General features: G+C 70.7%; 39 protein-coding genes, 1 tRNA gene, 3 rRNA genes and 4 pseudogenes. 39 read left to right on the top strand and 8 right to left on the bottom strand.

Annotated features, from left to right (window positions below):
• The first annotated feature begins 122 nt into the window (after positions 1–122).
• From V1633_RS29580 to V1633_RS29555, 6 genes and pseudogenes are all read left to right on the top strand, one after another.
• A 16S ribosomal RNA gene (locus V1633_RS29580) occupies positions 123–1,638 on the top strand.
• 341 nt (positions 1,639–1,979) lie between these two features.
• A 23S ribosomal RNA gene (locus tag V1633_RS29575) occupies positions 1,980–5,086 on the top strand.
• Positions 5,087–5,160: 74 nt separating this feature from the next.
• Positions 5,161–5,277 (top strand): 5S ribosomal RNA (gene rrf / locus V1633_RS29570).
• Together the 16S, 23S and 5S rRNA genes form the textbook arrangement of a ribosomal RNA operon.
• A gap of 389 nt (positions 5,278–5,666) precedes the next feature.
• Positions 5,667–7,070, top strand: a complete 1,404-nt coding sequence (locus V1633_RS29565) for a hypothetical protein (RefSeq protein WP_331217653.1) — start codon at positions 5,667–5,669, stop codon at positions 7,068–7,070.
• Positions 7,004–7,646 (top strand): annotated as a pseudogene (locus tag V1633_RS37080) (Replicase polyprotein 1ab); the annotation flags it as partial. The gene V1633_RS29565 and the pseudogene V1633_RS37080, both read left to right, overlap by 67 nt.
• A gap of 523 nt (positions 7,647–8,169) precedes the next feature.
• A complete protein-coding gene (locus V1633_RS29555) occupies positions 8,170–9,225 on the top strand; it encodes an HAD-IIA family hydrolase (protein ID WP_331217570.1) in 1,056 nt (351 codons plus the stop codon).
• Between the two features lie 30 nt (positions 9,226–9,255).
• Here V1633_RS29555 and V1633_RS29550 read toward each other — a convergent pair whose 3' ends face one another.
• A complete protein-coding gene (locus V1633_RS29550; RefSeq protein ID WP_331217569.1) occupies positions 9,256–9,594 on the bottom strand; it encodes an alkyl sulfatase C-terminal domain-containing protein in 339 nt (112 codons plus the stop codon).
• A 118-nt stretch (positions 9,595–9,712) separates the two neighbouring features.
• Here V1633_RS29550 and V1633_RS29545 point away from each other — a divergent pair, with 118 nt between their 5' ends.
• The 22 genes and pseudogenes from V1633_RS29545 (at position 9,713) to V1633_RS29440 (ending at position 35,348) form a co-directional block, all read left to right on the top strand.
• Positions 9,713–10,303: a phasin family protein gene (locus V1633_RS29545; RefSeq protein ID WP_331217568.1), complete on the top strand. Its 591-nt coding sequence runs from the start codon at positions 9,713–9,715 to the stop codon at positions 10,301–10,303.
• Positions 10,304–10,371: 68 nt separating this feature from the next.
• Positions 10,372–10,551, top strand: coding sequence for a hypothetical protein (locus tag V1633_RS29540; RefSeq protein ID WP_331217645.1), 180 nt, complete (start codon positions 10,372–10,374; stop codon positions 10,549–10,551).
• 27 nt (positions 10,552–10,578) lie between these two features.
• On the top strand, positions 10,579–11,424 hold the full coding sequence (locus tag V1633_RS29535; protein WP_331217567.1) for a TlyA family RNA methyltransferase: 846 nt from the start codon (positions 10,579–10,581) through the stop codon (positions 11,422–11,424).
• A complete protein-coding gene (locus V1633_RS29530) occupies positions 11,421–12,305 on the top strand; it encodes an NAD kinase (RefSeq protein ID WP_331217566.1) in 885 nt (294 codons plus the stop codon). The genes V1633_RS29535 and V1633_RS29530 overlap by 4 nt, the downstream gene beginning before the upstream one ends.
• 180 nt (positions 12,306–12,485) lie before the next feature.
• On the top strand, positions 12,486–14,243 hold the full coding sequence (gene recN / locus V1633_RS29525; protein ID WP_331217644.1) for a DNA repair protein RecN: 1,758 nt from the start codon (positions 12,486–12,488) through the stop codon (positions 14,241–14,243).
• A 161-nt stretch (positions 14,244–14,404) separates the two neighbouring features.
• Complete coding sequence (gene steA, locus V1633_RS29520) at positions 14,405–15,583, top strand: putative cytokinetic ring protein SteA (protein ID WP_331217565.1); 1,179 nt, start codon at positions 14,405–14,407, stop codon at positions 15,581–15,583.
• 48 nt (positions 15,584–15,631) lie between these two features.
• Complete coding sequence (locus tag V1633_RS29515) at positions 15,632–16,567, top strand: copper transporter (RefSeq protein WP_331217564.1); 936 nt, start codon at positions 15,632–15,634, stop codon at positions 16,565–16,567.
• Positions 16,564–17,439 (top strand): hypothetical protein, encoded by an 876-nt coding sequence (locus V1633_RS29510; RefSeq protein WP_407952128.1) that lies wholly within the window; start codon positions 16,564–16,566, stop codon positions 17,437–17,439. The genes V1633_RS29515 and V1633_RS29510 overlap by 4 nt, the downstream gene beginning before the upstream one ends.
• A gap of 1 nt (position 17,440) precedes the next feature.
• A complete protein-coding gene (gene murJ, locus V1633_RS29505) occupies positions 17,441–19,123 on the top strand; it encodes a murein biosynthesis integral membrane protein MurJ (protein WP_331217563.1) in 1,683 nt (560 codons plus the stop codon).
• The gene (locus V1633_RS29500) at positions 19,120–20,304 is read left to right on the top strand and encodes a glycosyltransferase family 4 protein (protein WP_331217562.1); all 1,185 of its coding nucleotides are present in this window, start codon (positions 19,120–19,122) and stop codon (positions 20,302–20,304) included. Before murJ ends, V1633_RS29500 begins: the two co-directional genes overlap by 4 nt.
• Positions 20,304–22,586 (top strand): annotated as a pseudogene (locus V1633_RS29495) (hypothetical protein); the annotation flags it as partial. The gene V1633_RS29500 and the pseudogene V1633_RS29495, both read left to right, overlap by 1 nt.
• A gap of 360 nt (positions 22,587–22,946) precedes the next feature.
• Positions 22,947–24,650, top strand: a pseudogene (locus V1633_RS29490) (CTP synthase); the annotation flags it as partial.
• 158 nt (positions 24,651–24,808) lie between these two features.
• Positions 24,809–25,453 carry an NUDIX hydrolase gene (locus V1633_RS29485; protein ID WP_331217642.1) on the top strand — a complete coding sequence of 215 codons (645 nt, stop codon included), beginning with the start codon at positions 24,809–24,811 and terminating at the stop codon, positions 25,451–25,453.
• Between the two features lie 188 nt (positions 25,454–25,641).
• Positions 25,642–26,757: an alanine dehydrogenase gene (ald, locus tag V1633_RS29480; RefSeq protein ID WP_331217561.1), complete on the top strand. Its 1,116-nt coding sequence runs from the start codon at positions 25,642–25,644 to the stop codon at positions 26,755–26,757.
• Positions 26,754–27,794 (top strand): site-specific tyrosine recombinase XerD, encoded by a 1,041-nt coding sequence (locus V1633_RS29475; RefSeq protein ID WP_331217560.1) that lies wholly within the window; start codon positions 26,754–26,756, stop codon positions 27,792–27,794. Before ald ends, V1633_RS29475 begins: the two co-directional genes overlap by 4 nt.
• 238 nt (positions 27,795–28,032) lie before the next feature.
• The gene (locus tag V1633_RS29470; protein WP_331217559.1) at positions 28,033–28,962 is read left to right on the top strand and encodes a ParA family protein; all 930 of its coding nucleotides are present in this window, start codon (positions 28,033–28,035) and stop codon (positions 28,960–28,962) included.
• A 411-nt stretch (positions 28,963–29,373) separates the two neighbouring features.
• Entirely contained in the window at positions 29,374–30,651 is a 1,278-nt protein-coding gene (locus V1633_RS29465) for a segregation/condensation protein A (protein ID WP_331217558.1), read from the top strand.
• Positions 30,652–30,938: 287 nt separating this feature from the next.
• Complete coding sequence (scpB, locus tag V1633_RS29460) at positions 30,939–31,841, top strand: SMC-Scp complex subunit ScpB (protein ID WP_407952130.1); 903 nt, start codon at positions 30,939–30,941, stop codon at positions 31,839–31,841.
• Positions 31,828–32,580 carry a pseudouridine synthase gene (locus V1633_RS29455; protein ID WP_331217557.1) on the top strand — a complete coding sequence of 251 codons (753 nt, stop codon included), beginning with the start codon at positions 31,828–31,830 and terminating at the stop codon, positions 32,578–32,580. The genes scpB and V1633_RS29455 overlap by 14 nt, the downstream gene beginning before the upstream one ends.
• Before the next feature lie 202 nt (positions 32,581–32,782).
• Positions 32,783–33,466: a (d)CMP kinase gene (gene cmk, locus V1633_RS29450; protein WP_331217556.1), complete on the top strand. Its 684-nt coding sequence runs from the start codon at positions 32,783–32,785 to the stop codon at positions 33,464–33,466.
• A gap of 175 nt (positions 33,467–33,641) precedes the next feature.
• Positions 33,642–35,045, top strand: coding sequence for a ribosome biogenesis GTPase Der (gene der / locus V1633_RS29445; protein ID WP_331217555.1), 1,404 nt, complete (start codon positions 33,642–33,644; stop codon positions 35,043–35,045).
• 229 nt (positions 35,046–35,274) lie between these two features.
• A tRNA-Pro gene (locus tag V1633_RS29440) sits at positions 35,275–35,348 on the top strand.
• A gap of 77 nt (positions 35,349–35,425) precedes the next feature.
• On the opposite strand, the pseudogene V1633_RS29435 reads toward V1633_RS29440, so the two are convergent.
• From V1633_RS29435 to V1633_RS29425, 3 genes and pseudogenes are all read right to left on the bottom strand, one after another.
• A pseudogene (locus tag V1633_RS29435) lies at positions 35,426–36,027 on the bottom strand (tyrosine-type recombinase/integrase); the annotation flags it as partial.
• A 114-nt stretch (positions 36,028–36,141) separates the two neighbouring features.
• The gene (locus tag V1633_RS29430) at positions 36,142–36,459 is read right to left on the bottom strand and encodes a hypothetical protein (protein ID WP_331217554.1); all 318 of its coding nucleotides are present in this window, start codon (positions 36,457–36,459) and stop codon (positions 36,142–36,144) included.
• Positions 36,460–37,309: 850 nt separating this feature from the next.
• Positions 37,310–39,187 (bottom strand): serine hydrolase, encoded by a 1,878-nt coding sequence (locus V1633_RS29425; RefSeq protein ID WP_331217553.1) that lies wholly within the window; start codon positions 39,185–39,187, stop codon positions 37,310–37,312.
• 89 nt (positions 39,188–39,276) lie between these two features.
• Here V1633_RS29425 and V1633_RS29420 point away from each other — a divergent pair, with 89 nt between their 5' ends.
• Positions 39,277–42,255, top strand: coding sequence for a BTAD domain-containing putative transcriptional regulator (locus V1633_RS29420; RefSeq protein ID WP_331217552.1), 2,979 nt, complete (start codon positions 39,277–39,279; stop codon positions 42,253–42,255).
• Between the two features lie 531 nt (positions 42,256–42,786).
• Positions 42,787–43,167 carry a hypothetical protein gene (locus V1633_RS29415; RefSeq protein WP_331217551.1) on the top strand — a complete coding sequence of 127 codons (381 nt, stop codon included), beginning with the start codon at positions 42,787–42,789 and terminating at the stop codon, positions 43,165–43,167.
• Here the strand turns inward: V1633_RS29415 and V1633_RS29410 are convergent.
• A complete protein-coding gene (locus tag V1633_RS29410) occupies positions 43,140–43,589 on the bottom strand; it encodes a hypothetical protein (RefSeq protein WP_331217550.1) in 450 nt (149 codons plus the stop codon). The genes V1633_RS29415 and V1633_RS29410 overlap by 28 nt on opposite strands.
• A gap of 389 nt (positions 43,590–43,978) precedes the next feature.
• The gene (locus tag V1633_RS29405) at positions 43,979–44,707 is read right to left on the bottom strand and encodes a hypothetical protein (RefSeq protein WP_331217549.1); all 729 of its coding nucleotides are present in this window, start codon (positions 44,705–44,707) and stop codon (positions 43,979–43,981) included.
• A gap of 571 nt (positions 44,708–45,278) precedes the next feature.
• Here V1633_RS29405 and V1633_RS29400 point away from each other — a divergent pair.
• The 6 genes from V1633_RS29400 to V1633_RS29375 all read left to right on the top strand — a co-directional run bounded on the left by V1633_RS29400 (position 45,279) and on the right by V1633_RS29375 (position 52,592).
• On the top strand, positions 45,279–46,475 hold the full coding sequence (locus V1633_RS29400; protein ID WP_331217640.1) for a WxL protein peptidoglycan domain-containing protein: 1,197 nt from the start codon (positions 45,279–45,281) through the stop codon (positions 46,473–46,475).
• 68 nt (positions 46,476–46,543) lie between these two features.
• Complete coding sequence (locus V1633_RS29395) at positions 46,544–48,109, top strand: TIGR03773 family transporter-associated surface protein (RefSeq protein ID WP_331217548.1); 1,566 nt, start codon at positions 46,544–46,546, stop codon at positions 48,107–48,109.
• Between the two features lie 115 nt (positions 48,110–48,224).
• The gene (locus V1633_RS29390) at positions 48,225–49,847 is read left to right on the top strand and encodes an anchored repeat ABC transporter, substrate-binding protein (RefSeq protein ID WP_331217547.1); all 1,623 of its coding nucleotides are present in this window, start codon (positions 48,225–48,227) and stop codon (positions 49,845–49,847) included.
• 107 nt (positions 49,848–49,954) lie between these two features.
• Positions 49,955–50,926, top strand: a complete 972-nt coding sequence (locus V1633_RS29385) for a choice-of-anchor M domain-containing protein (RefSeq protein WP_407952127.1) — start codon at positions 49,955–49,957, stop codon at positions 50,924–50,926.
• A gap of 26 nt (positions 50,927–50,952) precedes the next feature.
• Positions 50,953–51,666, top strand: a complete 714-nt coding sequence (locus tag V1633_RS29380) for an anchored repeat-type ABC transporter ATP-binding subunit (protein WP_407952129.1) — start codon at positions 50,953–50,955, stop codon at positions 51,664–51,666.
• Positions 51,666–52,592, top strand: coding sequence for an anchored repeat-type ABC transporter permease subunit (locus tag V1633_RS29375; protein WP_331217545.1), 927 nt, complete (start codon positions 51,666–51,668; stop codon positions 52,590–52,592). Before V1633_RS29380 ends, V1633_RS29375 begins: the two co-directional genes overlap by 1 nt.
• A gap of 501 nt (positions 52,593–53,093) precedes the next feature.
• Here V1633_RS29375 and V1633_RS29365 read toward each other — a convergent pair.
• Together V1633_RS29365 and V1633_RS29360 are read right to left on the bottom strand one after the other, a co-directional pair.
• Entirely contained in the window at positions 53,094–53,822 is a 729-nt protein-coding gene (locus V1633_RS29365) for a class I SAM-dependent methyltransferase (protein ID WP_331217544.1), read from the bottom strand.
• Between the two features lie 161 nt (positions 53,823–53,983).
• On the bottom strand, positions 53,984–55,444 hold the full coding sequence (locus V1633_RS29360) for a choice-of-anchor M domain-containing protein (RefSeq protein ID WP_407952126.1): 1,461 nt from the start codon (positions 55,442–55,444) through the stop codon (positions 53,984–53,986).
• A gap of 206 nt (positions 55,445–55,650) precedes the next feature.
• Between V1633_RS29360 and V1633_RS29355 the strand changes: the two genes are divergently transcribed.
• The 3 genes from V1633_RS29355 to V1633_RS29345 all read left to right on the top strand — a co-directional run bounded on the left by V1633_RS29355 (position 55,651) and on the right by V1633_RS29345 (position 57,598).
• The gene (locus tag V1633_RS29355) at positions 55,651–56,304 is read left to right on the top strand and encodes a choice-of-anchor M domain-containing protein (protein WP_331217543.1); all 654 of its coding nucleotides are present in this window, start codon (positions 55,651–55,653) and stop codon (positions 56,302–56,304) included.
• A 39-nt stretch (positions 56,305–56,343) separates the two neighbouring features.
• Positions 56,344–56,991 carry a choice-of-anchor M domain-containing protein gene (locus V1633_RS29350; RefSeq protein ID WP_331217542.1) on the top strand — a complete coding sequence of 216 codons (648 nt, stop codon included), beginning with the start codon at positions 56,344–56,346 and terminating at the stop codon, positions 56,989–56,991.
• 214 nt (positions 56,992–57,205) lie between these two features.
• The gene (locus tag V1633_RS29345) at positions 57,206–57,598 is read left to right on the top strand and encodes an SCO5389 family protein (RefSeq protein WP_331217541.1); all 393 of its coding nucleotides are present in this window, start codon (positions 57,206–57,208) and stop codon (positions 57,596–57,598) included.
• The last annotated feature ends 73 nt before the right edge of the window (positions 57,599–57,671 follow it).

The raw sequence follows: 57,671 nt of genomic DNA, 5'->3' as shown, positions 1-57,671 counted from the left end.
GAACGCAAACGGTGTGTGTTTGTTCTTTGAGAACTCAACAGGGTGCTTGATAAGCCAGTGCCAAATGTTTGTTTGTTTGGCAGCAAGTGTTTAATTTGTTGCTGGGTTGATTTTCCAAGTTTTTGTTGGAGAGTTTGATCCTGGCTCAGGACGAACGCTGGCGGCGTGCTTAACACATGCAAGTCGAGCGGAAAGGCCCTTCGGGGTACTCGAGCGGCGAACGGGTGAGTAACACGTGAGTAACCTGCCTCAGGCTTTGGGATAACCCTCGGAAACGGGGGCTAATACCGGATATGACATGTCACCGCATGGTGGTGTGTGGAAAGTTTTTCGGCCTGGGATGGGCTCGCGGCCTATCAGCTTGTTGGTGGGGTGATGGCCTACCAAGGCGACGACGGGTAGCCGGCCTGAGAGGGCGACCGGCCACACTGGGACTGAGACACGGCCCAGACTCCTACGGGAGGCAGCAGTGGGGAATATTGCACAATGGGCGGAAGCCTGATGCAGCGACGCCGTGTGAGGGATGACGGCCTTCGGGTTGTAAACCTCTTTCAGCAGGGACGAAGCGCAAGTGACGGTACCTGCAGAAGAAGCGCCGGCCAACTACGTGCCAGCAGCCGCGGTAAGACGTAGGGCGCGAGCGTTGTCCGGATTTATTGGGCGTAAAGAGCTCGTAGGCGGCTTGTCGCGTCGACTGTGAAAACCCACAGCTCAACTGTGGGCTTGCAGCCGATACGGGCAGGCTAGAGTTCGGTAGGGGAGACTGGAATTCCTGGTGTAGCGGTGAAATGCGCAGATATCAGGAGGAACACCGGTGGCGAAGGCGGGTCTCTGGGCCGATACTGACGCTGAGGAGCGAAAGCGTGGGGAGCGAACAGGATTAGATACCCTGGTAGTCCACGCTGTAAACGTTGGGCGCTAGGTGTGGGGGGCCTCTCCGGTTCTCTGTGCCGCAGCTAACGCATTAAGCGCCCCGCCTGGGGAGTACGGCCGCAAGGCTAAAACTCAAAGGAATTGACGGGGGCCCGCACAAGCGGCGGAGCATGCGGATTAATTCGATGCAACGCGAAGAACCTTACCTGGGTTTGACATGGCCGCAAAACCTGCAGAGATGTGGGGTCCTTCGGGGGCGGTCACAGGTGGTGCATGGCTGTCGTCAGCTCGTGTCGTGAGATGTTGGGTTAAGTCCCGCAACGAGCGCAACCCTTGTTCGATGTTGCCAGCGCGTTATGGCGGGGACTCATCGAAGACTGCCGGGGTCAACTCGGAGGAAGGTGGGGATGACGTCAAGTCATCATGCCCCTTATGTCCAGGGCTTCACGCATGCTACAATGGCCGGTACAATGGGCTGCGATACCGTGAGGTGGAGCGAATCCCAAAAAGCCGGTCTCAGTTCGGATCGGGGTCTGCAACTCGACCCCGTGAAGTCGGAGTCGCTAGTAATCGCAGATCAGCAACGCTGCGGTGAATACGTTCCCGGGCCTTGTACACACCGCCCGTCACGTCACGAAAGTCGGCAACACCCGAAGCCGGTGGCCTAACCCGTAAGGGGGGGAGCCGTCGAAGGTGGGGCTGGCGATTGGGACGAAGTCGTAACAAGGTAGCCGTACCGGAAGGTGCGGCTGGATCACCTCCTTTCTAAGGAGCACCTCCCTGCGAAAGTGGGGTAGGAGCCCGCGACCTGCGAATGTCGGGTCGGGGTGCTCGTTGGCGGAGACACTGGCGAGTCAGGGCTGGCAGCGGCTTGAGGTTCTTGTACGCATTCCTTTCGGGGGGTGGTGGAAGGTTCTGATGGTGCGGCTGGTTCTGGTGTAGAGCATCCTGTTGGGTCCTGAGGGAACAAGCCACGTGGTGGTTGTTTTCTCTGCCAGGCATGGCCTGGCCCCGCAAACTGGCTGGTTTTTCTGGTTGGGTGTGGGGTTGTGGGTTGTGGGTTGGTCGTTTGTTGAGAATTACACAGTGGACGCGAGCATCTTTGTGGTCAAGTTGTCAAGGGCGAACGGTGGATGCCTTGGCACCAGGAGCCGATGAAGGACGTGGGAGGCCGCGATAGGCCTGGGGGAGCTGTCAACCAAGCTGTGATCCCAGGGTGTCCGAATGGGGGAACCCGGCACCAGTCATGTGGTGTCACCCGCACCTGAATTCATAGGGTGTGTGGAGGGAACGCGGGGAAGTGAAACATCTCAGTACCCGTAGGAAGAGAAAACAATAGTGATTCCGTGAGTAGTGGCGAGCGAAAGCGGATCTAGGCTAAACCGGTTGCGTGTGATACCTGTCAGGGGTTGCGTGGTCGGGGTTGTGGGAGCTCATGGGGTGTGCTGACACGCGCCCGGGGAGTTATAAAACCAGTTGCTAGCCGAATGGTGTGGAAAAGCCAACCGTAGGCGGTGATAGTCCGGTAGGTGAAAGTGGCTGGTCTTCCTTGTGGGTGTTCCCGAGTAGCGGCGGACCCCTGTAATCTGCCGTGAATCTGCCAGGACCACCTGGTAAGCCTAAATACTTCCTGGTGACCGATAGCGGACAAGTACCGTGAGGGAATGGTGAAAAGTACCCCGGGAGGGGAGTGAAATAGTACCTGAAACCGTTCGCCTACAATCCGTCGGAGCCTTTAGGGGTGACGGCGTGCCTTTTGAAGAATGAGCCTGCGAGTTAGTGGCATGTGGCGAGGTTAACCCGTGTGGGGTAGCCGTAGCGAAAGCGAGTCTGAATAGGGCGTTTGAGTCGCATGTTCTAGACCCGAAGCGGAGTGATCTAGCCATGGGCAGGCTGAAGCGTGGGTAAGACCGCGTGGAGGGCCGAACCCACCAACGTTGAAAAGTTGGGGGATGACCTGTGGTTAGGGGTGAAAGGCCAATCAAACTCCGTGATAGCTGGTTCTCCCCGAAATGCATTTAGGTGCAGCGTCGCGTGTTTCTTGCCGGAGGTAGAGCACTGGATGGTCTAGGGGCCCTACAAGGTTACCGAAATCAGCCAAACTCCGAATGCCGGTAAGTGAGAGCGCGGCAGTGAGACTGCGGGGGATAAGCTTCGTAGTCGAGAGGGAAACAGCCCAGATCACCAGCTAAGGCCCCTAAGCGTGTGCTAAGTGGAAAAGGATGTGGGGTCGCATAGACAACCAGGAGGTTGGCTTAGAAGCAGCCACCCTTTAAAGAGTGCGTAATAGCTCACTGGTCAAGTGGTTCCGCGCCGACAATGTAGCGGGGCTCAAGTACACCGCCGAAGCTGTGGCATTCACATTTCAACTCGGCGGCATCTTTTGGGTGTCGTCCAGGTGTGTGGATGGGTAGGGGAGCGTCGTGCCGGGGGTGAAGCAGCGGGGTGACCCAGTTGTGGACGCGGCACGAGTGAGAATGCAGGCATGAGTAGCGAAAGAAGGGTGAGAAACCCTTCCGCCGGATGACCAAGGGTTCCAGGGCCAGGTTAATCCGCCCTGGGTGAGTCGGGGCCTAAGGCGAGGCCGAGAGGCGTAGTCGATGGATAACGGGTTGATATTCCCGTACCCGTGAAGGAGCGCCCGTGATGAACCTCGTTGTGCTAACCATCTGATCTGTCTGAGGCCTTCGGGTTGATGATGGTGAGGTTGGGATCCTGGCGGGTAGTAGTCAAGCGATGGGGTGACGCAGGAAGGTAGCTGAGCCCGGCCGGTGGTTGTGCCGGGGTAAGCGTGTAGGCCGGTGTGTAGGCAAATCCGCACACCTTGTGGCTGAGACGTGATGCCGAGCCGATTCAGGTGAAGTCAGTGATCCTATGCTGCCGAGAAAAGCCTCTAGCGAGTTCCGAGCGGCCCGTACCCTAAACCGACACAGGTGGTCAGGTAGAGAATACCAAGGCGATCGGGTGAACTGTGGTTAAGGAACTCGGCAAATTGCCCCCGTAACTTAGGGAGAAGGGGGGCCGGAGACGTGAAGCCCCTTGCGGGTGGAGCGTTGTATGGCCGCAGAGAGCAGGGGGAAGCGACTGTTTACTAAAAACACAGGTCCATGCGAAGAAGTAATTCGATGTATATGGACTGACGCCTGCCCGGTGCTGGAACGTTAAGGGGACCGGTTAGCTCTTCGGGGCGAAGCTGAGAACTTAAGCGCCAGTAAACGGCGGTGGTAACTATAACCATCCTAAGGTAGCGAAATTCCTTGTCGGGTAAGTTCCGACCTGCACGAATGGCGTAACGACTTCCCCACTGTCTCAACCACAGGCCCGGCGAAATTGCACTACGAGTAAAGATGCTCGTTACGCGCGGCAGGACGGAAAGACCCCGGGACCTTTACTATAGCTTGACATTGGTACTTGAATTAGCTTGTGTAGGATAGGTGGGAGCCGGTGAAGCGGGTACGCCAGTATTCGTGGAGGCAATCTTGAAATACCACTCTGGTTGGTTTGGGTATCTAACTTCGGGCCCTTATCGGGTTCAGGGACAGTGTCTGGTGGGTAGTTTAACTGGGGCGGTTGCCTCCTAAAGGGTAACGGAGGCGCCCAAAGGTTCCCTCAGCCTGGTTGGCAATCAGGTGTTGAGTGTAAGTGTATAAGGGAGCTTGACTGTGAGACTGACGGGTCGAGCAGGGACGAAAGTCGGGACTAGTGATCCGGCACTTGCGAGTGGAAGCGGTGTCGCTCAACGGATAAAAGGTACCCCGGGGATAACAGGCTGATCTTCCCCAAGAGTCCATATCGACGGGATGGTTTGGCACCTCGATGTCGGCTCGTCGCATCCTGGGGCTGTAGCAGGTCCCAAGGGTTGGGCTGTTCGCCCATTAAAGCGGTACGCGAGCTGGGTTTAGAACGTCGTGAGACAGTTCGGTCCCTATCCGCCGTGCGCGTAGGATACTTGAGAAGGGCTGTCCCTAGTACGAGAGGACCGGGACGGACGAACCTCTGGTGTGCCAGTTGTCCCGCCAGGGGCACGGCTGGTTGGCTACGTTCGGAAGGGATAACCGCTGAAAGCATCTAAGCGGGAAGCCTGCTTCAAGATGAGGTATCCCACCCTTTGTGGGGTAAGGCCCCCAGTGAGACGACTGGGTTGATAGGCCGGAGATGTAAGCCAGGTAACTGGTTCAGTTGACCGGTACTAATAGGCCGAGGACTTGACTACAAAGCTGCTACGCGTCCACTGTGTGATTCACAGCAAACGAACAATGTGTGGGTTGTTTGATTTGTTGATAGGGTTACGGCGGTTATGGCGGAAGGGAAACGCCCGGTTACATTCCGAACCCGGTAGCTAAGCCTTCCAGCGCCGATGGTACTGCACTCGTGAGGGTGTGGGAGAGTAGGACACCGCCGGACATCTTCTAATGAAGGGCCACCCATGTCTGGGTGGCCCTTCATTGTATGTTTTGGCGATAGCGCCTTGAGGAAGGATGTACCCGTGAGTTCACAAGCGCACGGCGGAGATCGGCCACGCCGTCAGGACGATCGTCCGGACCGACGGGGCGGTCGCGACGCCTCCGTGCGTGGAGACGGGCGATCGTCCCATCGCGGAGACCGTGATTCGTACGGCGCCTCCCGTGATCGAGGGGGCTCCCCCAGCGGTGGCGGTTACCGCGGCGGTGGGGGATCGGATCCGGACCGTCGGGACCGGTCCGCTCCCCGGGACGGCGGCTTCCGTGGCGGCGCGGGCCGTAGCGGTGGCGACCGTCGGGACGGGCAGTTCCGGGGCGGTCCGCGTCCCAGCGGTGATTTCCGTGCTGACCGGGGCGACCGCGACCAGCGGACTGACCGTGGTGCCGGAGGCCGTGGCGGTGCCGGAGGCCGCGGTTGGGGCGAAGGCGGGGGATTCCGCGGCGGTGAGCGTGGCGGAAGCACCGGTGGCTACCGCTCCGGGTCTCGCGACGGCGGCTCCAGCAGCAGCCCACGTGGCGGCGGCTTCCGCGGCCGGGGTGACGACGACCGAGGCGCCGGCTATCGACGCGACAGCGGAACCGGCGGCGGTGACCGTCGTGAGGGCGGCTACCGGGGCGGCGACCGTCGTGAAGGTGGTTACCGGGGCGACAGCGGGTTCCGTGGCGGCGAGCGTCGGGACGACGCTGGTCGCGGCGGTGACCGTCGTGAGGGCGGTTACCGGGGCGGCGACCGTCGTGAAGGTGGTTACCGGGGCGACAGCGGGTTCCGTGGCGGCGACCGCCGGGACGACTCCGGCCGTGGCGGTGACCGCCGCGAGGGTGGTTACCGTGGCGGCGACCGCCGGGACGATGCCGGTCGTGGTGGTGACCGCCGTGAAGGTGGTTACCGGGGCGACAGCGGGTTCCGTGGTGGCGACCGTCGGGACGATGCTGCTCGTGGCGGTGGTGACCGTCGTGAGGGCGGTTACCGGGGCGGCGACCGCCGTGAAGGTGGTTACCGGGGCGACAGCGGGTTCCGTGGCGGCGAGCGTCGGGACGACGCCGGTCGCGGCGGTGACCGTCGTGAGGGCTTCGGCCGTGACGGTGGCGAGCGTCGTGAGGGCGGTTACCGGGGCGACAGCGGGTTCCGTGGCGGCGAGCGTCGGGACGACGCTGGTCGCGGTGGGGACCGTCGTGAGGGCGGCTACCGAGGTCCCGGCCAGGGCGGCGGGTATCGGAGCGGTGGCTCGGGCGAAGGCGGGCGCGGCTTCCGCGAGCGCGACGGTCGCCCGAGCTTCGAGGACCGCCAGCGGGGTTCGGGCCCTGATCGTGGTCGCCCTGGCGGCGACCGGTCGGGTGCCCGTGAAACCGGTGGTCGCCGTGACGACTTCCGGGGCGAGCGGCCCCGGTACGGCGCCCGGGGCGGCGACGATCGGGGTGGCGCGCGGCCGACAGGCCGGACTGAGGGCGTACGTTCAGGGGCCGACCGGTTCGAGTCGGGCGCCCGGGGCGGCGGCCGTCGGGATGGTGCCGATCGGCGGCCTCGGGAAGAGACCCGCTACGGCGGCGACCAGCGAACCGGGCGGCCAGACGGTCCGGCCAGGGCGGGTGACTCCGCCCGGGAGCCCTCTGGTCCAGCCCTTCCCGACGAGATCGTCGCGACGGATCTGGACAGTTCGGTCCGCGCGGAGCTGCTGTCCCTGGCGAAGCCGGTGGCGGAGCGGGTGGCGCGGCATCTCGTCGCCACCGGACAGCTGATCGACGAGGATGCGGAGCTGGCACTGGAGCACGCACTCGCCGCGCGGCGGCTCGCCGCCAGAATCGCCGTGGTGCGTGAGGCTGTGGGACTGGCCGCGTACCGGGCGGGCGAATGGCAGACCGCTCTCGCCGAACTCCGGACCTACCACCGTATGACGGGCAAGCAGACACATCTGGCCGTACTGGCCGACTGTGAGCGGGCGCTCGGCCGGCCGGAGCGGGCGATCGACCTCTTCCGGGGCGCCGACCGTGAGTCGCTCGACAAGGCGGACGCGATCGAACTGTTGATCGTGGCCGCCGGTGCGCGAGGGGACATGGGCCAGGGCGACGCGGCCGTGGCCATGCTCCAGGTACGCGAACTGACCTCGGCCTCGGCCGAGCCGTGGGCTGCGCGACTCCGGTACGCCTATGCCGACTCCCTGCTGGCGGTGAACCGCCGGGAGGAGGCGCGGGAGTGGTTCGCCCGTGCGGCGGACGCCGACGAGTACGGCGAGACCGACGCGGCGGAACGGCTGCTGGAGCTCGATGGTGTGGTCATCGAGGGAGATGACCTCGACGAAGACGAAGACGACGTCGACCTCGAGAAGACCGAGTCCGAGGCTGATCTCGACGACGAGGCCGACTCCTACGACGCTGGCACGGCCGCCGACACCGACGAGGACCTCGATGACGAGGATCTCGAGGACGACGACGAGGATCTCGACGACGGTGACGAGGACGAGGTCGACCCGGAGGACAACGCGGACGACTTCGACGACGAGGACCTCGACGACGAGGACGACGAGGACGACGAGGACGACGACGAGGCGGTGCTCGGTGGAGACGTGGATGTGCCGGCCGGCGACGGCGTGAGCACGGAGTCGGCCGGTGGCCTCGGGTCGGACAGCCCGGAGCGGAGCAACGCGGGCGAGCCGGCGGCCACGGCCTCCCTCCCCGTCGACGTCTCCACCGACGGGCAGTCGGTGCGGACCGAGGCCGTCAGCGGTGACGACGGGTTGTCACCGGAGTCGACGCCGGTGGGTCCCGAGGGCGACGCGTCCGCAGGCCGTCGGGATGCCGATGGCGACGCGGCGGAGGATTCGCCGGGATCGGCTCGCTCGTGACCGGATCCTCGGCGGACGGTCGGCTGGTCGACGCGTACGACCTGGTGATTCTTGATCTGGACGGTGTGATCTATCTGGTCGACCGGCCGATCGAGACGGGTGTCGCCGCGGTCAGCCGGCTGTACGCCGAGGGCAGGCCGCTGACGTACGCGACGAACAACGCCTCCCGGCGAGCCGTCGAGGTCGCCACGTTGCTCACCAGCATGGGACTCTCCGCCCGGCCCGAAGAGGTACTCACCTCGGCCGGAGCCGCGGCGGAGGTCCTGGCGGAGCGCTTCCCGGCGGACTCGGCCGTACTCGTGGTCGGTGCGGAGGCGTTGCGGGCCGAGGTACGGGCCGCCGGGCTGCGACCGGTCGCCCGGTTGGAGGACGCTCCGGTCGCGGTGGTGCAGGGCTACGGTCCGCAGGTCGGGTGGGCGGATCTCGCCGAGGCCGCGTTGGCGGTACGGGCCGGTGCGGAGTGGATCGCCACCAACACCGACCGCACCCTGCCCACGCTGCGCGGCCCGGTACCGGGAAACGGATCATTGGTGGCGGTGCTGCGTACGGCGCTGGGCCGGGAACCGGACCTGGTGATCGGCAAGCCGGGCCCGGCCCTGTTCACCACCGCGGCCCGGCGGACGGGTGCCGTCCGGCCGCTGGCGGTGGGCGATCGGCTCGACACCGACATCGAGGGTGCCGTCCGGGCCGGCATGGACAGCCTGCTCGTGCTGACCGGTGTGAGTACCCCCACCGAACTGTTGCACGCCCCGGTCCACGCCCGGCCGACCTACGTCGCCGAGACCCTTGACGGGCTCTTCGACCCGGCCGGGGTGGCTCAGCTGCCAGGGCCGACGGCGATGCGCCCGACCGGATCGACCGGCTGGCGGGTGACCAGGGAGAAGGCCATCGGGGTGCTCGCCGGTTCAGGATCACGCGTGGAGGCGTTGCGGGCGTTGTGTGTCGAGTTCTGGTCGGCGGAGGGGCCGCTCGAGGTCGTCCGCCCGGCCGACGACGAGGCCCGGGCGACGCTCGAGGCGCTCGGACTGCTGGCGGCCTCAGCGTCGGAGTGAGTTGCCGGTCACCCGGGCGGCCGGGTGCGGTCAGAGGAGCTTACGGAGCTTCAGCAGGTCGAACGGGTTGGCTTTGATCGCCATCTGCCGCCCGGCGAGCGCCTTGGGGATATCCAGTTCGCCCCGGACCAGACGGATCAGGTCGTCGCTGGTCGTGCTCAACGCGATCTTCGCCTTCGGGTCGTCACCGTCCGCCAGGTCGACCAGCCGTCCACCGGTCAGCCGGCCGTGGAACGCGGTGCCGAGGTCGGTGATCCGGCAGGCGAGCGTACGGTCCAGATCGACCTGGTTACGTACGGTGGCGGCGTTGGCGTCCATCCGAGCCGCCAGATCGTGCAGCGCCTGCCGACATTCCTCAACACTGGCCATTGCCCGCCCCCTCGGCTCGCGCCACGCCCGTTTCCCGGGCACCGTACCGCACTGGCCGGCGGTCGGCGCCCGGTAGCGTGACAACCTGTACAGTCGGCACCCGCGAAAGGACCGGGGTATGCAGGACGCGTGGCGGGCCTATCTCGAGTTGGCCCTCGGCCTGAGTGAGGCGTCGAGGAAGCGGGCCCAGACGGTCGCCAGGAAGCTGGTCGGCTCCAGCGGCGCCACCGCCGCCCAACTGCAGACCATGGCGGAGGAGTTGATTTCCACCGGCATGGCCAACCGGGAGGCACTGACGAAGATCGTCCGGGTGGAGGTCGACCGGGCACTGGGTGTGCTCGGGCTTGCCACGAACGACGAGGTCAACGCCCTGACCCGACGCGTACAGCAGCTGGAACGGGAACTGTCGGCCGCGCGGGCGGCCGGCGGGGCGGACACCACCCCAGCGACCGGCCCGGACGCGGCGTCGGCCGGGAAGGCGCTGGTGCCGAGGCCGGTGGCCAAGAAGGCGGTCGCCAAGAAGGCGGTCGCCACGCGGGCGGAGGCACAGGAGCCCGTCGCCCGGCAGGCCCTCGCCAAGCAGGCGGTGGCGAAGAAGGCCGCCGCGAACAAGGCGGCGAAGAACGCTGCGGCGAAGAAGACGACGGCCAAGAAGACGGTGGCCAAGAAGGCCACGCGTTCGTCGGCCTCCGCTGGTGATGCGGCGTGAACCCGACGCCCGTACCCGGTCCGTTCCGGCCCGGCGGCCCACCGGGATCCGGCGCGTCGACCGGTGCCGTGACGCCCACCGACCGGGACGACGACGCCGGTGGGAGCGGCTCCGGCCACCCGGCCGTGGACGCCGTACTCCAGGCCATGGCCAACGCGGCCAACCTGCCACCGGCCGACCAGATCGCCCAGTACGAGGCCGCGCACCGCACGCTGCGGGAAACCCTCGCCACCATCGACCAGGCGTGAGCCCAGCCACCCTCCGGAGAAACATCGATGGCACGTCGTACCCGACTTGACGCCGAACTCGTCCGCCGCGGCCTGGCCCGGTCGCGGGAGCAGGCCGCCGCGCTGGTGGAGGCCGGCCGGGTCCAGGTCCGTGGTGTGGCGGCCCGCAAGGTCGCGGCCATGGTCGACCCGGCGGACCCGGTCCGGGTGCTCGGTGAGGATCCCGGCACCGAGTACGTCTCCCGTGGCGGCCACAAGCTCGCCGGCGCCCTCGCCGCGTTCACCCCGGACGGCCTGCGGGTGACCGGTCGGCGCTGCCTCGACGCCGGGGCCTCGACCGGCGGCTTCACCGACGTGCTGCTCCGCGGGGGTGCGGCCGAGGTGGTCGCGGTCGACGTCGGATACGGCCAGCTCGCCTGGGCGCTCCGGGAGGATCCCCGGGTCCGGGTCTTCGAACGCACCAACGTCCGCACCCTCACCCCCGACACCGTCGGCGGGACCGTCGCCCTCACCGTCGCCGATCTCTCGTTCATCTCCCTGCGCCTGGTGCTTCCCGCGTTGCGGGCCTGCACGGACCCGGAGGGGGACCTGGTGCTCATGGTCAAGCCGCAGTTCGAGGTCGGCAAGGAGCGGGTCGGCAGCGGCGGGGTGGTCCGGGATCCGGAACTGCGGACCGAGGCCGTCCTCACGGTCGCCGGCACCGCCGCCGACCTTGACCTCGGGCTGGCCGGTGTGGTGGCCAGCCCACTGCCGGGCCCGAGCGGCAATGTGGAATTCTTCGTCTGGCTGCGACAGGGCGCGCCGGCCCCGGACGAGACGCGGGTCCGCGCGGCGGTGGCGGCCGGACCGGCCGGGTCGACCGGCTCGGGCGTGGCACGGGAGGGAGCCCGATGACCCGGACCGCACTTCTGGTGACGCACACCGGCCGTCCCGCGAGCACCGAACACGCCCGTACCGTCGCGGCGGACCTGATCGCGGCCGGTTTCGAGGTACGGGTGGTGGCCGAGGAGGCGGACGACCTCGACCTGCCCGGGGTGCGACCGGTCGGCCTGCTCGGCGCCGCCGAGGGTGCGGAGATCGTCATCGCGCTCGGCGGTGACGGCACCTTCCTCCGCGCTGCGGACCTGGCCCGTCCGGCGAAGGCGCCGCTGCTCGGCATCAATCTCGGCCGGGTCGGTTTCCTCGCCGAGGCGGAGATCGACGACCTGGACCAGGCGGTCCGGGACGTGGTCCAGCGCGACTACACAGTGGACGAGCGGCTCACCCTGGACGTACGGGCCGAGTTCGAGGGCGGCCCGGTGATCGAGTCCTGGGCGCTCAACGAGGTTACCGTGGAGAAGGGCGAACGCGCCCAGATGCTGGAACTCCTGGTCGACGTCGACGGGCGACCGCTGTCCCGGTACGGCTGCGACGGTGTCGTCTGCGCCACCCCCACCGGCTCCACCGCGTACGCCTTCTCCGCCGGGGGACCGGTCGTCTGGCCGGAGGTGGAGGCGCTGCTGCTGGTACCGATCAGTGCGCACGCGCTGTTCAGTCGTCCGATCGTCACCGCCCCGACCTCGACCTTCACCATCACCGTGAACCCGTTCACCACCCTCGCGGTGCTCGCCTGCGACGGCCGTCGGGTGTACGACCTGCCCCCGGGGGCCCGGGTCACCGTCCACCGGGGTGCGCTGCCGGTCCGGGTCGTCCGGCTGCGGGCCCGGCACTTCACCGATCGGCTGGTCGCCAAGTTCGGCCTACCGGTGGAGGGCTGGCGGGACCGCCGGAGTTAGCCCCGTACCGCCCGGCGTGGGTACTCGCTCCGCTGGTGGGGTGCCGATGACGGTGCCTGGACCGGCGGTTCGACGACCGGTGAATTCGGCATCGGGCGGGCCGGTCCGGAACGGTCGTCGACAAACGGGGGCGGGCGCCGGGTGGTCAAGTGTCGGGGGCCGCTACTACTGTCGGTGGCTGTGCTGGAAGAGCTGCGCATCACCGGGTTGGGCGTCATCGAGGACACCACGCTGCCGCTCACCCGCGGTATGAACGTCATCACGGGCGAGACCGGCGCGGGCAAGACCATGGTCGTCACGGGTCTCGGGCTGCTCTTCGGCGGGCGTGCCGACGCCGGTCGGGTGCGGGCCGATCCCGGTCGGGCGGTGGTCGAGGGCCGGCTGCGGCTGGCCGGTGGCGTCGCCAGCGCCGTACACACCCGGATCGCCGACGCGGGGGGTGAGCCGGACGACGACGGTTCGGTGCTGCTGAGCCGTACGGTCACCGTGGAGGGGCGCTCCCGGGCCCATGTCGCCGGCCGGAGCATGCCGGTCGCGATGCTCGGCGAGATCGGTGAGCAGGTGCTGGCCGTACACGGCCAGTCGGACCAGCTGCGGCTGCTCCGTCCGGCCGAGCAGCGGGCCGCCCTGGACCGGTTCGGCGGGCCGGAACACGAGAAGCTGCTGGAGAGCCTGCGGGAGTCGTACGCGCAGTGGCGCCGGGTCTCGGACGACCTGGCCGACCGGCGGCGCAACGCCCGCGAGCGCAACCAGGAGGCGGACCTGCTGCGGCTCGGCCTGGACGAGATCACCCGGGTGGACCCTCAACCGGGGGAGGACGAGGAGCTCAAGGCGGAGGCGCAACGGCTGGAGCACGCGGAGGGTCTGCGGACCGCGGCCCAGACCGCCCAGCACTGCGTGGCGGGCGCGGCCGAGCCGACCGACGAGATGGCCGACGTGACGACGCTGCTCGGGCACGCCCGCCGGACCCTCGAGGCCCAGGCCGGGGTGGACCGGACCCTCGGTGACCTGGCGGGGCGACTCGAAGAGGTGGCCACGCTGGTCGGTGACATCGCGGCGGAACTCTCCGGCTACCTGGCGGCACTCGACGCCGACCCGGCCCGGCTGCAGACCATCTATGAGCGTCGGGCGGCACTGCGCGGGCTGACCCGCAAGTACGCCGACGACGTCGACGGGGTGATCGCCTGGGCGGAGCGGGCCCGGACCCGGCTGTCCGAGCTGGACAGCTCCGACGAACTCCTCGACGAACTGGAGCGGGAGCGGGACCGGTTGGCCGGTGAGGTCGCCGAGTTGGCCGCCCGGCTCTCCGTGGCCCGGCGGGAGGCCGCCGGGCGGTTCGCCGAGCAGGTGACCGTCGAACTCGCCGGGTTGGCGATGCCGCACGCCCGGATCGAGGTGGCGGTGCTGCCCCGCGCCGCCGGTCGGGGTGAGCCGACGCTGACGGTCGACGGTGTGCAGGTCGGGGTCGGCCCGGACGGCGCGGACGAGGTCGAGCTGCGGCTGCTCGCCCACCCGGGCGCACCGTCGCTGCCGCTGCAGCGGGGCGCCTCCGGCGGCGAACTGTCCAGGGTGATGCTCGCCATCGAGGTCGTCTTCGCCGGCTCCGGCGGGCCGCCCACGCTCGTCTTCGACGAGGTCGACGCCGGGGTCGGCGGTCAGGCGGCGGTGGAGATCGGCCGGCGGCTGGCCCGGCTGGCCCGTACCCACCAGGTTCTGGTGGTGACGCACCTGCCGCAGGTCGCCGCGTTCGCCGACCGGCACCTGGTGGTGGCCAAGGACACCGGAGGTGCGGTGACGACCAGCGGGGTGCGGGTCGTCGAGGACACCGAGCGGGCCCGGGAGCTCGCCCGGATGCTCGCTGGTTTGCCCGATTCCGATCTGGGTATCGCGCATGCGGAGGAACTGCTGGCGGTGGCGGCCCGGGAACGCCGGCCCTGAGGCGGGATGACGGTCGATCGCCCTGGTCCGAGGGAAGCGAGAACAGATGGTGTGACGCGGGCCACACCCGGCCGAGCGTCGATGTGGTTCCCTTGGGGGTGGCGGCCCTGCTCAGGCATGTCGCGACAGAAAGCTCTGCCTCACATGCCAGGATGGTCAGGATGCGTTTACCCACGTTGCGCCGGGCCCGGAGCGCTGAACCGGGCAAGATTGTCGGTACCGCGCGCCTCGACCGCCGGACGAAGCGCCTGGTCGGTCGGCTGCGTCCCGGTGACATCGCGGTGATCGACCATGTCGACCTGGACCGGGTGGCGGCCGATTCGCTGGTCGCGGTCGGCGTCGGGGCGGTGCTCAACGCGAAGCCCTCGGTCTCCGGTCGCTACCCCAATCTCGGGCCGGAAGTCCTGATCAAGGCGGGGATCCCCCTCCTCGACGACCTCGGTGAGAGCATTTTCCAGCAGATCCGCGAGGGCGACACGGTCCGGATCGACGGCAACACCGTGCTGGTCGGCGACGAACCGGTCGGGCACGGCAGCCGGCAGGACGCCGAGTCGGTGGCCAAGGCGATGGCCGACGCCCGGGAGGGCCTGTCGGTGCAGTTGGAGGCCTTCGCGGCTAACACCATGGACTACCTCAAGCAGGAGCGCGACCTGCTGCTCGACGGGGTCGGGGTGCCCGACATCGAGACCCCGATCCGGGGGCGGCACTGCCTGATCGTGGTCCGGGGGTACGACTACAAGGCCGACCTCGACGTGCTGCGCCCGTACATCCGGGAGTTCAAACCGGTGCTGATCGGGGTCGACGGCGGGGCGGACGCCCTGGTCGAGGCGGGTTACACGCCTGACCTGATCATCGGTGACATGGACTCGGTCACCGACGACGTGCTGCGCTGCGGCGCCGAGGTGATCGTGCACGCGTACCCGGACGGTCGGGCCCCCGGCCTGGCCCGGGTGAACGGGCTCGGGGTCACCGCCCAGACCTTTCCGGCCGCGGCCACCAGCGAGGACCTGGCGATGCTGCTCGCCGACGGCAAGGGCGCCTCGTTGATCGTGGCGGTCGGCACGCACGCCACGCTCGTCGAGTTCCTGGACAAGGGTCGGGGCGGCATGGCCTCCACCTTCCTCACCCGGCTCAAGGTCGGTGGCAAGCTGGTCGACGCCAAGGGCGTGAGCCGGCTGTACCGGCAGAGCATCTCCGGGTCCTCGCTGCTGCTGCTGGTGCTCTCGGCACTGGCCGCGATGGCGTCGGCCGTCGCGGTCTCCACCGTCGGCAAGGCCTACCTCGGCGTGGCATCGGAGTGGTGGAACAATATGGTGTTCCAACTTGGACAGCTCTTCTAGGCCCTGGCCGACGGACGTCGGGCCCCGATCGATCAAGAGGCGCTGGTCGTGATCAACTTTCGGTACCACGTGGTGTCGCTCACCGCGGTCTTCCTGGCCCTGGCCATCGGCCTGGTGGTCGGCACCGCCGCGCTCAACGGCCCCGCCGCCGACGCGCTGAACAACCGGGTCAACGGGTTGAGCAAGAGCAACGACCAGCTCCGTGACCAGGTCAACAGCATGGAGGCCGAGCTCCAGCGCGAGGAGGACTTCGTCACCGAGGCGGCACCGCACCTGCTGCGGGGCACGCTCACCGGCCGCCGGGTGGTGCTGGTCGCGCTGCCGAGTGGGCAGGACCACGTCGAGAACGTCACCGAGATGATCCGGCAGACCGGGGCCACCATCACCGGGCGGATCGACGTACAGGAGAAGCTCATCGAACCGGCCAACAACGTCGACCTGCTCGGCATGGCGGCCCGGGCGGCTCGCCCGACGATTCCCGACACCGGCCTGCCCGGCAGTGACGGCGTGGAGAAGTCCGGCGCCCTGCTGGCCAGCGCCCTGCTGGACCGTCCCGAGGGCGGCTCCCCGGTGACCGACGCGGACCGGCGGGCGGTGCTGGACGACTACAGCGAGGCGGGCTACCTGACCGTGCAGCAGAAGATCACCGCCTCGGCTGAGGCGGTCGTGGTGGTCAGCGGGCAGCCGTACGTCGACCGGGACGCCGCCAAGAAGGACGCCTCGGTGGTCCGGTTCACCGACCAGTTCGACAAGGCGTCCCTGGCCGTCGTCGCCGGCAACGGCAGCGGCGGCGGCAACCTGGTGGCGGAGGTGCGGCGCGATCCGGCGCTGTCCAAGACCATCTCCACCGTCGACAACGCCAACACCGTGCAGGGGCAACTGGTCACCGCCCTGGCCCTGGTCCAGCAGTTCGGGACCAAGCAGGCCGGGGCGTACGGGGTCGGCGAGGGCGCCCAGTCGCTGCTGCCGGTACTGCCCGAGTGACCGCCCGGAAACGCGGCACCCGCCGGCTGGCCTTCGGTACCGCCGCCGGGTTGGCCGCCGCGGCCCTGCGCGCCGTCTCCGCCGGTCCCTGGGCCCCCTCGCTGGAACGCACCAACTTCCGGGGCCGCACCGTCACCCTGGCCGCCGGGCCGGCGCTCGCCGCCGCCGCGGCCGTGGGCGGGGCGGCCGGCGCGCCGAGCCGCCCCGCCGCCGCCGCGGCCCTGGTCGCCGGTCTCTCCTCCGGAGCCGTCGGCCTCTACGACGACGTGGTCGGGGCCCGCCCCGACCAGAAAGCGGCCAAGGGTTTCGCCGGACACCTCGCCGCGCTGCGGCAGGGCCGGGTCACCAGCGGGCTGGTCAAGATCGCCGGGGTGGGGGCGGCCGGACTCGCCGCCGCCGCGCTGCTCGCCGCCGACCCCAGCGTCCGGTCACATCCGCGCCGCCGCCGGGCCGGCCGTACCGCCGGCCTGGTCGACGTGCTGCTCGGCGCCGGTGTGGTCGCCGGCACGGCCAACCTGGTCAACCTGCTCGACCTGCGGCCGGGCCGGGCACTCAAGGCCGGCGTGCTGCTCGGCACCCCGCTGCTGCCCGGCCCGAACGGCGGGCTCGCCGCCGGACCGGTCGGCGCCGCCGCCGCGCTGCTCCCCGCCGACCTCGACGAGCGGGTCATGCTCGGCGACAGCGGGGCGAACGCGCTCGGCGCGCTGCTCGGAGTGGCACTGGCCGCGCGTACCGGACCGGTGGGGCGGGCCGCCCTGCTGACCGGAATCGCCGCGCTCACCGCCGCCAGCGAGAAGGTCAGCTTCACCCAGGTGATCCAGAACACCCGGGGGTTGCGCGAACTCGACGCGCTGGGTCGGCGACACTCCTGACGTGAAGACGCCGGCACCTCTCGCCGGCGCCGGCCGGGTCGCCGGCGCCGTGGCGCTGATCGCCGTACTGACCGTGGCCAGTCGACTGGCCGGGTTCGGGCGTACCGCCGTCTTCACCTGGGTGATGGGCGACAACAGCGACCTCGGTGGCATGTACGTGGTCGCGAACACCGTCCCGAACATCATCTTCGAGATCGTCGCCGGTGGGGCGCTGGCCAGTCTTGTCGTACCGCTGCTGGCCGGCGCGGTCGCGGCCGGTGACCGGGCCGCGGTGGCCCGGACCACCGGCGCCCTGCTCAGCTGGACGCTCACCCTGCTGATCCCGCTCGCGGTCGCGGTCGCGGTCTTCGCCGAACCGGTCATCGGGCTGATCGCCGACCGGCCCAGCCCGGCCGAGGTCGAGGCCGGAGCGCGGATGCTGCGAGTGTTCGCCCCCCAGTTGCCGCTGTACGGGATCGGCATCGTGCTCACCGGGGTACTCCAGTCGTACCGCCGGTTCGCCTGGCCGGTGATCGCCCCGCTGCTCTCCAGCGTCACGGTGATCGGGGTCTACCTGGCGTTCGCCGCCGTCGACGGGGTGCACCCGAGCATCGCCGAGGTCGGACGCGGCGGAGAGCTGATCCTCTCCGCCGGCACCACCCTCGGCGTGGTGGTGCTCTCACTGTCACTGCTCGTGCCCCTGCGCCGGCTGCGGCTGCCGATCCGACCCGGCTACCGGTTCCCGGCCGACGCCCGGGCCAAGGTCGGCGGCCTCGCCCTGGCCGGGGCCGCCACCGTGACCGCCCAGCAGATCGCCCTGGTGGTCAGCCTGCACCAGGTGACCGGTGGGCCGACCGGCGCGGAGGTGGTCTTCAACCTGGCCCAGACGGTGTACCTGCTGCCCTGGGCCGTGCTCGCCGTCCCGCTGGCAGTCGCGGCGTACCCGACCCTCGCCGCCGCCCACGCCACCGGGGACGTCGCCGGCTACCGGGACACCCTCGCCCCGACCGCGCGTCGGGTGCTGCTGTTCAGCTGCCTCGGCGCGGCGGCGCTGGTCGGCACCGCCGAACCGGTCGCCCGGTTCTTCTGGCCGGACAGCGGCACCGCCTCCGCCGCCGCCATCGCCGGTTTCGCCCCCGGGCTGCTCGGCTACGGCCTGCTGGCGGTCCTCACCCGGGCCCTGTACGCCCGCAACGCGGCCGCCCCGGCCACCGTCGCCACGGTCGTCGGCTGGCTCCTGGTGCCCGTCGCCGCGATCGGGCTGTCCACCGTCTTTCCGGTCGACTACCGGGTGTTCGCGGTGGGCGTGGCGAACTCGCTCGGCATGCTGGTGTTGGGCGTGCTGCTGGTCGTGGTGGTGATCCGGGAAGCCGGCCGCCGGGCGTTGATTGGTTTCCCCCGCGCGGTGCTGGTGGGAGTGCTCGCCGGGGTCGTCGCGGCGGCGGTCGGCGCGGCACTGGCGCACTGGCTGGGCGGCGGCGCCGACGGCACCCCGGCGCGCGGCGCCGCCCTGCTACAGGGCATGCTGTCCGGTGTCGCCGTCGGCGCGGTGTTCGTCGCGATCGTGTACCCGCTGGACCGGCACGACGTACGCCCGCTGCTGGTCGCGGCGCGGAACCGGCTGCGTGGCCTGACGGCCCGGGTGGGTCGACGCAACGTCGACGGCCCGGAGGTGGACGAGGAGAGGGAGCGGGAAACGCGGTGAGTACCGGGACAGCCGGCGACTGGGCCGGCTCGGTCGTCCTCCTCCTCGCCTCCAGCACCGGGGGTGTCGGTCAGCACGTCGCCTCGCTGGCCCGAGGTCTGGTCGCCAACGGCGTCGGGGTCACCGTCTGCGGGCCGGCCGCCACCGAGCAGCAGTTCACCTTCACCGCCAGTGGTGCCCGTTTCGTCCCGGTCGAGATCCCGGCGAACCCGACTCCGGCCGATGCCCGGGCGGTCGCCGCGCTGCGCCGGGTGCTGACCGGACCGGTCGACGTGGTGCACGCGCACGGACTGCGGGCCGGCCTGGTCGCGGTACTCGCCCGGCCGGTCGTACCGGTGGTGGTCACCTGGCACAACGCGGTGCTCGCCACCGGCGTACGGGGACAACTGTCCCGGTTCGTCGAACGGGTCGTCGCCCGCCGGGCCCGGATCACCCTCGGCGCCTCCGCCGACCTGGTCGACCGGGCCCGTGCCCTCGGTGCCCCGGACGCCCGACTCGCCCCGGTCGCCGCGCCCACCCTGCCGCCCCCGCGCCGGACCCGGGGAGCGGTCCGGGCCGAGTTCGGCGTCGCGCCGGACCAGCCGCTGATCCTGTCGGTCGGTCGCCTGCACCCGCAGAAGCGCTACGACGTGCTGGTGGATGCCGCGGCCCGGTGGCGGGGGCTGGAACCGGCCCCGGTGGTGGTGATCGCCGGCAGCGGCCCCAGCTATCTGCAACTGGCCGCCCGGATCTCGGCGGCCCGGGCCCCGGTCACCCTGCTGGGCCACCGCACCGACGTCGCCGACCTGCTCGGCGGGGCCGATCTGGCGGTGGTCACCAGCGACTGGGAGGCCCGCCAACTCTTCGCCCAGGAAACGCTGCGGGCCGGCGTACCACTGGTCGCCACCGCCGTCGGCGGGCTGCCGGAGCTGGTCGGCGACGCGGTCGTGCTGGTCCCGCCGGGCGACGTCGACGCGATCGACGAGGCGGTACGGGCCCTGCTCGCCGACGCCGACCGGCGGGCCGAGTTGTCCCGGGCCGGTGCCGCCCGGGCCGCCGAATGGCCGACCGAGGCCGAGACGGTCGCCACCGTCACCGCGATCTACGCCGAACTCGCCCCGGCCGAGGTGCCCGGTCGCCAACCCGACGACTCCGCCACCGGTCCCGCCGGGGCCACCGGTTCGGCGGCGGGGCAGGTCTGATGCCGCGCTCGCGACCCGCGTGGCGCAGTTGGCTGGTGGCGCTGCCCCGGCGGCTGCGGCCGGACCGCCCGGGCCGGACCGACCAGGCGCCGGACCTGACGGGGCTCACCGTGACAGCGGACCCGGCACGGCCCGCTGCGGCACCGGACCCGGTACGGCGGCTCACGGCGGCACCGTTACTGCGTCGGCTGGTGCCGGTCCTGCTGACCGTGGCGGTGGTGGGCCTCGGCGTCGCCGCGCTGGTCGTCCGGCCGGCCTCCGGCGCACCGGAGAAGACCGCCGACTACGTGGTGCTGGCCGGGGTGCCGGGGCTGCGGTGGGACGACGTGGACCCGGAAACCACCCCGACGCTGTGGCAGATGGCCGAGCGCGGCTCGATCGGTTCCCTGTCGGTCCGGTCGGCGCGGCAGCCGACCTGTCCGGTCGACGGCTGGCAGACCCTCGGTGCCGGCAACTTCGCGGCCTGGGACGGCAGCGTGGTGCCCGCCGGGTGTCCGCCGCTGGACGTCACCGTCGAGCGGCCGGACCGGATCAGCGCCAACCTGCCCGACCAGCGGGCCACGGTCAACTACAACCAGGACAAGCTGCGCTGGGGCACCGTGCCGGGGGCGTTGGCCGAGTCGGTCCGCTGCACCGTCGCGGTCGGCCCCGGTGCCGCCGTCGCCGCCGCCCGGCCCTTCGGGCGGGTGGACCGGTACGCCGAGAAGCTGCCGACCGACCTGCCCGACCTGCTCGACGACTGCGTACTCAGCATCGTCGACCTCGGTACCGTCGCCGGAGACGACCCCGTCGGCCGGGCCGCCGCCGCCCGCCGGGCCGACGCCGCCCTGGCCCGGGTGCTGGCGGCCCGCCCCGCGCGGTCCCTGGTGCTGGTCGCCGGGATCGCCGACACTGACCAGACGTCGCGGCTGCACGTGGCGGTCGCCGACGGCCCCGGCTGGGAACGCGGCTGGCTCACCTCACGCAGCACCGGACGGGACGGTTACCTGCAACTGGTCGACCTGGCGCCGACCACGCTGGCCGCGCTCGGCCGGCCGGCGCCGCAGCGGCTCTTCGTCGGACAGCCGGCGACCGTGGTCGGCGGCCGCCCGGCCGCCCTGCCCGACGCGATCGCCGCACCGGCGGACGCCGACCGGGAGGCCCGGGCCCAGCAACGGGTGGCCCGATGGTTCTTCGTGCTGCTGGCCGGCCTGCAGGTGCTGCTCGCGATCGCGGTCGTACCGCTGTTGCGGCGGGCCCGCCGGCACGCCGGACCCGCCGGGCCGACCCCGGCGCCCCGGCGGGTCGTCGCGACGGTGGAGGTGCTGCTGATCGCGGCCGCGCTCGCGATACCCGCCGCGCTGGTCGCCGACGTGGTCCCGTGGTGGCGCGGCGAACACGCCGGTGTCTACTTCGCCCTGGTCACCGCCGTGCTGCTCGGTGCGGCCACCGCCGGGGTCCGACTGGCCCGGGCGTACGGGCGCACCCTCTGGCCGTTGGGCAGCGTGGCCGCGTTGGCGGCGCTGGTGGTCGCCGCCGACGTGATCACCGGAGCCCGGCTCCAGCTCAACGGGGTGATCGGTTACTCGGCGCTGGAGGGCGGACGCTACTCCGGGCTCGGCGTGGTCGGCCTCGGCGTGTTCGTGGCCGGCAGTCTGCTGACCGCCGGATGGCTCGCCCAACGGGTACGCCGCAGCTGGCGTCCGGCGGTGGTGGTGCTGGTCGGGGTGCTCGGGGTGATCGTGGTCGGCAGCCCGTACCTGGGCGGTGATCCGGTGGGGGCGGTCGCGTTGACCGCCGGGGTGAGCATCGCCGCCGCGATCAGCACCGGCGGCTGGCTGACTCCCGGCCGGCTGGCCTGGGCCACCATGGCGGGTCTCGCGGTCACGATCGGGTTCGCCCTGCTCGACCTGCGTCAGCCGCTCGACCAGCGGGGCAGCCTCGGCCGGTTCCTCGCCGCCTTCGGCGACGGCACCAGCGGACTCACCGTGCACCGGTCCGGGGCGGCGAACATGACGGCGCTGCTCGGTAGCCCGCTGACCGTGCTGGCCCTGGTCGGCGCGGTGCTGGTGTGGTTCGCCCTGCTGCGTCCCTGGGGCGGCCTCAAGCGCCTCTTCGGGATCTATCCGGCGGTCCGGGCCGGGATGGCCGGTATCGCGGTGGCGGCCCTGCTCGGCGGGGTGCTCGGTGGCTCGGCCCTGAACGTCGCCGGGGCGGCGGCCGCCCTGGCGGTGCCGATGGCCGCCCTGGCCGCCCTGCGGGTGCTCGACCACGCCGCCGACCGGACCATACCGGCCGCGATCCCGTGGCCGGAGGAACCGGCCGACGCGCCGACCGGCTGAGCCGCGTCCTGCCTGCTCGCCGGTCCCTGCCGGTCTCCCGGAGCCTGCTGCCGGTCTCCCGGAGCCTGCTGCCGGTTTCCCGGACCCTGCCGGTCTCCCGGAGCCTGCCGCTCGGCCCTGGGGGAGCGGTCGGGGGAGCCGGTGGCGGGAGGTGACCGGCGGGTTGATCAGGTGCGACCACCGGGTCGACGGCACGGAAACGGGTGCGGCCGGCGCCCCGGCCAGGGATGGTGTTACCGTGGAATCCCGTGGATCGCGTGGATCACTTCGCTGATCGGACCCGGTCTGCACGATCGCAACAGACGACCACGGGAGCAGGCCTTGGCCCCTTCAGTACGGACGACCAGGCACATTTTCGTCACCGGGGGCGTCGCCTCCTCACTCGGCAAGGGCCTGACCGCCTCCAGCCTTGGAAATCTCCTCACCGCGCGGGGTCTACGCGTCGTGATGCAGAAACTCGACCCCTACCTCAACGTCGACCCGGGAACGATGAACCCGTTCCAGCACGGTGAGGTCTTCGTCACCGACGACGGCGCCGAGACCGATCTCGACGTCGGGCACTACGAACGGTTCCTCGACCGGGCCCTGTCCGGGAAGGCGAACGTCACCACCGGCCAGATCTACTCCGAGGTGATCGCCAAGGAGCGGCGCGGGGAGTACCTGGGGGACACCGTTCAGGTGATCCCGCACATCACCAACGAGATCAAGGCCAGGATCCTGGCCATGGCCGATCCCGACGAGGACGGCCGGACCCCGGACGTGGTGATCACCGAGGTCGGTGGCACGGTCGGGGACATCGAGTCGCTGCCCTTCCTGGAGGCGATCCGGCAGGTCCGTCACGACCTCGGTCGGGACAACTGCTTCTACCTGCACGTCTCGCTGGTGCCGTACCTGGCGCCGTCGGGGGAGCTGAAGACCAAGCCGACCCAGCACTCGGTGGCCCAGCTGCGCAACATCGGTATCCAGCCGGACGCCATCGTCTGCCGGTCGGACCGGGAGATCCCGGACAAGCTCAAGCACAAACTCTCGCTCTACTGCGACGTCGACCGCGAGGCGGTGATCGCCGCCCCGGACGCGCCGAGCATCTACGACATCCCGAAGGTGCTGCACCAGGAGGGCCTGGACGCGTACGTCGTACGTCGGCTCGGGCTCTCCTTCCGGGACGTCGCCTGGGACCGGTGGGACGACCTGCTCGACCGGGTGCACCACCCGCGGCACACCGTCCGGGTCGCCCTGGTCGGCAAGTACGTCGACCTGCCCGACGCGTACCTGTCGGTGAGCGAGGCGATCCGGGCCGCCGGGTTCGGTCACCGGGCCCGGGTGGAACTGCACTGGGTGCCGAGCGACGACTGTGTGACCGCCGCCGGTGCGGCAGCCGCGCTGGCGGGCGTCGACGGGATCGTCATCCCGGGCGGCTTCGGCGTACGCGGCATCGAGGGCAAGATCGGCGCGGTCCGGTACGCCCGGGAGAACCAGATCCCGATCCTGGGACTCTGCCTCGGGTTGCAGTGCATGACCATCGAGGTGGCCCGCCACCTCGCCGGACTGGACGGCGCCAACTCGCTCGAGTTCGACGAGAAGGCCACCCACCCGGTGATCGCCACCATGGCCGACCAGCAGGACATCGTCGCCGGCAAGGGTGACCTGGGCGGGACGATGCGGCTCGGCGCGTACCCGGCGCGGTTGGCCGAGGGCTCGCTGGTCGCCGAGGCGTACGGCGCCACCGAGGTCAGTGAGCGGCACCGGCACCGGTACGAGGTGAACAACGCCTACCGGGACGCGCTGACCAAGGCCGGCCTGCAGATCTCCGGCACCTCGCCGGACGGTCGGCTGGTCGAGTTCGTGGAGCTGGACCGGTCGCTGCACCCGTTCTTCGTGGCCACCCAGGCACATCCGGAGCTGAAGAGCCGGCCGACCCGGCCGCATCCGCTCTTCGCCGCGTTCGTCGGCGCGGTTGTCGCCTACTCGTCGGCCGACCAGCTGCCGGTGGAGCTCGGTACCTTGACCGGTGCCGCCGCCAGTGCCCCGGTCGGCGCCGAGTCGGCGCTGGGTGTCGACGACACGGAGTCACCGGCCGCCGACGCGGAGTCGGCGAACCCGGCGGAGCGGGGTGGGCGGGGCGGCCGCAACGGCCAGGTCCGGGCGGCCCGCGCGAGTACCCCGTCGTGACCGGCCCCACCCCGGTGAGCTCGGACACGGCCGGCTCCGGGGCGGCCAGCTCCGGGGCGGCCGGGGCCGGGCACCGTTACGAGGTCCGGTCCCGTCAGCTCCGGTTCCAGGGCCGGATCTTCTCGGTCGTCACCGACCAGGTCGAGATGCCGGGCGGCCGGGTCGGGGCCCGGGACTACGTACGGCACGTCGGCGCGGTCGGTGTGGTCGCGCTGGACGACCAGGGGCGGGTGGTGCTGGTACGGCAGTACCGCCACCCGCTCCGCCGGGTGATCTGGGAACTGCCGGCCGGCCTGGCCGACGTGGCCGGCGAGGAACTGCCGGCGGGTGCGTTGCGGGAGCTGGCCGAGGAGGCGGACCTGCGCGCGGCCCGACTCGACCTGCTGGTCGACGTGCACACCTCACCCGGCTACTCCGACGAGATGATCCGGATCTTCCTGGCCCGGGAGCTGTCGGAGGTCCCGCCCGGTGACCGGCACGAGCGCCACGACGAGGAGGCCGAGCTGGAGGTCGTCCGGGTCGACCTGGACGAGGCGGTGTCGATGGTGCTGTCCGGCCAGATCACCAACGTGGCCTGCGTCGCCGGGGTGCTCGCCGCGGCCCGGGCCCGGGACCAGGGCTGGGCACCGCTGCGCCCGGTCGACGCGCCACTGCCCTGACCTCGGCGCCGGGCGGCTGGCTGACATACCGTCAAGCGTGACGGTTACCCGCTGTCACAATGCTGGCTGCCCGGCCCCGGGCGCGGTCCTAGACTTCCGCAGGCGGGACGGTGGACCGCGGCGGCAACGGAGCCGGCGCGCGCCGTACCACCGGAGCCGGCGACCCCGGCAGAGAGGGTGTCTGCATCGTGAAGGTCGGAATTCCGCGCGAGGTCAAGAACCGCGAGTACCGGGTGGCGATCACCCCGGCGGGCGTGCACGAGTTCGTCCGTGCCGGCCACCAGGTGTACGTGGAAACCGGTGCCGGGGCGGGGTCGTCGATCAGCGACGACGAGTTCACCGCCGCGGGCGCCACCATCCTCGGCGACGCCGACGACGTGTGGGGCACCGCCGAACTGGTTCTGAAGGTCAAGGAGCCGGTGGCCGAGGAGTACCACCGGATGCGGGAGGGGCAGCTGCTCTTCACGTACCTGCACCTCGCCGCCTCGAAGTCGTGCACGGACGCGCTGCTGGACCGGAAGGTGACCGGTATCGCGTACGAGACGGTCGAGCTGCCGGACCGCTCGCTGCCGCTGCTCGCCCCGATGTCCGAGGTCGCCGGCCGGCTGGCCCCCCAGGTCGGGGCGTACCACCTGATGCGCAGTGGCGGTGGGCGCGGCGTCCTGATGGGTGGCGTCTCCGGCGTGTACGCGGCCAAGACGGTGGTGATCGGCGCCGGGGTCTCCGGCCGGAACGCGGCGGCGATCGCGCTCGGCCTGCAGGCCGAGGTGTTGCTGCTCGACCGGGCGGTGAACCAGCTGCGCCAGGCCGACGCGATCTACCGGGGGCATCTGCAGACGGTGGCGTCGAACACCTACGAGATCGAGAAGGCGGTGCTCGACGCCGACCTGGTGATCGGCGCGGTGCTGGTGCCCGGGGCGAAGGCGCCGACGCTGATCAGCAACGAACTCGTCTCGCGGATGAAGCCGGGCAGCGTGCTCGTCGACATCTCGATCGACCAGGGCGGCTGCTTCGAGGACTCCCGGCCGACCACCCACGACGACCCGGTCTACCCGGTGCACAACTCGCTGTTCTACTGCGTGGCGAACATGCCCGGCGCGGTGCCGCACACCAGCACGTACGCGCTGACCAACGTCACCCTCCCGTACGCCCTGGAGCTGGCCAACCACGGCTGGCGCGAGGCGCTGCGCCGGGACCCGGCGCTCGCCCTGGGCCTCAACACGCACGCCGGCCAGGTCACCTACGGCCCGGTCGCCGAGGCGCACGGGATGCCGACCCTGCCGTTGGCGGACGTTCTCGGATGAGCGTCGGACCGGGGTCGGGGTCGGGCACGGATGCCCCGGCCCCGGCTCAGGTCGGGCCGCCGCCCACCCCGACCCCGGTCGAACCGTCGCCGGCGCTGCGACGGGCGCTGCGCGGCTATCTCGACCACCTGACGGTCGAGCGGGGGCTGTCGACGAACACGCTGACGTCGTACCGGCGGGACCTGGAACGCTATCTGGCGTCCCTGGCCGCCGACGGGGTCCGGGACCTGGCCACGGTCGGACCGGCGCAGATCACCGGGCACGTGGCCCGGCTGCGGACCGGGGATCCGGACCACCCGCCGCTGTCGGCCGCCTCCGCCGCACGGGCGGCCTCCGCCGTGCGCGGCCTGCACCGGTTCGCGGTCCGGGAGGGTCTGGTCGGCCAGGACGCGAGCCGGGACGTCCGCCCGCCCGTGCCGCCCCGCCGGCTGCCCCGGGCGCTGGACGTCGCCGACGTGCTCCGGCTGCTGGAGACCACCGGTCCGGTCGGAGCGACCGGACCGGAGGCGACACTGCCGCTGCGCGACCGGGCGCTGCTGGAGTTCCTCTACGGCACCGGCGCCCGGATCTCCGAGGCGGTCGGCGCGGCGATCGACGACGTCGACCTGACCGACGGGGTGGTCCTGCTCCGCGGCAAGGGCGGCCGGAGCCGGCTGGTGCCGGTCGGCGGGTACGCCGCCGAGGCGCTGCGGGCCTACCTCGTCCGGGCCCGACCGATCCTCGCCGCCGCCGGTCGCGGCACCCCGGTGATCTTTCTCAACGCCCGGGGTGGCCCGCTGTCCCGGCAGAGTGCCTGGACGATCCTGCGGCGGGCCGCCCGACGCGTCGGACTTCCGGTGGACGGACCGGACGCGGTCTCGCCACACACGCTGCGCCACTCGTACGCCACCCACCTGCTCGACGGCGGGGCTGACGTGCGGGTCGTGCAAGAACTGCTCGGACACGCCTCGGTGACCACCACCCAGGTCTACACGCTGGTGACGGTGGACCGACTCCGAGAGGTGTACGTCACCGCGCATCCCCGGGCCCTCGACTGAACCCTTCCGGGTAATCTCGGCGCGCGGTGCCTGCGACGCGTGGACGCTCCGGCCGTGGTACACGGTTGTTCCCGCCGAGTCGACACGCCGAGACGGTGCCCACTACGGTGCTGCGACGTGGCGTACAGTCGGCATCGGCGCGGCCTCGTGAGGCGGCAATCGAGGTTCGCGGCGGCGCCGCACAGGACACCGTTCGGCTCCGACGCCGGGCAGTCGTCGGGAGGGGGCGTACGAGGACATGGCTGACAACGGTGACCGTGCCGAGGCGTGGACCTCGACCCTGCGCGAACAGCAGTCCGCCCTGGACCTCGGCGCCGAACTCGGCCCGGCCGATCCGGCCGCGTACACGATGCGCAAGCCGATCCCGGAGCCGATGCCGACCGATCAGCACGGCCCGGCGCGGATCATCGCGATGGCCAACCAGAAGGGCGGGGTCGGCAAGACCACCACCACCATCAACCTGGGCGCCGCGCTGGCCGAGTACGGCCGCAAGGTCCTGCTCGTCGACTTCGACCCGCAGGGGGCGCTCTCGGTCGGCCTCGGTGTCAACCCGCACAACCTGGATCTGTCGGTCTACAACCTGCTGATGCAGGACGACGTCACCGCCGAGGACGTGCTGATCAAGACCGACGTGGCCGGGCTGCACCTGCTGCCCGCCAACATCGACCTCTCCGCGGCCGAGATCCAGCTGGTCAACGAGGTCGCCCGGGAGATGGCCCTGGCCCGGGTGCTGCGGTCGATCCGCAAGGAGTACGACTACGTCCTGATCGACTGCCAGCCGTCGCTGGGCCTGCTGGCGATCAACGCACTCACCGTGGCGGACGGCGTACTCATCCCGTTGGAGTGCGAGTTCTTCAGCCTGCGCGGGGTGGCGCTGCTGCTGGACACCATCGACAAGGTGCGGGAGCGGCTCAACTTCGACCTGGAGCTGGAAGGCATCCTGGCCACCATGTACGACAGCCGCACCACCCACTGCCGGCAGGTGCTGCAACGGGTGGTCGAGGCGTTCGGTGACAAGGTCTACCAGACGGTGATCACCAAGACGGTCAAGTTCCCGGAGTCCACGGTCGCCGGCGCGCCGATCACCACCCTGGACCCGGCCTCCTCCGGCGCCCGCAACTACCGCCAGCTGGCCCGAGAGGTGATCGCCGCGCAGGCCGAGCGGTAACCCTGTGCCGAAGCCCCGGCCGGCCGGTGCCGGCCGCTCTCTCGTTCCGTTTCCCGGGCCCGTTCCGGTGCCCGCCGTGTCGAGGATCATCGGGTGAGTGACGGTAGCGTCGCAGGGCTGCCGACGGATGGCGCCGAGCCGGTGGACTACGGTCGTCGGGTGAGTTCCCCCGCCGCTTCCGCCTCGCCGGACCCGACACCGCCGGACCCGGCGTCGTCAGGTTCGACAGCGTCGGATGTGGCACCGGCGGATTCGACGTCCCCGTCCCCGGCCGGGGCTCTGGTTTCTCCAGCGGCCTCTTCATCGTCAACTGCGGCGTCGGCTCCAGCTGCCACGGCGTCAGCTCCAGCTGCCACGGCGTCAGCTCCAGCTGCCACAGCGTCAGCTCCGACGACCACCGTGTCGACGGCCGTGGTACCCGTCCAGGCCCGGACATCGCGGGAATCCGGCCCGGCTGATGACGGGCCGCCCGCTGACGATCCGGCCGAGGGTTCCGGTGGGCCGGACGCCGCCGGGTCGGTCGACGGGAACGCCCCGGCCGGCGACGAGGCCGACTCGGCCGCCGGTTTCACCGTACGGCTGGCGAACTTCACCGGGCCGTTCGACCTGCTGCTGCAGCTCATCGGCAAGCACAAACTCGACGTGACCGAGGTCGCCCTGCACCAGGTGACCGACGAGTTCATCGCCTACATCCGGGCGATGGGTGACGACTGGGACCTCGACGAGGCGAGCGAGTTCCTGGTGATCGCCGCCACCCTGCTCGACCTGAAGGCGGCCCGACTGCTGCCCACCGCTCAGGTGGAGGACGAGGAGGATCTCGCCCTGCTGGAGGCGCGGGACCTGCTCTTCGCCCGGCTGTTGCAGTACAAGGCGTACAAGGAGGCCGCCGCACACATCTCGGAGTTGGAGGCGGTCGGTTCCCGCCGCTATCCGAGGGCGGTCGCCCTGGAACCGAGGTACGCCGAGGCGCTGCCCGAACTTGTCCTGGGCATCGGGCCTGAACGACTGCTCAAACTGGCGATCAAGGCGATGACCCCGAAGACCGCTCCGGTGGTCTCGATCGACCACGTGCACATGGTGCGGGTCAGCGTCCGGGAGCACGCCGCACTGCTCCGGGACCGGCTGCGCCGCGCCGGCACCGCGACGTTCCGGATCCTCTGCGCCGACTGCGAGTCGACGCTCGAGGTGGTGGCCCGGTTCCTGGCACTGCTCGAGCTGTACCGGGAGGGTCTGGTCGGGTTCAGCCAGGTGGAGGCGCTCGGCGAACTGACCGTACGGTGGACCGGTCCCGCCGACGGCGGCGCCGACCTGAACATCGACGAGTACGCCGGAGCGCCGGTCAAGGAGCAACCCACAGCCGGGGAACCGGACGCCGCCGGCGAAACCGGCGGAACCGTTCCCGACCCAGCCGGGGCCGGCGCGTCGGCCACCGACGTCCAGGGGACCGACGCGGGCGGAGACGGCGGATCGGATACCGCCATCGTCGAGCCCGGCCGGGTGCAGGCCGAAGGGATCGGGTCCGGCGGGTCGGAGGCCGAGGTGGTCGGGGCCGGCGGGTCGGAGGCCGAGGTGGTCGGGGCCGGCGGGTCGGAGGTGGTCGGGCCCGGCGGGCCGGAGGCCGATCGGCCAGCGGCGCCGACCGAGGACGGACCGACAGGCGTCGAGGAGATGCGGGAGGAAGCACGGTGACCAGCGACAGTCGGCCGGAGTCCCTGGCCGAACAGGCTGCGGCCTGGGTGCCGCCCTGGGAGCGGTCGCCCGCACCGGCACAGTCCACCGGGCAGGACACAACCGAGACGCCGGCGAGCGACACCCCAGGTGTCGAAGGACCGGCGAGCGACATCGCCGGTGCTGGGGCGCCGCCGATGGACGAGCCCGGTGCCGAGACGTCGGTGACCGAGGAACCGGTCGCGGAGACCACGTCACCGGGGGAGGCGCCCGCCCACGGAGACGAGTCCGCGCCGCAGATGTCCCCGATGACGGAGGAGTCGGCTGCCCACCCGCCACTCACAGTCGACGATCCGGTCGAGCTCGGCGAGGTGCCCAACCCGCCGTCGGCCGACGCCGGCTCGGAGGCTGCGGACGTACCCGGGAGCGACGTGGCCTTCGGGTCGGAGGCTGCGGACGTACCCGGGGTGGAGAGCGTGTCCGGGCCGGAGGGCGCGGACGTAGCCGGGGATGCCGTATCCCGGGCCGACGTGGCCGGGATCGACGTGGCCGGCGGGCCGGAGAGCGCGGACGTGGCCGGAGATGACGTACCCGTGGCCGACGGGCCGGAGGGCGCCGACTCGCCGGCCGGTGCGACCAGACGGGCGGCGCCACTGGCGCTGGTCGACGAGGACGAGTTGCGCGGCGCGCTGGAGGCGATCCTGCTGGTCGTCGACGAGCCGGTCGCCGAGATCGTCCTCGCCCAGGTGTTGGAGCAGCCGACCGCACGGGTCGCCGGCATGCTGGACCGGCTGGCCCGGGACTACGCCGCGGCCGGGCACGGCTTCGAACTGCGCCGGGCGGCGGGTGGCTGGCGTCTCTACACCCGGCCGGAATACGCCGCCTACGTCGAGCGTTTTGTCTTGGACGGCCAGTCTGTCCGGCTCACCCAGGCGGCGTTGGAGACCCTTGCCGTGGTCGCCTACAAGCAGCCGGTGACCCGGTCACGGATCTCCGCCATCCGCGGTGTCAACTGTGACGGGGTGATCCGTACCCTGGTGTCGCGCGGCCTGGTCGAGGAGTGTGGCACCGAGCCGGACAGTGGTGCGTTCCTCTACCGGACGACAACGCTGTTCCTGGAGAAGCTCGGGCTGGACAGGGTCGACCAGTTGCCGCCGCTCGCCCCGTTCCTGCCTGACGATGTGGAAGAGATCGCCGATGCCCCACGATGACAAGCTCGCCCCCGCCGACGGCGTCGAGCGCCTGCAGAAGGTGCTCGCGGCCGCCGGCGTCGGCTCCCGACGTGCCTGCGAGGACCTGATCTTCCGGCGCCGCGTCACCGTGGACGGCCGGGTCGCGCAGCTCGGGGACAAGGTCGATCCGTCGACCGCGGTCATCTACGTCGACGGCGAGCGGGTGGTGACCGACACCCGACTGGTCTACCTCGCGATGAACAAGCCGCGCGGCGTGGTCTCGACGATGGCCGACGAGAAGGGCCGTACCGCGCTGGCGGACTTTCTCGGCCGGGTCGAGGAACGGGTCTACCACGTCGGCCGGCTCGACGCCGACAGCGAGGGACTGCTGCTGCTCACCAACGACGGGACGCTCGCCCACCGGCTGATGCACCCGTCGTACGGGGTGCCGAAGACGTATCTCTGCGAGGTGGCGGGGCCGTTGCGTCGCAACGCGGGCCGGCGACTGCTGGCCGGAGTCGACCTCGAGGACGGTCCGGCCCGGGTCGACGAGTTCCGGCTGGTGGACACCCTGGGACGAACCGCCCAGGTGGAGCTGACCCTGCACGAAGGTCGCAAGCACATCGTCCGGCGGCTGATGGAGGAGGTCGGACATCCGGTCACCCGTCTGGTGCGTACCGCGATCGGCCCGATCCGGCTCGGTGACCTGCGCGCCGGGCGGCACCGGATGCTGACGAACGCGGAGATCGCCGCGCTGTTCAAGGCGGTCGGCGACTGATCCTGCCCCGAGGGCGCCCGACGCCACGGCCGTCGGGCGTGGGCCGGTTCGGGGCGCGGGGCATGATGGACAGCGAAACATGGGTCGTGGCGGTGCGCCGACGCTGCGGTGTGCCCGTGACGGGCCCGGGCATACGTCCGGTTGTCGGGACAGCGGTCCGATGATCGGGGCATACGACCACTGACTGGCTGAAGGAGGAACGGTGGCGGAAGAGGTACCGACCGGGCGATGTGTGGTTGCCGTGGACGGCCCGTCCGGTTCGGGGAAGTCCACCGTCTCCCGCAGGCTGGCAGATGCGCTCGGCGCCCGCTATCTCGACACCGGCGCGATGTACCGGGCGGTGACCTGGGCGGTGTTGCGTTCCGGCGTCGACCTTGACAACGCCGAGTCGGTGACGAAGGTGGCGGGCGAGGTCGACCTGAAGATCGGCGTCGACCCGGCGGCGCCGAGCGTGACCGCGGACGGGATCGCCGTCGATCGGGACATCCGGGGCCCCGAGGTGACAGCCGCCGTTTCCGCGGTGTCGGCCGTGCCCGCCGTACGGGAGATCCTGGTCGCCCTGCAGCGGCAGATCATCGAAGCGGCCGGTCGGATCGTGGTCGAGGGCCGGGACATCGGCTCGGTGGTGGCCCCGGACGCGGACCTCAAGGTCTACCTGACCGCCTCGGCGGAGGCACGGGCCCAGCGACGCAGCACGGAGAACGCCGCCGACCTCGCCGCGACAGCGGCCGACCTGGCCCGGCGCGACCGGCTCGACTCGACCCGCGCCGCCGATCCGCTGCGTCAGGCCCCGGACGCGGTGGTGCTGGACACCACCGAACTCGGCATCGACGAGGTGGTCAGCCGGCTGCGTGAGCTGTTGACCGGACGGCGGCCGGGTCAGTGAGACGACGTACCGGTCGGAAGTTTGCGGTACCGGGACGGGCGCGAGCCCGCCCGGGCGGTGGTCGGACGGTTGTCCGGCCGGTTGAGTGCCGGACAGGTGTCCGGCACGGCGAAGGTCGGACGGTTGTCCGGTCGGGTGAAGGTCGGACTGTTGTCCGGCGGGGTGAGGAGGCGTCGTGAGTACCGGTGACGGTTGGGTTGAGCTGCGGGAGCCGGACGTCGACGAGGAGGAGCCGACCGGTCCGGTGCCGGTGGTGGCGGTCGTCGGCCGCCCCAACGTCGGCAAGTCCACACTCGTCAACCGGATCATCGGTCGTCGGCAGGCCGTGGTCGAGGACACTCCCGGGGTGACCCGGGACCGCATCCCCTATGACGCGCAGTGGTCGGGGCGGCAGTTCACCGTCGTCGACACCGGCGGCTGGGAGCCGGACGCCCGGGACCGGGCGGCGGCTATCGCGGCCCAGGCCGAGAACGCGGTGGCGACCGCGGACGTGGTGCTGTTCGTGGTCGACGCCATGATCGGGTCCACCGACGTCGACGAGGCCGCGGTGCGGATGCTCCGACGCAGCGCCAAGCCGGTCCTGCTGGTCGCCAACAAGGCCGACAACACCACGATCGAGCTGGAGGCGACCTCGCTGTGGTCGCTCGGGCTCGGCGAGCCGCACCCGGTCTCCGCTCTGCACGGCCGGGGCTCCGGCGACCTGCTCGACGCGATCCTGGAGGCGTTGCCGGAGGCGCCGCCGATCCGGGAGTCCGGGCCGCGCGGTCCGCGCCGGGTCGCCCTTGTCGGCCGCCCCAACGTCGGCAAGTCCAGTTTGCTCAACCGGCTGGCGAAGGAGGAGCGGGCGGTGGTGGACGCCGTCGCCGGCACCACCGTCGACCCGGTGGACAGCCTCGTCGAGATCGGCGGGGAGGTCTGGCAGCTGGTGGACACCGCCGGACTGCGCAAGCGGGTCGGCAAAGCCAGCGGTACGGAGTACTACGCGAGCCTGCGGACCGCCGCCGCGATCGAGGCGGCCGAGGTGGCGGTGGTGCTGCTCGACTCCAGTGAGCCGATCAGCGAGCAGGACCAGCGGATCCTGACGATGGTCACCGAGTCCGGTCGGGCGTTGGTCATCGCCTTCAACAAGTGGGACCTGGTCGACGCGGACCGGCGGTACTACCTGGACAAGGAGATCGAGCGGGAGCTGCGGCGGATTCCCTGGGCGATCCGGGTGAACGTCTCGGCGAAGACCGGACGCGCCGTGGACAAGCTCGCCCCGGCCCTGCGTACCGCTCTGGCCAGCTGGGAGACCCGGGTGCCGACCGGGCAGCTGAACCAGTGGCTCACCGCCCTGGTCCAGGCGACGCCGCACCCGGTGCGTGGCGGACGGGCGCCGAAGGTGCTCTTCGCCACCCAGGCGGGTACCTCACCGCCCCGGTTCGTGCTCTTCACCACCGCGCCACTGGACGCCGGCTACCAGCGGTTCGTCGAGCGCAAGCTCCGCGAGGAGTTCGGCTTCGAGGGCAGCCCCGTGGAAGTGTCGGTACGCCCGCGCAAGAAGGTCGGTGCCGGCGGCCGGGGCAAGGCCCACGGCTGACCCGCAGCCCACTGTTTCTGGTGCCGGTACTTTCTGGTGCCGACACGCCCCGACCTCGGCCGGCACCAGAAACAGCCCATCTTCCTAGGACGGCGTAGGGGGTGTGTCAGCGACCATTGGCCGACTCCCCGGTCGAGGGGGCTGCGAGGCGGGGGAGGGCGTGTGCGCGGACCGGATGATCCTGCGCTAAGCTGTACCGGCTGTCGCAGGGGGACCTGAAGAGCAGCAACGGGACGTGGCGCAGTTTGGTAGCGCACTTGACTGGGGGTCAAGGGGTCGTCGGTTCGAATCCGGCCGTCCCGACAGCAGGTCGAAGGCCATCTCAGGGAAGTCTGAGATGGCCTTTTTGGTGCCCGTACAGCAGCGAAGTACAGCAACGGTCATCCGTCGAGGCTGTCGCCCAGGCGCCGCAGCGCGTCCCGGGTCGCCTTCGGCGATGCCTGACTGTAGACCTCCATCGTGATCGAGAAATCGGCGTGCCGAAGGATCGCCATCGCGATCCGGGGGTGCACATCCAGGTCCACGAGCAGGGACGCGCAGGTACGCCGCGCGTCATGCACAGTGATCTTCTTGATCCCGGCCCGGAGACACCCCGCGTCCCAGGAACGCGAGAAGTTGCGCGGCTCGACCGGCAGCCCGTACCGGGTCGTGAAGACCATGTTCGTGTCGTGCCAGCCCTCGCCGGCAGCCGTGGCGGCGGCTTCCTGTCGTAGCCGGCCGTGCCAAAGGACGCTGACGCAGATGCCCGGCAGGGGCAGCGGAGCGTCCGACTCTTCGGTCTTCGTCTCTCGGTGCAGCAGTTGCCCGCGTACCCGTTGAAGCTGCTTGTCGACCAGGAGAGACACCTCGTACCGGTCGCGGCAGGAGTCGCAGAACCGCTCGCCGTCGTGTCGCAGCGCTTGTTCCAGCCGCCCCAGTCGACGTGGTCCCAGGTCAGCCCGAGCACTTCGCTCTTGCGTAGACCGAGGACCAGGACCAGCAGAAGACTTGACGCTAGGCTGCGATCGTGTTCAGGGCTGTCGGCCGCGTACCGAATGCCACCAGGCGGCGTCGATGGCAATCTGTTCTGTGTGGAGGAGATCACGCTCGAACGCTCTCACGTCGACGGGTGCCTGCGACGGATCCATAAACTCGGTGATCTCTCATCGGGTAGTCGCACGTTGTGCACGTCGATGTAATGCGCGAGCCCTTCAGGCCACACGAAGTGTTGGCCGTCGGTCAGTTCCTCGGATCCGTTGCGGATGCCACACAGTCGACACAGTGAGTAGCCGGCGGCAGCCACGAAACATGTGCCACCACGCAGGTAGTCGCTCACCCGTCGCTGGCTCGCCGAATCGGCCTCGTCGTCGACGAACAACGCCGGGTCGGGCCAGTATTCTTCGCCCGGTCCACGCCAATAGCCGATCAGTCGCAAAGTCCGAGTGTTGTCTGCCGGGCTGCTCCACATGGGCGCCATCGTCCCAGGACATGCTTGACGTTCGGTCTAGAACCTTGTCCTGAGGAGGGCGGGCGTTCAGAGATCAATGTGTTGTTCGACGGCGGTCGCGTCGTATGGCTCGCCGAAGCGGAGGGTGGCGTGCGCTGGCTTGGCCGGGAAGGCCCGCAGCTGCGGCTCCATCGCGGTGAAGAGTCGGGTGGCGTCCGGACCGTAGGCGTAGAGGACGGCTTCGCCGCCGCCGAACTCGTGGCCGTCGAAATTACCGGCGTCGGCGGCCTCGATAGCTGTCTCGGACCTGGGCTGGGTTCCTTCGGGACTGGTCCCGGTCGCTGCGCGCCGGGAGCCATCCGGAGACCACTCGCTACAACTACCTCCTAGCTGCCGCGCAGTTGGGTCGGTATCTGGGGGAGTCGTCCCCGGATCCAGACGCCGACGATGCGGCATGCGCGGCGCGGAGCTTCGCGTCGTAGGTGTAGCGCTGGATCTCACAGGTGGCGACCGGCAGGGAGGGGAGCTTGCTGTCGGCGAGTTGGAGGCCGTCCGGTGAGTCGCGCCAGCAGTGGTTGCGCATACCCTCGGGGGAGCGCGTACGCCCCCGCTCGGAACCCGGTTCCGGCCTCTGGGTTGTGGTTTTCTACGGCTTGGGCGCCAGGGCTCCCTGTGGATCAGCATTCGGTCGGTGCACTCGGTGCACTCGCTGCACTGGGCGCGTACGGTGCAGGGAAGCGTTCGGGCAGCGGCTTGGCGGTGGCGTCTGGGACGGACACGACCGATCGCGTGACCACGAGTGGTGGTCACGCGATCCGGGCCGGTGGTACCGGGCGGGTCAGTTGCCCGCGCGCTGCGGCATGAAGCTGGCCAGTGCGGACTTCAGGTGCGGGCGCAGCATTTCGGCCATGCTCGCCTGGACCGCCGGGAACATCGCCGCCGACTCCTGGCTGCAGTCCGTCGACGAGCCCAGGCCGCAGTCGATCGCCCCGTCGATGAAGGCGCCGTAGACGTACTTCCGTTCGGTCTCCACCCCGTTGAAGTTCCGGTACGGCAGCGAGATCATTCCTCCGCCGGTGGAGCGCATGAGCAGCGCGGTGCAGCCGCTCTCGTTGCAGGTCGCGCCGTCGGCGGCGTTGGCGTACCCGCCTGGCTTGAACGCGCCCCACATCTTCGCCGCGAAGGCGTTGCGGTCGGTCACGCTCATGCCGAGCGCATCCGCCTCCTGCTTCATCACGCTGGAGAAGATCCAGGTACCGGGGTCGGCCAGCTCCGTGAACTTGTCGCGGGCGACACCGGTGCCCAGGTACGGGGAGTTCGCCCGGTACACCGCCTCGTAGAGCTTGCCGGCGTCGGCCAGGGTCAGCTCGTTGGACGCCTTGACCTGTCCGGCCGCCTCCCAGGTGCAGCCGATCCGGTGGTTGAGCTGGGTGTCGGCCATGCCGAGCGCGTCCGAGGCGGCGTTCAGCGCGGCCGGGCCGTACCGGTTGTAAATCGCGTCGGTCTTGCGGTTGTCCGACTGCTCCATCATGCCCTTGAGCGTGTTCTCCAGGTTGTCGGCGACCGGCTGGGTGGTGATCGGGGTGCCGTTGTCCTGGTACGCGCAGAGACCGCCGTTGTCCGGGGCGCTCGGGTTCTTGTACCAGGTCACCCCGGCGCCGAGCGTCTCGGTGCCGAGGTATACCCGGCGCATGGCGTGCACGTGGTGCAGGGCCTTGAGCATGCTCGCCGGCTCGAACTTGACGTCCCCGTTGAGCCAGTTCTGCGTGTTGCCGTCGACCGACTTCAGGTAGAAGCCCCGCTTGGGCAGGTTGTTGCCGATGCCGTTCTCCAGCGCGGTACGCGCCTTGATCGAAACCGGGTCCAGGTTGTCCACGAAGATTACCGAGTACCGCGTCTCGCCGTTCTGCACGAACGACTTGAGGTGGATCGGGCGCAGACCCTTGTTCGCCTGCATCTCCAGCACCTGCTGTGCGGAGGCGTTCGGATGCCAGGACCAGTAGGGCAGGTCGGTCTTGACCATCACCGCCGACCACTTGCCGTCGGCGTGGCGCTCCACGTCGACCAGCCGGGCATCGTGCTGGGCCAGCGCGTCGCCGATCTCGGCCATGGTCTTGCCGAACAGGGTCCAGGACTGCTTCTGGTCGACCCCGGTGTTCGGGATCATCACCACGTCGTACTGGTCGCCGGAGACGTGGTCGATGTCGATGATCCGGCCGCCCAGGTCGGCCAGCCGGGCGTTGATGTAGCTCTCCGTGCTGTTGACGTACCACTTGTAGTTGTGCCAGTTGTTCGCCGGGTTGTCCACCCAGGCGGCGGCGAACCGGGTCTGCCCGTTCACCACGTATCGCTCCAGGTCGAGCAGGCGCTTGTCGCCCAGCTTGGCCAGCAGGGTGTCGACCGTCTCGTCCGTGGTCCAGGACGCGCTGCCGGACAGCCCGCGCTGGTAGGCGCCGGAGTTGTGCACCAGGACCGCGGCGTAGTTGTCCGGCCCGTTCACCTCGATGCCGGTGACCCGCATGTCGTACTGGTTGGCCCAGTTGTTGATGGTGGCCTTGTTCGCCGACAGGTACCAGCCGAAGCCGACCGGGGTGTCCGAGTAGCGCTCCGGGTCGGTCACCGGCGCGGCGGCGGCCGGGGTGGCGAGGCCGACCACGAGGCCGGCGGCGGTCAGGGCGGCGGTGAGTGCTGCGGTCAGCAGTTTCGTCGTTCGCATGGGATCAGCTTCCCGACGGACCCTCAAGGTGCCTCAAACTATTCTCAAAGGTCGGTGTTGGGGAGCCGACACAGCGGAAGAGGATGTGGATGGAGCGCAGCGCCGACCGTCGACTGTCCCGGCGGTGCACCCTGGTCACGGCCGCGGCCGGGTTCGGCAAGACCACCGCCGTACGGGACCGGCTACGCGGCATGGCGGTGCGCTGGCACGACGCGTCGCTGCTCACCAGGTCGGACGCTGTGCCGGTGGCCACCACGGAGCCGCTGTGGCTGGTCGCCGACGAGGTGGAGCGGGTCGATCCGGCCGGTGCGGTGGCGTTCGCCGAGCGGTTGCCCGCCCAGTGCCGGCTGGTGGTGGTCGGACGTACTCCGGCGGCCGGCGGACTGGCCAGGTGGCGGGCCCGGGGCCTGTTGGCCGAGCTGGGACCGGAGGAGCTGGCGCTGAGCCGGCCCCAGGTCGAGGCGTTGCTCCAGCACGAGTACGGGGCCCGCGACGGCGATCCGGTCTGGCGCTGGACCGGTGGCTGGCCGGCGCTGGTGCATCTCACCGGCCAGGCGATGACCCGGCCGGACCGGCCCGGGTCGGAACGTGCCCTGCTGAACTGGCTCACCGCGCCGGACACCGCGCTGGCCGACTTCCTCGGGGCGGAGGTGCTGGACAGCCTTTCCCAGGCCGAGATGGCCCTGCTCACCGACGCGGCCGAACTGGACCCGCTCACCGTGGACCTGGCGGTCGAACTTGGCCACGAGGCGACCACGGTGGACGCGCTGCGCCGCGCCGGGCTGCTTCGGGCCGCCGGCGAACCCGGCCACTTCCGGGTGGTGCCGCTGCTTGCCACGTTCCTGCGCCCCCGGCGGCGACGCGACGTGCTCGGCCGGGCCGCCGGCTGGTACGCGGGACACGATCTGCCGCTGGCGGCGGTACGGGCGCTGCGCTCCGTCGGTCGCACCGACGAGGCGGTGGAACTGCTCGCCAGCCGTGGCGAGAGCGTGCTCGCAGTCGGTGGTGCGGCGACGGTGATCCAGACCGCCGAGGAGCTGCCGCCCGCGCGGCGGCCGGAGCCGCTGCGGCTGCTGCACGCCCAGGCGCTCTACACCACCGGCGAGAGCGCGGCGGCGCTGCGCATGCTGACCGAGCAGCGCGCCGAGCGGCCGGGCCCGGTCGACCCGGCGCTCGCCTGGCGGCTGGGCAGCCTGCATTACCTCAGTGGGGACCCGCGTGCCGCGCTGGAGGTGTTCCGCAGCGCGGCGGTGCCCGACCCCGACGATGACCTGGCCGGCGGTGCCGCCACGGACCTGGCCAGGCTGTACTCGTGGACCGCGACTGTGCACTGGCTGCTCGGAGACCTGCCCGCGTGCACGGTCGCGGCCGACGCCGCGATGCGGGCAGCGGCCCGTGCCAACGAGCCGGGGGCGCTGGCCGCCGCGCACGTGGCCCGAGCCCTGCACGCCAAACTGGCCGGCGACCCACAGGGTAACGGCGAGCACTACGAGCGGGCCCTGGCCTACGCGGAGGAAGCTCGCGACGCGGTGCAGGTGACCCGGATCAGGTCCAATCGCGCGTCCCGTCTGATCGACGACGCGCGGTTCGCCGAAGCGCTGGCCGAGGCCCGTCCGGGCGCCCGGTTGGCCGAGGAGATCGGCCACGTACCGATGCATGCGCTGGCCCTGGTGAACGAGGGCGAGGCGCTGGTCGGGCTGGGCCGACTGGACGAGGCGCTGGCCGTGTTCGAACAATCGGTCTGGCTGTATCGGCGTACCGGCTCCCGGATGGTCGCGTACCCGCTGCTCGGCGTGGCCGGGATCCACCGGCGGCGGGGACGCGCCGTGCAGGCGGGCGCGGCGTACGAGGAGACGGTCGAGATCGCCGAGGCGGCGGGCGACCGCCAGGCGCTGGTGCCGGCGCTGGCCGGCCTGGCCCGGCTGGTAGCGGCCCGGGACCCGCAGGCCGCGCTCGGGTACGCGAGCCGCGCCCTGGCGGCCGAGCCCACCTCCACGGTCGCCAACCTCGCCCTGGGCTGGGCCCGGCTGGCCACGGGCGAGGCGGAGCGGGCGGCCGAACTGGCCGGCCTTGCGGCCCAGGCGGCCCGACGCCTACAGGAGCGGGCCCTGCTGCCGGAGGCGCTGGAATTGATGGGCAGCGCCGCGACGAGTCCGGCGCAGGCCCGCCGGGCCTGGCGGGAGGCGCTCACCCTGTGGGAGGCAGCCGAGGCCACCCTCGACGCGGACCGGGTACGCGCCGCGCTCGGCGTCCTGCCGGGCGCCTCGACCGACGACCGGATCGCCGGCAAGCTCGCCGCCGCCCGACTGGCCGTGAGCGGCGTGGAGTGGACGCCCCCCGGCACCCCGCCCTACCGGTTGGGGGTGCGGACGTTCGGGCGGTTCGAGGTGACCAGCGGCGCGGGCGAGGTGGTGACCTGGCAGTCGCGCAAGGCACGCGACCTGCTGCGGATCCTGGTGGCGCGGCGCGGCCGGCCGGTGCCGCGCGAGGAGTTGGGCGAGATGCTGTGGCCGGACGAGAACCCGGCCAAGGTGGGGCACCGGCTGTCCGTGGCGCTGTCCACCGTACGCGGCTCGCTCGACCCCGAGAAGCGGATGCCGGCGGATCACTTCCTGCTCTCCGGACAGGGCAGCGTCGCGCTGGACACGGTCCGGATCGACATCGACCTGGAGGACTTCCTGCTCGCCGTCGAGCACGGCCTGCGGCTGCACCGGGAGGGCCGGACCGGCCAGGCGCGAGCCGTGCTGGACGACGCGCAGCGCCTCTACACCGGCGACTTCCTCGGCGACGAGCCGTACGACGACTGGGCCGTGCCGGTACGGGAGGAGGCGCGCGCCACCTACCTGCGGGTGCTTCGGACCCTGGTGGACCTGGCCCGAGACGGCGGGGACACCGCGGATGCCGTTGGCTTCCTCTACCAGATCCTGCAGTTCGACCCGTACGACGAGAACGCGCACACCACACTGATCGAGCTGCTCACTGGGCACGGCTGGCACGGTGAGGCGCAGCGGGCGCAGACTCGGTACCGGGAGGCGATGGGTGAACTGGCCGCCGCACGCGGCAACTGAGCGGACGAACCCACCACCGGGCTGGACCCGCGCAGCCGAAACGACACCAGGTGCGAGGCGACGAGTTCATCTCCCGTAAGCCCGACCATGACGTCGACCGCCGGCAACCACCAACCGTCGGAAGCCGGACTGCTCACGTAGAGTGCCGGGCCGCAGAAAACCGGCACGCGTTTTATCCGCGGCATGTGCGGATGGCCGATCACGCGGCTTGTCCCGCTTGGCCGGCTGAGCGCCAGGCGCGGTCAGAACGGGGGCGCTGGGTCCCAGTCAACAGATGAGACCCAGGCCGGCTATGCCAGAGTTGCGGTCCGGGCTGTTCCCGGCGGTCAGCGGCGCCGGCGGTTCCTCGCCGCCGACCTTCGTCCGGCACCCGCGTGGAGTTTTCACGTTCGCCATCAGCCGGGCGTCGACCTCCACTGGCGGCAAGTACGGCGACAGGTCTGGATCGTTGTTGACGTGGAGCGTGGCTGAGCGCTGCATCAGGAATGCGTGGGTCGTGAACCCGGTCGGCCTCTCCCCCGACTGTTGGTGGTGACGGGAGGACGAGATGACCGATGCGGCGCCCTGGTCGCGGCCGGTCTGCTCGCCGCGCTCCTGGCCTGGGCACTGCCGGGTGCCGGGGGTAACCCGACGGCCTGGCCATACTACGAGAGCCACGGCATGATGCCGTTCGCCAGAGTGCTGTTCGCCCTCACGCTCGGCGCCGCACTCGGCGCAGTCACAGGGCACTCCCGTGTCGCCATGCCGCTAGCGGTGCTACTTGTCGGCGTCAGCCAACTCGGTGGCCGGGCGGTACGCAGCCAAGTCGACCTGCCGTATTGGCCCATGCAGTCGGCCGAGGCAGCGGCCTACCTCGCCCTCACGGCCCTCCTGACCGGCATCGCCTACCTGGCCATACGCCGCCGGACCTGAACAAGAGAGGAACCCCACCGATGAGTCACAACCCGAAGCTGATCCGCCGCAGATTCGGCAGGACAACGCTGATCATCGTCATCCTGCTCGTGGCCGCAACACTCCTCGTCGGCGCGATCGTTCTGCTGAGCTGAGGCACCCCCGGCCAGGCGACTGCCAACGGCGATGCTGGCGAACCCTTCGCCCGCCCAGGCGCCGGTCACGGCGGCGAAGGTGGGTTCGTCGTGACGCGACAGCTTGCCGGCCAGCGCGATCGCGTGGGCGACCGGCTCGGTGATCCACCAGTGTTTGACGGGTAGGTCCGGGTCGAGTTTCTGCCGGACGGACCTGACGGCGGGGCTGCCGTAGTAGCCGACAACCGCGTCCTTAGTGATCATGCGCAGTTCCGACTCGCGCATCATCGACAGGGCCGCGGTGAACACAACGATTGCGCAGCATGACCTGTTCGATCGAGACCTGCCGAGGGCCCAAGTTGTCGTGCCAGGGTCCGCGGCTGCCGTCCGGGCGGGTCACCATGGCGAGATCCGGTAGCAGGCCGGGATGGCAGCGGCCGTCGGCGATCAGCGCGGCTACGGCGTCTCTGCGGCTGTGGCCGTGTGGCTTGCCGGCTTGGAAGAACGTCGGCCCGACGCCGATGATGCGGGCTACCACGTTGAGGTTGGCGAGGCTGCCGCTGCTCTCACCGGTCCTGGTGCGGCGCGTCGGCACGGTCGTCGCGGGATTGGCGAGCCAGGCGTTCAGGCGTTGAGCGACGCCGATGTCGGTGACCGGCCTTGTCTGCAGGTCGTCCCACCCGGCGAGACGGGGCTGGTCATGCGTCGAACTCCGCCCGGCTCGCCAAGGGCAGTTGAAGGACGATGCCGTCCTCGGCGATCTGCCGCCGCGCGTCGCGCGGTTCGGCGTCGGTGCGTGATCGCAGCACCTCCAGGAGGTTCGCGCGACTCTGTCCCCACAGCGCATGGAAACGGGTGGGTGTCAGCCGCAGGGCGAGATGGGCGAGGTGCTCGGCGAACAGCAGCAGTTGCGGTTCGAACGCAGCACGAACGCGTTGCGGCATTCCAGGCAGTGCGGCGGCGCCACCGGGCAGAGTTGCCCGGGACGGCCGAACGGGGGAGGCGAAGGGGTCCGAGCAGTCGGTGACGCCCATGTTGAGCTCCCCGGTCCGCAGCGCCTCGATGTCGGCCGGTTCCAGTCCCAGCGCCGCCGCCGAGCCAGGGTCGTCCAGCGACCGGGTCGCCTCCTCGTCCAGCACCATCGGCCCGGCCAGCGCCGCGTCCAGCCAGCGCCGCTGCGCGGTGGTGATCACGTCCCCGGCGATCACCCGCAACGTCGTGCCGTGCGCGTAGTGGCTGCGGAAGGTCTGCTCCGAGTGGTCGTCGGCGACATCACTGATGCGCCCGCCGAACGCGATCGCCTTCTCCACCTTGGTGGACTTGCGCAGCCGGCGGATGTCCGCCGAACCGGACACCGTTATCCCCTGCAGGCGCAGCCAATGGGCGAAATCCAGACCCTTCGACCGGGTCAGCAGCCCGGCCACCACGGCCGAGAAGCGAATCGGGGCCCTTCTGTTGTCCGTCTCACAATCCCTCACGTACGCCCGTACGGTCTACCGCACCCCGCACCCCGCACCCTGCACCCTGCACGCTGGCGGACGCGGGCCGGCTGTATGTCTTCCATTGCGACGGCGAGTTGACCTACCGGCGCTGTCGGGACGGTCCGCGCCACCACCTGGTGTGCGAGGTGTGCGGGCTGGTCGTGGAGCGGTCCGCCGACACGGTGACCCGCTGGCTCCAGCAGGTGCGCGTGGACGAGGACTTCGTGCCCAACGCGCAGCACGGTGACCTGCATGGAGTTGTGCGGAACCTGCCTACGCGCCGATCGCCGCACCCCCAGCGACGGGCGGTGACCGTTATGCCGACCTGGCACACGGCGGGGGCCGGGCCGCGCCCCCAGCGTCCGCGACTGACCTGGCGGGCGCCCTGATGAAAACGAAAACGGTTACCCTTATACTCTTGTTCTGGTGCCGAAGCCGACCGGTGACGAACGGTTCCCGAACGCCGGGCGGCTCAGGCGCCGGTCACGCCCCTACCCGAACGGATTCGCCAGCCACCATGCGTCTGTCCACCACCATCGCCACCGTTGTTGCCGGCACTGTCATCGCCGTGCTCGGCACGGTCCCGGTGGCCGCCGCGCCCGGACCGACGCCGACGCCGAACAGCAATGTGCCCGTCCGACCGGCGCGGGTGACCTGGGGCGTGACACCGTCGAGCCCGGCCGGGCCCGACGGGCGGGCGAGCTTCGGCTACAAGCTCGATCCCGGTGGCACGGTGACGGACTACGTGGCGGTGACCAACCACTCCGCCCGGCCGCTGACGCTGAATCTCTACGCCAGCGACGCCGTCACCGCCGCTCAGGGCGGCTTTGACCTGCTGCCCGGGGGGCAGCGGCCGGTCGACGTGGGTTCCTGGGTGCGGCTCACCGCTGCGACGCTGACGATCCCGTCGACGTCGCGGATGGACGTGCCGTTCACCCTGACCGTGCCCGAGAACGCCACCCCGGGCGACCACGTCGGCGGCATCGTGGCGTCGCTCGCCGCCCCCGGCACCGACGGGCAGGGTAACCAGGTCGCGGTCGACCACCGGGTCGGCGCGCGGATCTACCTGCGCGTCACCGGCGCACTGCGGCCGGCGTTGGCTCTGGAGGACCTTCGGATAGCTCACCGTGCTTCCGGTAACCCGTTCGCCGGAGGCGAGATCGTCGCCACGGCAACGATCCGGAACACCGGGAACGTTCGGCTCGCCGGACAGTCAACCGTCGACTCGGCAGGGCCCTTCGGCCTGGGGGTTCGCAGTGCGTCCGGCGCGGCGTTGCCGGAGATCCTGCCGGGTGACGCGGTCCAGGCCACTGTCCGGCTTCCGGGGGTGCCGCCGTTGTTCCGGCTCACGGTCACCACCACCGTCGTTCCGACGGCCGTCGAAGGTCAGGTGCTCGAGCCGCCGCCGGGTGCGGTGTCGGAGGCGGTCACCGTCTGGGCCGTGCCGTGGCTCCAACTGCTGCTCGTCGCACTCGTCGTCGGGGCGGTGTGGGCGCTGCTGATGGTCCGCCGCCACAGGCGTCGCCGTGCGGCCCGGCGCCTGGCGCAGGCCGTTGCCGAGGCTCGCGAGCAGGGCCGTGCCGAAGCCACCGTGACAGCCGCCGCCACGCCGTCAGGACAACCAGGTGGCACGGGCCCACCATCGCAGCCGGACAGGCGCACGCCGGATGCCGCACCCGAGCCGCCGACGCCGGCCCCGGGCGCCGAACCGTGACCGGACGAGACGTGCCGGCGAACCGGCCGCGACATCGACAACGACCCCCGAGTGGAGCGAGGCAGGAGATGAGAAGAAGAGCAGCGGTACGGGTCGGCGTGGCCGCGCTGGCCCTGGCCGTACTGTCGCTGGCCGGCACTGCCGCACCGGTGGGCGCCGCGCCGACGCCGGTCGACCCGGCGGGGGCGGATCTGGTGTCCCTCGCCGTCGTCGACGGTGACCTTTCGATGCGGGTCCGCGACGCCAGCCAGCTCGTCCGGAACGAGGACGGGCACACTCCGGCCGACGTGCTGCTGAGCCCGGAGGGCGGCGTGACGGTACGAGTGCCGGACAACCCGCAGTTCTCGTTCCTCGGTACGGCCGGTCGGATGGTCTGGTCGCTCACCTCCGGTGATGCGGGTATGCCCGGGTTCGACACCACGCGGGTGGAACGGGGGGCCGTCCGGGGCGACGCGGTGACCGTGTCGCTGACGGCGGTGGAGGGACCCGGCCGATTCGCCGTCTACACCGTCACCGGTCTCGGGACGGCCCGGCAACTGCTCGGCGTGGATGCCCGGGACGTGTCGCTGCCGGCCGCCAGCCGTACCCCGGTGGTCTGGGCGTTCGGCGAGGCCGGGGACTATCGGCTGACGCTCGCCTCGTCGGCGACCCTGACGACGGGCGCGACGGTGACGGCCGAGGCGACGTACCAGGTCAGCGTCCCGCCGCTGCGGCCGGGACCGGCGCTGCCGCCGCCCGCCGCGGCGGCTCCGGTCGAGCCGGCCCGCCAGTCGCCGCTGACCGAGGCCAAGGCACCCGCGGCGCCACGGGCCGCGCCGCTGTCCACACCGTCGATGTCGCAGCCGATGGCCGTGAACGCCGCGCCGGCCGCCGCTGAGCGCAGGGTGATCTCGGACGGGCACGTCGACATGGGGCCACAGCTCGTGGGCGGGGACTGGACGATCCGGATCAAGGACGACGCGGTCAGCCCGGCGGTGTGGCGGGAGTTGGCCGACGTGGTCCTGCATGCCAAGGACAACGCGAAGACGAAGGTCCCGGCCGGGAGTGACTTCCTGGGCAAGGAGGGTGACGAGGTCTGGGTGTTGCCGCAGGGGCAGCTTCCCGGGATCGTCTGGCCGGGTTGGAACACCCAGCACGAGTCGGTGGTCTCCGGGATTCGGGGCGACGTGACGTGGACCCTCGCCGGGGTCGACGGGCCGGGCCGGTTCACGCTCTTCCTGACCAAACCGTTCGGCGGCGCCGACGTGCTCTTCGACTCGGCGAAGGCGCTGCCGCAGCAGCTGGCGATTCCGCTGAACACCCACGCGCACGGTAGCTGGGCGTTCAGCGAGCCGGGCCTCTACCGGCTGAGCGTGCAGATGAGCGGCACCACCACGGACGGCCGGGCGGTCACCGACACCAAGACCCTGGCGATAGCGGTGGGCGACGACACCGATCCAGGTCCGGGCTTCGGTGGCGGCTCCGGCGACGGGTCGGGCGATGAGGCGGGCGACGGCAGGCTGCCGCGTACCGGTGAGTCCTGGATTCTTCCGGCGGTGGGCGGAGGACTGCTCCTCGTGCTGGCCGGTGCCCTGCTGATCCTTGCCGCACGACGTCGCGGCAGGGCTGGCACCGGGGCGATCACCACACCGTAACTAGATTCTTCCAGAGCTGATAACCATTCCCATTTCCGTGCTGCCGGTCGGCGCGACGCGCGGCACGGTGGCGGGGATCAACCGGCGCCGCCGCGCCGAGCGAGGAGGTACGCGGATGCCCGCTACCGCCGTTACCCGGGCCCGCCCGCCCGCTCGCCACACCGTCCTGCGCGTCCGGCTGCTGCCGGCGGTGGTGCCGCTGCTGTTCGCGGTGCTGACCGCCGGCTGCAAGTCGGAAGTGACGCTGAGTGCCCACGACGAGCGGCTCCAGGTCGTCACCACCACTGGCATCCTGCGCGACCTGGTCAGCCATGTCGGCGGTGACCGGGTGCGGGTCAGCGCGCTGGTGCCCGACGGCGCCGACCCGCACAGTTACGAGCCGACACTGCGGGACGTCCGCAACGTCGTGTACGCCGACGTCGCGTTCAGCAACTACCTGCTGCTGGAGGAGCAGGCCGTCATCAAGGCGCTGGACGCGAACCTGCGCGACGGTGTACCGAACATCTCGCTGGCCGAGGGCGCGGTGAAGTACGCGGCGGAGATCATCCCGCTGGTCGAGGACGTCTCGCTGGACACCCTCTGGCTCGGCATGCGGGTCCGCGGCACCGGCACGGCGCACGGCGCCAACCGCTCCTCCGATGTGCTGCTGCACGCCACCGCCGTGGAGGGCCCCGGAAAACTCGTCGCCTACCTGACCAAGTCCTTCGGCGACCCGTCGTTCTATGTCGACTCCACCGACGGGTTCGACCCGTCCAACGGCTACCGGGACGACACCGCGACCCTGCCACCGGACGCGCACACCCACATGAGCTGGGCGTTCACCGAGCCGGGCGTCTACCGACTGGCGATGCGGGCAGAGCTCGCGGTCACCCCGGACACCGCGCCCATCCCCATGGGCGAGCGGGTCTTCACCTTCGCCGTCGGGGTCGATCCGCATTCGGTGCCGGGGATGGCGGGCGCGGCGGTGCTGAACTCCGGGCACGCGGACATCAGTGTGGACCTCGATCAGGGACGGCTGTACCTGTTCGCCGACCCGGAAGGCAGCGGCGAGGTGAGTCAGCGGGTGTACGACCCGGCCAGCACGGTGATCGAGGTGCCGAACAAGGCACTGCGGGAGGTGCCCGGCGACCGCAGGTTTCGTTTCCTCGGCCGGCCCGGTACCCAGGTCTACCAACTGCCGCAGGCGGTGCTGGGCAAGCACGTGCACGGCGAGATCGACCCGCACCTGTGGCAGAACGTCCGCAACGCCATCTCCTATGTGGAGCTTATCCGGGACACCCTGATCGGGGTGGACCCCCAGGGCGCGGCGGCGTACCGCGCCAACGCCTCGACCTACGTCGGCGAGCTCGAACGACTGGATGGCTTCGTCCGCGACACGGTCGCCCGGATCCCGCCCACGCGGCGTCACCTGGTCACTACCCACGACGCGTTCGGCTACCTGGGCCAGGCGTACGGCATCGAGATCTCGGGCTTCGTCACCCCGAATCCTGCGACCGAACCGAGTCTGGCCGACCGGCGCCGACTGACCGAGACGATCCGCAACCTCGACATCCCCGCCGTGTTCCTGGAACCGAACCTGGCGGCCCGCTCCACCACCCTGACCGAGGTGGCCCGGGAGGAGGGGCTGCGGATCTGCCGGATCTACGGCGACACCTTCGACGATGAGGTGACCGACTACGTGGCGATGATGCGGTTCAACGCTGAATCGCTGCACGACTGCCTGGGCACGGCACGATGAGGGAGGAAGTAGTGACGGCAGGAGGAGCGCGCCGCTGGGCCGTCCCGGAGCGCCGGGACGTGGTGCAAGGGGCGACGCGCGGGCGGAGCGCCCGCACGATCACGACCATGTTGCGATGCGTCGCGGTGACGATGGTCGTGCTGATGGCGACGGCCACCCCGGCGCTCGCCGAGCGGCCGGGTTCCGTGCCCGCCGCGCAGCCGAGCCCGGGCCTCCAACAGTCGATCGCGGCGGACCAGCCGCTGGCCACCGGCCGGGTGACTCTGGCGACCGGGCACGTGGACATCGGTCCCCGCTACGTCGACGACAAATGGAGCCTCTTGATCCACGACGGCACCCGGGCGCAGCCGGTGTGGCGCGACCCCGACGAGACCGTGCTGCGGGTCTCCGACGCGGCGGTGCAGACCGTGCCCGACGATCCGGCGTACGCCTTCCTCGGCGTCGACGCCGGCAAGCGGGTGTACGTGGTGCCGCAGGTCCAGAACCAGGATGTGGTCTGGCTCGGCTGGAACACCCAGGACCCCCGAGTGATGCAGACGATCGACCGCGGCGTCACGCTGCACCTGCTCGGCGTACGGGGGCCGGGCACGCTCACCACCTTCCTCCAGTCCGGCAACTTCGCCGCACCGCAGGTGCTGTGGCGGAGCGCGGGGCCGGCCGGGCAGCCGGCGGCCCAGCCGTTCTGGGTCGAGGTCAACACTCACACCCACGCCAACTGGGTCTTCACCGTTCCCGGCGTCTACCTGGTCACGATCCAGGTCTCCGCCGACCTGGTCAGTGGCGAGAAGGTTTCCGCGACCCGGACATTGCGGTTCGCGGTCGGCGACGCGACCAGCACCGACGAGGCGTTCGCCGCCACGGCGGACGTCCCCGGACCCGGCGGCCCGGCGCCTGCCAGCGACGAGCGGACCGAGGGCGGCGACCCGTCCGGCGGTCCCGGCACGCTGCTGCTGACCGCGCTGATCGGAGTCGCCGTCCTGCTCGCTGTCGCGCTGGTCGTGGTCCTGACCCGGGGGGCCGCCGCGAAGCGCCGAGCCGAACGCGAACGTACCGCGTCGTCGCCGGATGGTCGGTCGTGAGAGCACTGGAGATCGAGAAGCTGGACGTGGACCTCGGCGGTCGGCCGGTGCTGCGGAACGTCCGGCTGCATGTCGACGCCGGGGAACTGGTCGGGTTGCTCGGCCCCAACGGTGCCGGCAAGACCACCCTGCTCCGCGCCGTCCTGGCCCTGGTGCGCACCAGGGCCGGCCGGGTGTTGGTGGACGGGAAGGCGTCCCGTGCCGGACGCTCGACGATCGGGTACGTCCCGCAGCGCCACGAGTTCACCTGGGACTTCCCGATCTCGGTCGAACACGCGGTACTGAGCGGTCGGACCGGCCGGATCGGTCTGCTCCGCCGACCCGGTGTCGACGACTGGCGGGCGGTCGGCGACGCGCTCGACCGGGTGCAACTCGCCGGTTTGCGCCGACGCCCGGTCGGCGAGCTCTCCGGCGGGCAGCGTCAACGCGTTCTGGTCGCCCGCGCCCTCGCGCTGGCGCCGCGCATCCTGCTGCTCGACGAGCCGTTCACCGGACTCGACATGCCCACCCAGGAGATGCTCGGCGACCTGTTCGTCAGCCTCGCCGCCGAGGGCAGGGCGGTGCTGATGACCACCCACGACCTGGTCGCCGCCATGGAGTCCTGTACGCGGCTGGTCCTGCTCAACCGCACCGTGATCGCCGACGGCCACCCGGAGGAGCTCCAGGACGTCGAGGTGTGGATGCGCACCTTCGGGGTCAGCGAGACCTCCCCGCTGTTGAAACTCGTGAGGGCGGCCTAGTGTCCATCACCGACTTCCTTACCGACCTCTTCAACCCCGACCTCGCGTTCCTGCCCAAGGCCCTGGCGATCGCGGTCATGTCCAGCGTCGTCTGCGGGGTGGTCGGCTGCTACGTCGTACTCCGGGGGATGGCCTTCATCGGCGACGCGGTCGCGCACGCGGTCTTCCCCGGCCTCGCGATCGCCTTCGTCCTACAGGGCAGCCTGGTCCTCGGCGGCGCTGTCGCCGGCGTGGCGACCGCCCTGCTGATCGCGATCTTCGCGCAGAACCGGCGGCTCAAGGAGGACTCCCTGATCGGCGTCTTCCTGGTCGCCACGTTCGCCCTCGGCATCGTGATCATTTCGCAGGCGCCCGGGTACGCTGGCTCGCTGCAACAGTTCCTCTTCGGTTCGATCACCGGCATCCCGGACCGGGACCTCTACCTCGTCGGTGGCACCGGACTTGTCATCCTCGGCCTGGTCTTCGCGCTGCACAAGGAGTTCGTCGCGGTCTGCCTGGACCGGGAGATGGCCCGCTCGCTGGGGTTGCCGGTGTTCTGGCTCGACATCGTGCTCTACGTGCTGGTGACGCTGGCCGTGGTGATCTCGCTGCAGACCATCGGCAACATCCTCGTCCTGGCACTGTTGATCACTCCCGCGGCGGCGGCCCGGCTGCTCACCGACCGGCTCGGCGTGATGATGCTGCTGTCCCCGGCGATCGGCGGCACCTCCGCGCTCGTCGGGCTCTACCTGTCGTGGAGTTACGACACCCCGGTCGGTGGCACGATCGTGCTGGTCGCCACTGCGGTTTTCCTCCTCGCCTGGCTCTTCGCGCCGCGGCACGGCCTGCTGACCCGTCGCTGGCGCCGTCCCGCAACGGCCGAGTCGGCCGGCGGTCATCGGGACGACCTCGCGGGCGCCGGGGAGGCGTCGCCGGCCGTCCCGTAGCCGGACGACAGGGCGGGCTCCACCGGCCATGCGCGGCGGCGCAGCAGCCGCAGCCCGTTGAGCGCCACGAGGACCGTGGAGCCCTCGTGCCCCGCGACGGCCAGCGGCAGCGGCAGCGTGCCCAGGATGTCCCGGCTCGTGAGCACAACGATGGCTGTGCGCTGGCGAGAGTCGGTCCGGCAGCAGGTGGGCGGGACTGCCGACGCCGATGGTGCGCCCTCGACCCGGGCGGTCACTCCCCGGCCGGGATGCGCGACCAAGCCGGTAACGGCGGGCGGGACCAGGCCACGGTCGCGAGCGGCGGAGACTGTCGCGGCGGCGAGGTGATGTTCACTCGGCCGCTCGGCGGCGGTCGTAGGTCGGGGCGCCACGGTCGAAAACCCCGGTCATCTCCTGTTTCGTGCGGGCCGCCTCGTCCTCGTCGGTGCTGTCGTGCACGTCGGGTCTCCTCACAGAGGTGTTTCCAGCAGGCGAGCGCTCGCCGAGTGGCCGGTGTCCGGGTCAGCCGTGCGGTGTGGCCACCACGACGTCCAGCTCGCCGACGGTGGCGGTGAAGCCGGCGCCGGCAAGCTCGCCGAGCAGCTCCGTCGCGGAGATCACGTGCCAGGGGTACGCCACGACAAGCTCGCGTTCGACGATGCCGTCCTGGCTGAGGCTGCGGTAGCTCATCGTCCACGTGACGGTGCCGTTCCCGGCGGGGCGGGCTTCGCCGCTGCCCTGGTAGGTGCGGCCGCCGATGGTGATGCTCGCGAACGGGGTCGGCGGGATGGTGGTCACCTCGGCGGGTGGTTGCAGGTTCACGATCAGCGGCGCGGAGGGTGCCAGCCGCTCGCGCAGGTCGGCCCAGAGCGTCCGGCGTTGCTCCGGGTCGAGGTGGCCGAGCATGTTCATCGCGAGTACCCCGCCCAGGCGGGCCGGGGGCATCCAGTCCTGGATGCCGGCGGCGATCACGATCACCCTCGGGCGCAGCGACTCGTTGTCGACGAGCCGGGACAGCAGTACCGCGCGGAGGATCGGTGACGGCTCCACCGCGACGATCTCGGCGGTCGGTAGCGTCTCCGCCACGAGGAGAGTACCCAGCCCGGACCCGGCGCCGATGTCGAGGATCGGCCCCTGTTCCGGGACGGCCCGGTGCAGTGCCGCGACGACCGGCGGCCGGAACGCCTGCCAGACGTCCCGGCTGAACACGTCGATGAACTCACCGGATTCCGCATAGCGGTCGGCCGTCATGGGTTGTTTGCCCTCCTGTCGACAGTGCTGGATGGTCACATCGGTCCGCCCCGCGACCGGCCCCGGTCTGCCTGGGCAGCGCTTGGAAGCGTCTCGGCAGCCGTGGTCTGTGCGCTCACGGCTGCCGAGACGAGTTTTTTCCAGATGGGTGGTCAGCTTCCTCAGATGGCGGTCAGGGTCAGTGTCGCGACGTACTGTCCCGCGGCGGTGTCGGTCGGCAGTTCCAGGTTCAGTCCGGCGCCGAGCCGGGCGGTGCCCCGGCCATCGCCGGCCGGTGCGGTGCCGAGCACACTGCTCGAGGCCAGGCCGTTCCCGGCGGTGAAGCCGGGGGCGACGGTCGGGCCCGCGACGATTCCCTGACCCTGGGCCTGGGCCAGCACGGTCGGCGTCCAGCCGAGGTACTTCCCGCCGACCCGGGCCTGTGCGGCGGTGAAGTCACCGAGCTGTCCGGCGACGTTCCAGCCGGGGTTACCCGGCCGGGTGTCGGTCACGGTGACCGGACGCAGGTCGCCGCTGCTCTGCCACCGGTCACCGCCCGGAGACAGGGCGGCCGCCGGCAGGTTCACCGTACGGTCGTCGGGGTCGACGCTGACCACCAGCGAGCCCTGCGCCCCGACGGTGACCTTGATGGTCTGCGACGCCGCCGGAGCGCCGGCGTCCTCGACGTTCAGAGTCACCGGGGCGCTCTCGGCCACCAGCACGTCACCGTCCCGGTAGAGGCGGGCCAGATACTGGCAGTCGTCCAACTGCGCGGTGGCGGTGAACGAGTACGCCGCGGACACCTCGCTCGGTATCTCGGCGAACTCCGCCGCCCCCGGGCACCTGCTGAACCAGCGGTACCGGTCCAGGTCGGTGACCGGATTCTGTACGGCGGTCAGGGTCACCACCGCGCCCGGGGTGTAACCCGGTCGCAGGCCCTGCACGGACAGCTCGACCTCCGGGTCCGGATCCGGCAGGTCACCGACCACGAAGTGGTACGGCACCGGGCCGGTCGAGATCGGCGTGCCGTCTGCCAGCGTGGCGTCGGCCTGGAAGGTCAGCGTGTAGCTGCCCAGGGCGCTGAAGACCCAGTTGGCGTGGGCGTGGGTGAGGATTGGCACGTCGATCACGTCCGGCAGTCCGTCGTCGCTGCGGAACTTGATCAGCGGCTGGCCGACCGGGTCGGTCATGAAGACCGACACCCGGCCCGGGCCGGCCACCTCGACCACACTCAGGCGCACCTTGTTGCCCTGGAACACGCCGGATCGCAGCGTGGTGGTGTTCCAGCCCGGCCACAGCAGGTTCGGTTCCTGGGTCATCGGCAGCATCCAGATCGTCGAGCCCGCCGGCCCGAGGAACGCGTACGCCGGAAGGTCCGGTACCTCGACCGCGGCTTCCGGCCGGACCTGGAAGGTCACGTCCTGCGGATCGCGGGTGATTGACGGTTCCACGGTGTCGTCGTGCACCTTGAGCACGAGCTGGCCACCCTCGTAGTGCACGTCGACCGCATCGGTGTGGCCGGCGGACAGCACGACCTTCTCCTGGGCCATTGCCGGTGTGGCACCGGGCAGCAGCAGGCCACCGAGGCACACGACGGCGGCTCCGGCAGCCGCGGCAAGACGCTTGGGATTTCTCGTCGTCATCCTCCCCCCACTTCTTTCGCGAAATGAAAACGGATATCAGGTTCGCGGGGAAGCTAGCACGGTCTCCGGAAACATGTCGAGCGGGCGAGACCGACCCATCCCGGAGGGTCCATGGTGTCGACCGTGCCGCACCCTTGACAGCTTACTGAAAACGATTACCGTTTGCTATTGTCGTGGCGCGGCGCCACGGCGTGAGGAGGATTCGTATGCGAGCCAGGATGACCGCGTTGACCGGCGTCACCGCGGCGATCACGGCCGGTCTGCTGGCCGGGGCCGCACCCGCCCAGGCGGCCGTGGTGCAACTGTCCTGGGGGCACGTCGATGCGGTGGACGTGGCCTTCGAGGACGGCGAGTTCGAGATCTCCGTCCACGACGAGACCGTGGACCCCGACGTGGAGCGCGACCCGGCCGACGTGATCTTCGTCGCCAAGCCGGAAGCGGCGGTGACCGTGCCGGACGACCCGGCGTACGCATTCCTCGGCGCCCCGGGCACGACCGTCCACATTCTTCCCGAGGTCCAGGACGAGAACCTGCTCTGGGCCGGCCTGGCCACCGAGGAAGTGGAGGCGGGCGTCTTCGTCGACGACAGCGTCCGGATCCGGTTCACCCGGGTGATCAGCCCGGACGGGTTCAGCCTCTTCGTCACCGACCCGGTCGGCGCGCCGCAGGTGCTGGTCGACAGCGAGGACGGCCTGCCCGACGTGGTCACCCGGCCCGTCGGTAGCCACATGCACGTCAACTGGGCGTTCGAGCGGGCCGGCACCTACCGGATCAAGGTCGACGTGACCGGCAAGTTGGCCGCGACCGGCGAGCGCGTCACCTCCGACCCGGTGTGGCTCACCTTCAAGGTCAAGAGCTGAGCCCTTCCCGATTCCTGCGTCCCGAAAACTGGAGAAGCGATGAGATTCGTCCACCGGACGCTGGCCCTCGCGGCGGCCGCGACCGCCGCCGTCCTCGGCCTGACCGCCACCCCCGCGGCGGCGGCAACCATGGAGACCGGTCACGTCGACGCCCTTGACGTCGACTACGCCGTCGGAGCCCTCACCCTCGACATCAGGTCGTACAGCCCCGCCAACGACGACCTGTCGCCGGCGGGTACGACGCTGCGACTGCGGTCGAGCTCGGCCATCACGGTGCCGAGTGGATCCGCCTGGAGCTGCCTCGGCGCCGCCGGGTCGACCGTCTACGTCGCCCCGCAGGCCGAGAACGCCGGTCTGATCTGGGCGGGGTGGAACACCGAGGATGTGCCGGCGGCACAGGGGCCGGTGCGGATGGAGTTGGTCGGTGTGTCGTCGGTGCCGGCCGGCGGCCGGTTCGCCCTCTACACCACCAACGCCTTCGGCTCGCCGACCTTCCGGCTCAACTCCAACAGCGCCGCCGGCTGCCCGATTTCGATCTGGCCCGGCAACATCGGCGCCGGTGGCCACGCCCACGGCAACTGGGCCTTCTCGGCACCGGGTACCTACACCCTCTCGTTCCGGGCCACCGCGCAGGGCGGTGCCGGAGTTGCCAGCCCCACCGTCAACTACACGTTCCAGATCGGCTGACGGACGCAGCCCTGACCGCCGCGCCCCCGACCGCCCGCCTCGGACAGTCGGGGGGCGTGGCCCCCGCTGCCCATGCGCCCGGAGGACGCATCTGGCGGCCAGTGGGACGGCCCGCGAGGGCTGGACGGGCGAATGGCGATCAGGCAAGGTAGGAATCGCGGTTAGTGCATTCACCGACACCGACGGTGATGCTTCCGACCATTGAGGAGTCTGCATGTCCCTCGACGTACCCACCGCACTGCTGGAACGGGCCGAGGCCGGCCCGGTCGGCGATGCCGAGTTCGTCGCCTGCGTACGCGACTCGCTGCCCTACGCCTGGGCAGTGGTGAGCGAGGTCGCCGCCGACCTCGACCGCGACGGCGGCGACTTCGCCGACCACGCCGTACCGCCGCCGAGCGAGGCCGAGCGGGGGCAACTGCTGCGGGCGCTGGCCAGCGACGCGATCCGGGGAGCACTGGAACGCCACTTCGGGGTGAAGCTGGCGTTCCAGAACTGCCACCGGGTCGCCGCGTTCCCACCGTCGGCGGTAGACGGTGAGCGGTACCGCGCCTTCGTCTCGACCCGAGGCCAACTGCTCAACCAGTCACCCGAGCTGCGTGACTGCTGACCCGCCGCCCGTGGGCGGGCGGCCCCGCCGCCCCCCCCCCCCGCCCGTTGCAAAGACCCCGCCCGCACCCCCC

Origin of the sequence: Plantactinospora sonchi (assembly GCF_036422035.1) — a bacterium.
Classification (GTDB): domain Bacteria; phylum Actinomycetota; class Actinomycetes; order Mycobacteriales; family Micromonosporaceae; genus Plantactinospora; species Plantactinospora sonchi.
The sequence above is the reverse complement of the archived record's forward strand: the minus strand, read 5'-3'. Positions and strand labels throughout refer to the sequence as shown.

What these genes read in the sequence shown, in the direction of transcription:
- V1633_RS29550 (WP_331217569.1), bottom strand. Translation starts at nt 9,594, where the DNA reads ATGGCCAGTGTTGAGGAATGTCGGCAGGCGCTGCACGATCTGGCGGCT.
- V1633_RS29545 (WP_331217568.1), top strand. Translation starts at nt 9,713, where the DNA reads ATGCAGGACGCGTGGCGGGCCTATCTCGAGTTGGCCCTCGGCCTGAGT.
- V1633_RS29535 (WP_331217567.1), top strand. Translation starts at nt 10,579, where the DNA reads ATGGCACGTCGTACCCGACTTGACGCCGAACTCGTCCGCCGCGGCCTG.
- V1633_RS29530 (WP_331217566.1), top strand. Translation starts at nt 11,421, where the DNA reads ATGACCCGGACCGCACTTCTGGTGACGCACACCGGCCGTCCCGCGAGC.
- steA (WP_331217565.1), top strand. Translation starts at nt 14,405, where the DNA reads ATGCGTTTACCCACGTTGCGCCGGGCCCGGAGCGCTGAACCGGGCAAG.
- V1633_RS29475 (WP_331217560.1), top strand. Translation starts at nt 26,754, where the DNA reads ATGAGCGTCGGACCGGGGTCGGGGTCGGGCACGGATGCCCCGGCCCCG.
- V1633_RS29470 (WP_331217559.1), top strand. Translation starts at nt 28,033, where the DNA reads ATGGCTGACAACGGTGACCGTGCCGAGGCGTGGACCTCGACCCTGCGC.
- scpB (WP_407952130.1), top strand. Translation starts at nt 30,939, where the DNA reads ATGACGGAGGAGTCGGCTGCCCACCCGCCACTCACAGTCGACGATCCG.
- V1633_RS29455 (WP_331217557.1), top strand. Translation starts at nt 31,828, where the DNA reads ATGCCCCACGATGACAAGCTCGCCCCCGCCGACGGCGTCGAGCGCCTG.
- V1633_RS29425 (WP_331217553.1), bottom strand. Translation starts at nt 39,187, where the DNA reads ATGCGAACGACGAAACTGCTGACCGCAGCACTCACCGCCGCCCTGACC.
- V1633_RS29420 (WP_331217552.1), top strand. Translation starts at nt 39,277, where the DNA reads ATGGAGCGCAGCGCCGACCGTCGACTGTCCCGGCGGTGCACCCTGGTC.
- V1633_RS29400 (WP_331217640.1), top strand. Translation starts at nt 45,279, where the DNA reads ATGCGTCTGTCCACCACCATCGCCACCGTTGTTGCCGGCACTGTCATC.
- V1633_RS29395 (WP_331217548.1), top strand. Translation starts at nt 46,544, where the DNA reads ATGAGAAGAAGAGCAGCGGTACGGGTCGGCGTGGCCGCGCTGGCCCTG.
- V1633_RS29390 (WP_331217547.1), top strand. Translation starts at nt 48,225, where the DNA reads ATGCCCGCTACCGCCGTTACCCGGGCCCGCCCGCCCGCTCGCCACACC.
- V1633_RS29385 (WP_407952127.1), top strand. Translation starts at nt 49,955, where the DNA reads ATGTTGCGATGCGTCGCGGTGACGATGGTCGTGCTGATGGCGACGGCC.
- V1633_RS29365 (WP_331217544.1), bottom strand. Translation starts at nt 53,822, where the DNA reads ATGACGGCCGACCGCTATGCGGAATCCGGTGAGTTCATCGACGTGTTC.
- V1633_RS29360 (WP_407952126.1), bottom strand. Translation starts at nt 55,444, where the DNA reads ATGACGACGAGAAATCCCAAGCGTCTTGCCGCGGCTGCCGGAGCCGCC.
- V1633_RS29355 (WP_331217543.1), top strand. Translation starts at nt 55,651, where the DNA reads ATGCGAGCCAGGATGACCGCGTTGACCGGCGTCACCGCGGCGATCACG.
- V1633_RS29350 (WP_331217542.1), top strand. Translation starts at nt 56,344, where the DNA reads ATGAGATTCGTCCACCGGACGCTGGCCCTCGCGGCGGCCGCGACCGCC.
- V1633_RS29345 (WP_331217541.1), top strand. Translation starts at nt 57,206, where the DNA reads ATGTCCCTCGACGTACCCACCGCACTGCTGGAACGGGCCGAGGCCGGC.